The organism is Bacillus sp. RE35, assembly GCF_052146655.1.
In the GTDB taxonomy this organism is placed as follows: domain Bacteria; phylum Bacillota; class Bacilli; order Bacillales; family Bacillaceae_G; genus Bacillus_A; species Bacillus_A cereus.
This window is the reverse complement of sequence record NZ_CP197377.1, coordinates 1,496,048-1,553,718: the sequence shown is the minus strand read 5'-3', so window position 1 is coordinate 1,553,718 and position 57,671 is coordinate 1,496,048. Positions and strand designations below refer to the sequence as shown.

Below are 57,671 nucleotides of genomic sequence, written 5' to 3'. Positions count from 1 at the left end.
ACTGCAGTTAGAGCAGCAACTGTACAAGGATTTGACGTTACATTAATTAAAAACGGTCATTCAACAACTGATTCTAACGTATTGTCTGCAGAACAAATTATTAGTCATCACAATAAAACTTTACACGGTCATTATAACGTTGATCATTTTTCTATGGTGAGAGATATCGAGGAAGACCTCTTTCAGCCGACTCATGATCAATATCGTGATTAGCGAAAAAGAATCCTTCATTCAGAAGGATTCTTTTTCACCCAAAAATTTGTGCTGCAATGCTATATAACTCATTATTCCTTTTTAATAATTGATCGCTATTTTTCATCATAATTGGTGGTGTATTCACCTTTTTAAAACCAGCAATCTCTAATACTTTCATGAAATCTTTCTTTCCTTCTAGTACATCAATTCTTAATTTACCATTATGCCCTTTTGCTAAATCATGTACAATTCTCATTGCCATCTCATCATTTTTAGCAACAACCGGCCCTATTATCTTATTTTCTGGTGTTTGTATGCTTAAACCGTAACCTAATACATTTTGTTCCTTGTCCTTTACAACGATACACTGTTCACTTTGCATAATTCTTTTCTTTAAAAACTCTTTTCTATTTGTTCCAAACGCATATTCATCTATTTTTATTATTTTTTCTAAATCACCCTCTTCATAATTCATCACATAATCTTCATTTCTTACACAATAATGTTTCGCATTGTATGAGTTACATATGTATTTAGAAACATAACTTACTGCCCTAAATCCTAACTTTTCATATAAAGGTTTCCCTTCATCCGTAGCAATAAGCATAATTGGAGTATGAGCTGATACGCTTTTAACGCACGCTTCCGTTATTATCTTTCCAATCCCTCTCCCCTTATAATCTGGATGTACAATCACCATTCCGATAGATGCTAATTTCTCCCCATATAATATTATTGCTGCGCTAGCAATTAGTTCCTCTTTCTCATTCCAAACACCGTATACAATCCCTGCGTTAAAAATAGTCTCAATTTCTTCTCTGTTATAATCCCAACCAATATAAGAAGATAATGATACAATATCGCCTATTTGTTCTTCCCTAAGACGCTCCAACCTAATTTCTAATTCACTCATACTCCATCCCCTTATCTAGACATTTAAATCATTATTACGAAATCAACTTGTACATGTTTCCCTTTATTTGTCACACACATATGTTATTTTGACCAAGACTATATTGTAAATGAGGTGACAACATGCCCATTACGAATCGATTTTCTACCACCACTAACGGCGCACTCGCTATTACAGGTAATACTTTAGGCTTAAGTAAAATCAGCAATCAAAACCGTGCTGGTACAATCGGGGCAATTGGTGCATTCGCAACTACGAATACTGCTTTACAAGTAACTACTTTTCCTGCTGGTACAACATTAAACTATACACAAAATAGTTCTACCGCTATTTTAAATATCCCTGCTGGTAGTACTATTCTTTACGCAGAACTCGTTTGGGGTGGAAACTATTTATCTCGTGATCAAAACATTACGAGTGTATTAGGAAACCCAGTTTCTTTTACAACACCTGTTTCAACATACTCGATTACTCCTTCAGCTGTTACGGCTTCAAATCAAACTTTCGTTTCAAACTCTATTACATTTGGCTTTTACACTCGTTCAGCAGACGTAACAACTCTTATTCAAGCGGGAGGTGCTGGTTCCTATACTACAGGAGCGGTTCCTGGACTTGTAGATCCTATAGATGCTTCTAATGGAACAATTAATTCGGCTGGATGGACGCTTATCGTCGCTTATCAAAACGGGACATTGCCAGCAAGAAACTTAACCATTTATGTAGCTGGTAACCGTGTTTCTGCAGAAACTGGTAGTGCCGATGTATCTGTTTCTGGATTTTTAACACCTTCAGGAGGACCAGTAAGCGGGAGATTATTTTTAAGTTCTACCGAAGGAGATGCAGATTTAACCGGGGATCAAGCTTTATTTGGACCAAATTTCAGTTCATTAAATGCTTTATCTGGACCAAATAATGCCATAAATAATTTCTTCGGTTCTCAAGTTAATAATGCTGCAGGAAACTTAGATACAACTGGGACATTTGGAACGCGAAATCAAAGTGCTTCTACAGGTACAAACATTTCCGCAGGAAGACAGGGCTGGGATATTACTTCTATTGATATTTCTCCTTATTTAACAAACTCACAAGTATCCGCTGCAATCCGTTTAACTACTAACGGAGATGCATATATGTTAAATACAGTCGGCTTACAAATTAATATAAACTCCCCAAATATACAAGCAACGAAAAGCGTAAATAAAAGTGTTGCTGCAATTGGAGATATTCTCACTTATACAGTTACTATCCCTAACACCGGGCTTCTTCCTGCCAATAACGCTATTTTTATAGATAGTCTCCCTAATGGTACTTCTTTTATACCCGGCACTGTAACAGTAGATAACGTACCACAAACAAATGCAAATCCTGCGGCTGGTATATCTCTTGGAACAATTAATAATGGTGCTTCTCGTATAGTAACTTTCCAAGCTACTGTCGTTTCTCTTCCAAGTCAAAATCCTATCTCTAACACTGCTAATATTACATTTCAATATACACCAATCGCCGGAGGAACAACTTTTAATGGTCTTGCAACAAGTAACTCTGCTGGAACACAAATTAACCTTGCAGATATTAATGGAACAAAATCAGTTAACAAACTTTTTACCGATATTGGTGAAACATTAACTTACAGTATTGCCTTAGCTAATATAGGAAATATCGCTGCAACGAATGTGATATATACGGATCCGATTCCTAGCGGGACTACTTTCATTCCAGGGAGTGTAACTGTGAACGGAGTTACTCAAGCTGGCGCAAATCCCGCTAATGGTATAACAATTGGTTCAATTGCCGCAAATTCCACTACTACTATTTCATTCCAAGTGCTCGTTCCTTCTATCCCTCAAACAAACCCAATATTAAATAGTGGAACAACAACATATCAATACATTCCTGTACCTAATCAACCAGCAGTAAGTGGGACTGATACGACAAATATTGTCTCCACTCAAGTGAATAATGCTACTGTAACAATGACGAAAGCAGTAGATAAAAATTTTGCAGATATTGGTGATACACTAACGTACACCGTTTCCTTTACAGGTACAGGTAATACAAATGCGAACAATGTTATTTTTACAGATGTCATCCCTACTGGAACAACTTTCGTTCTAAACAGTTTAACAATAGATGGCACGACACAAGTGGGTGCAAATCCCGCTACCGGCGTGAACATTGGATCCATAACAAGCGGCACAACAAAAAATGTTGCATTTCAAGTAGTAGTAAACACAATACCCACGTCAAATGTCGTATCTAACGGATCAAGCGCTTCTTATCAATATACTGTCAATCCTAGCCAATCACCTGTTACAAAAAATATTTCTTCGAATCTCGTTTCCACTCAAATTAACAATGCGAATGTAACATTAACAAAATCAACAAATAAACAATTTGCTACAATTGGCGAAACAATAAGTTATACAATCCTTATTACAAACAGTGGAAATACAGCCGCTAATAACGTGCAACTAACAGATCCACTTCCAAACGGAACGATATTGACTCCTGGTACTGTAACACTAAACGGAGTTTTACAAAATGTAGATTCTCTCGTTGCTTTACCTATCGGCACAATTCCTGGTGGGTCTACTGTTACCCTTTCTTTCCAAGTAACAGTCATCAATATTACGACCCAAAATCCTATCATTAATAACGCCTTCGCTTCTTATCTATATACTGTAAATCCAAGTTTGCCACCGACTTCAAAAACAGCAAATTCTAATTCTGTTACATCAACAATTAGACTAGCAAATCTCCGTGCTAATAAATCTGTAGATAAAACGTTTGCGGAAGTTGGCGATGTATTAACTTACACCTTCGCTCTTACGAACGATGGGAATGTTGCAGCAAACAATGTATTACTATCTGATTTAATTGCGAATGGAACCGCCTTTGTCCCAAACAGCGTTATAGTTAACAGTGTTACTCAGCCAGGCGTTACACCAGCTAGCATCAATATTGGTAGCATCAATGCTAATACTACAATTACAGCTTCATTCCAAGTAGTAATAACTAGCATTCCAAATCCAAACCCTATTTCAAATAGCGCTTCCATCTCCTATAACTTTATCGTTGATCCAAACGCTTCACCTGTAAGTAAGAACACTACTTCAACTACTACATTTACTCAAGTAAACGATGCAAATGTCATTTCAGCCAAAACAGTGGACCGAGCGTTCGCTACCGTAGGGGATATATTAACTTATACTGTTACTTTGACGAATGCAGGAAGTGTTTCTGCTGATAGTCCTACTTTCGTAGATACGAATCCAGACGGTACTACCTTTATCCCAAACACTTTTCTTATTAATGGTGTACTCCAAAATAACGCAGATCCAAATATAGGTGTTCCACTACCTTCCATTGCTGCTAATGGCTCACTTACTGTCTCTTATCAAGTAACCGTCACCTCTTTACCAACACAAAACCCAACATTAAATTCATCTAGTACACAGTATAGCTTTATTCTAAATCCGGGCGATCCACCAACTATAGAAACATCTGTAAGTAATACTGTAAGTACACAAATTAATTTAGCAAATGTAGTGATTGTCAAAGAAGTAGATTTAACTATCGCCGATGTCGGGCAACCAATCACATATACAATTTCTTTAGCTAATCTTGGCAATACTACAGCAAATAATGTTATTGTTACCGATATAATCCCTAATGGCTCCACTATCGTACCAAATAGTATTTTTATAGGTGGTACTTTACAACAAAGTGCAGACCCTAGTATTGGTCTTCAAGTCGGCTCCATTCCTTCAGGTGGTTTTACAACGATTGTTTTTCAAATAAGTGCAAATGGGCTACCTTCACCAAACCCAATTCAAAACAGCGCTTCACTTCAATATAGCTTTATCGCTGATCCAAACTTACCTGCTCTCGTTAGAAACACTGCTAGCAATATAGTAACTACACAAATTAATACTGCTAATATCGTTGCTACAAAACTCACAAGCACAAACTTCGCTGATGTTGGTGATGTCATACTATATGCAACTATTTTAACAAATAACGGGAATATCTCTGCTGCTAATGTAACGTTTACAGATATCATTCCAGCGGGTACCCTCTTCATTCCTAATACTGTAACGATTAATAATGTCCCTGTAGCTAACGCAAATCCTGCCACTGGCATTTCAATTGGTACGATAGGAGCGAATTCATCACGCACCGTTGCATTTCAAGTTTTTGTACCAACTATCCCTGCTGTAAACCCAATTACAAATCAATCAAGCACAACATTCCAATATACGTATGATCCATCCAAACCTGCTGTGATGCAGATGGTTGCTTCTAACACTGTACAGACAACTATTAATAACGCCTCAATTGCCGCTACTAAATCTGCAGATAAACAGTTTGCTAACGTAAATGATATTATTACGTACACGACTACTTTAACGAATAACGGGAACACACTTGCATCAAATGTAATATTTACAGATGTAATTCCAAACGGAACATCGTTTATTCCTAATAGTGTTACTGTAAATGGGAATACACTGCCTAATGTCAATCCAGCAAGCGGAATTGCAATCGACCCAATAAATCCGAATGCAAATACAATCATCTCATTCCAAGTACAAGTAAATTCTATCCCGAATCCAAATCCAATCCCGAACCAAAATAATACAACGTACCAGTATGTCGTAGATCCTAACTTACCTCCAGCATCCGCCAATACGTTAAGTAACGTAATAACAACTCAAATTAATAACGCTACTATTGTCGCTACTAAGTCTGTGAATACACCGACAGCTGCAATTGGTGATATTGTTACTTATACGATTGCAGTAACAAATACAGGTAATATCCCTGCTAGTGCAACTGTTTTAACAGATGGGCTTGGCGCAGGAGCTTCATTTATCCAAAACTCCGTAACGATCAATAATGTTCCACAACCAGGATTAGATCCATCACTTGGTGTTCACTTGGCAGATATTTCGCCAGGAGATACTGTATTCATTACTTTTCAAGCACAAATTTTAGCGATACCACCTAGTGGCACATTAACAAATAATGCTCTTGTAAATTATGAATATACCGTAAATCCAAACCAATCTCCTGCTGTTGGTAGCACTGTAACAAATACAACAGTTACACCAATTATTGACGCTACTTTAGTAATAAATAAAAGCGCTAGTACAACTTTCGCTACAATTGGTGATACAATTACATTCACTTCAGCTGTTACAAACAACGGAAATACTACTGCGAACAACATTATTTTTACTGATACAATTCCAAACGGTACTACCTTTATCCCAAATAGCTTTAAGATAAATGGTGTAACCGTTCCGAATGCAAATCCACAAAACGGTATCAATATTGGTAACTTGAATTCAAATGCATCTGCTACACTCAGTTTTCAAGTAAACATTACAACACTTCCAAACCCTAATCCAATCCCGAATAAATCATCGCTTCAATATAGCTTTATTGTAGATATAAATGAACCGCCAGTTTCACGAACAGTTCAATCTAATAAAACCTTTACACAAGTAAATACTGCTTCTGTTATCGCAACAAAAACTGCAAGCAGTGCTTTTGCTGCTGTTGGAGATACAATTACGTATACAACTACCCTCACCAATAGCGGAAATACTGCCGCAAACACACCTGTTTTTATCGATATATTACCACCTGAACTTTCATTCGTTCCTGATAGCGTACAAATTAATACCATCCCACAACTTGGATTTAGACCAGATAGCGGGATTTCTTTAGACTCAATTCCAGTTGGAGGAACGACAACAATTAGCTTTCAAGCTATCGTTGGCTCAATACCAGTTACAAATCCAACTTTGAACCAGTCTAGCACGACATACTCGATCATTGTTGATCCTACCCAGCCGCCGGTGACAGAAACAGCTACAAGTAATCCAACTTTAGTTCAAATTAACGAAGCGATTATTCAAGCAACGAAAAGTGTGGATCGGCTATTTTCTGACATAGCACCTGGAAATTCATTTTTAACGTATACAGTTTTATTAGAAAATGTAGGAAACACAACTGCTACGAATATCATTTTTACAGATCCGATTCCAAATAACACAGTATTTATAGAAGATAGCGTTCGAGTAGGCGGAGTTTTATTACCTGGAGTAAATCCAGCTAACGGGATACCAATTGGAGATATTATTGCAGGAGATTTTATAAATGTTACCTTCCGTGTGCAAGTAGTTAGCATTCCAAATCCAATTTTCACAATTGGACCAGGCGGACCAAACTCACCGGTTGTAAACGGCGCTTCTATTGATTATAAATTTATGACAGGACCTAATTTACCACTTGTTTCACGAAATACGACATCTAATTCTGTTTCGACACAAATAAATTCTGGGGAAATTGTGGCAATCAAATCTGCAGATAAAACTTTCGCAACGATTGGTGATACAATTTCTTATACAATTACATTAAGTAACCCTGGAAATGTCACTTCACAAAATATAATTTTCACGGATACTTTACCTGATGGGACGACATTCATATCTGGCACTCTTACAAACGATTCTGGTACACAGCAAATCGGAAATCCATCTAAAGGGATTCAGATTGGAAATATAAACCCAAATGGAACGGCCGTGATTACTCTCAACGTACTTGTTACAAACATTCCAAGTATAAACCCAATTTCTAATTTTAGTTCTGTACAATTTGCACATGTAGTTGATCCTAGCCAACCTGCCGTAACACAAACGAACGTATCTAATGCTGTTTCGACAACAATTAATAGTGCAATATTAACGACCCAAAAAAGCGTTGATAAATCTATCATTTCTGTTGGAGATACGATTACGTATACAACAACTATTACAAATACAGGAAATACGACTGCAACGAATATAACGTTCACGAGCGCAATTCCAGCTAACACTACATTTATACCAAACTCAGTCAAAATAAATGGGGTTCAGCAATCTGGTGCGCAACCAGCACTTGGAGTAACTATACCAAATATTGCTCCTGGTGAAACAGTAACCGTTACTTTCCAAGCAAATGTTCTTTCTGTTCCCCCTTCAAGTTCAATTATGGGTAATGACACAATTTTATATTCTTATACTGTCGATCCAAACGGAACTCCTATTACAACTTCTACTTCCACGAATATCGTTACAAACCCGGTACTAGATGCTATGATAACGATGGTAAAATCGGTCGATCAAACAATTGTAACACTAGGTGATACCATTACCTATACAACCATTTTAACGAATAATGGCAATACAAATGCAACGAATATTACTTTCACTGATCTTATTCCAGACGGCACAACGTTCATTCCGAATAGTGTCACAATCAATGGCAGTACACACATCGAACTCGATCCTAATACAGGTATAACAATCGGATCAATTGCTCCTAACAACTCAATATCTATCGCATTTCAAGTTACTGCTACTTCTACACCAAACCAAAATCCTGTAGCCAATTCCGCTACTGCTTCTTACACATTTATCGCTGATCCAAATGCACCGATCGTTTCAAGAAACGTTACTTCAAACACAGTGTTTACTACGATTAATACAGCTAACATTCTTTCATTAAAACAAGTCGATAAATCCTTTAGTCGTATTGGAGACACACTCACTTATACTGTCGTTTTAACAAACAATGGAAACTCATCTGCACAAAATGTTATATTTACAGATACAGTGCCAAGCGTCACTACATTTATTGCAAACACATTTTCTATTAATGGAGTTCCTCAAAGTGGGGCGGATCCATCGAACGGTGTGAATATTGGGACAATAACAGCCGGGACTACAGTAACAGTTTCGTTCCAAGTTACTGTAACATCATTACCAAACCAAAACCCAATTGTAAATTTCTCATCAACATCGTATCAATTAGTCTCACCGCCTGATGCAGAAACTTCAATTAGTAATCCTGTTTCAACCCAAATTAACGAAGCAATATTGTCTATGACGAAAAATGAAAGTGTATCCTTTGCAGATATCGGGCAAACTGCTTTTTATACTACTTCTATTACCAATGTAGGCAATACCGATGCAACTAATATTGTATTCACAGATGCATTACCAAGTGGACTCACATTTGTTCCTAACACATTAACTATCGATGGCGTTTTACAACCTAACGCGGATCCAAATACAGGTGTATTACTTGTAACACTTCCACCAAATGAAATATATAGTATCGTCTTTCAAGTTACAGTAAACAATATTCCCCTTAGTAACCCAGCACCAAATACAGCATCAACGACGTATGAATTTACTGTTGATCCTGTTAATTCTCCCGTTTCAAGTGCAGCTACTTCCAACACTACACTCCTTCAAATAAACAACGCAACTATTATTAGCACCAAAACAGCAGATCTTACTTTTGCGGATGTTGGTAATACAATAACATTTACACTTAACCTTCCTAATACCGGAAATGTGACCGCAACTGATGTAACTATTATCGATATTCTTGATAGCAATTTAAGTTTCGTTCCAAATAGTTTCACAGCTAATGGGCAAACCATTCCAAACGCCGATTTATCAACTGGTGTAAATATTGGTTCCATTAATGGTGGTAATACGGCAATCGTTACATTCCAAGCAACTGTTATTACACTTCCAACACTTAATCCCATTTCTAACTCTGCTTCTACCACATATCATTATGTCGTTGATCCTAGCCAGCCACTTATTACAACTTCCAATCAATCTAATACAACGACCACACAAATTAATAGCGCTATCCTTACTGCACAAAAAAATTCAAATGTATCTACGGTAGATATCGGGCAGGATATTACCTACACCGTTACAATTACAAATAGCGGAAATGTAAGTGCAACGAATGTTATTTTTACCGACCTTATTCCAGACGGAACTTCCTTTGAACCGAATAGCTTTACACTGAACGGAACTAGCATCCCAAATGCAGATATCATTACAGGCGTTCCAATCGGTGATATCGCGCCAAACGAATCTGTCATCGTAGCATTTAACATTATCGCCAATGAAATTCCGCCTATAAATCCAATTACTAATCAAGCTAGCGTTAGCTTTCAACATATCGTTAATCCAGCTAATCCCCCAGTTTCAAAAAACATTATTTCTAACAACGTTACAACAAAAATTGAAAGTGCTATTTTAAATACTATTAAAATAGGAGATAAAACTTTTGCAACGATTGGTGATACGATTACGTATACAACGACTATTACGAACACAGGCAATATTCCTGCTAACAACGCTATATTCTCAGACCCTTTACCATCGTGGACACAATTTGTTGCAGAATCAGTTATTGTTGATGGCACTCCATTACCATCCGCTTCGATTATTAACGGTGTTGGCATAAATACAATCAATCCAAATCAAACTGTTACAATCATATTCCAAGTACAAATCGTAAGTAATCCAACAACGTTCACACCTGAACTCCAAAACTTAGGATTTGTTAACTTCCAATATAACGTAGGCAATGCATTACTGGCTCAACCTGGCAATGTGGAAACGAATGTCTTCGTTACTTCTATTAATACAGCAATACTTTCAGCTGTAAAAACTGCTAATACAGCCTTTGCAAATATTGGAGATACGATCACTTATACAGTTTTGATTCAAAATAGCGGCAATACAAACGCTACGAATATAAATTTCTCAGACCCAGTTCCAGCAGGAACAACCTTTGTTGAAAATAGTTTTGCTGTAAATGGAAGTACCATTCCAGGTGCAAATCCAAATAACGGAGTGAATATCGGAACAATTAGCTCGGATAGTTCCTTAACCGTTACTTTCCAAGTCATAGTTACATCAACTCCACCTTCAAATCCGATTACAAACGTAGCATCTATTCAATACACATTCATCGTTGATCCGGCCTCTCCTCCTGTTACAGGCACGATAAATTCTAATAGCGCTTCAACACAAATTAATAACGCGACTGTTACAACTGTTTTACAAGCAAATCGTTCAATTGTGTCTATCGGGGATATAATTACGTATACAGCAACATTAACGAATACTGGAAACTTCCCTGCAAACTCTGTATTACTCATTAATGGAGTTCCTGAAGGAGCATTATTTGTTTCAAATAGTGTTACGCTCAACGGGATTTCACTTCCAGATGCAAGTCCAACTCTCGGTATTCCCGTTGGTATTATCGCACCAGGTGATTCCGCTACTATTACGTTCCAATTTCTTGCAAGTTCTATTCCACCACAAGGAGCAATTATAAATCAAGCACTTACAAGTTACACGTATATTGTCGATCCAAGTCAACCTCCTGTTACAGCAACATCCTCGTCTAATACGGTTAATACAGCTGTTGTTGATGCATCATTATCCGTAATTAAAAGTACAGATTCTCTCGTACAATCTACTGACGGTACAATCACTTACACAGTAGTCGTTCAAAATAACGGAAATACTACTGCAAATACAGTTACTTTAACAGATTTGGTCCCCGAAGGAACTGCCTTTATTCCGAATAGCGTAACTATTAATAGCGTTTCCGTTCCAGATGCTGATCCTAACGTAGGAATACCATTAAACTCCATCACACCGTCAGAAATCGTCACTGTAACATTCCAGGTTATCGTTCAATCTATTCCAAGCGTAAACCCAATTTCTAATACAGCCCGTATTGACTATACTTTTATCGCCGATCCAACTGCTCCTATCATCTCTCGAACAATTACGTCTAATCCTGCTTTCACACAAATTTCGGATGCGACTATCCTTTCTTTAAAAGCAGTCAATGCACAGCAAGCAACAACAGGTGATATTTTGACTTACACAATAACACTAGAAAATACAGGAAATATTCCAGCTACTAATCTCATATTTTCAGATACGATCCCCCAAGATACTACATTCGTAGAAAATAGTTTTACACTTAACGGAACAACTATACTTGATGCCAATCCAAATGTAGGTGTTACTTTACCTACTTTAGCAGCAAACGCTACTCACCTTATTTCGTTCCAAATTCTTATTAACGATTCATTCTCCCAAGAATCGATTACAAATCAATCCAATACAACATATACAATCCAACCAGACCCAGGGCAACCGCCTATTACTGAAACATCTACTAGTAATATCGTTATTACAAATTTCGTGCAAGCACAATTGGCAATTACAAAAACATCCAATCCAACAACTGTAGATATCGGTGGAACTATACTTTATATTTCTGAAGTGAAAAATATCGGTAATGTTGACGCAATAAATATTAATTTCACAGATTCTATCCCTGCTGGGACTACATTCGTTCCCGATAGTGTCACAATTAATGGTGTCCTTCAGCCAGGTGTAAATCCTGAAAACGGAATACCGATTGGAACAATTCCAGCAAACAGTTCCAAAACGATACTATTTCAAGTGCAAACAAATAATCCACCGAATGAAACTGAAATTGTAAATCAATCTTCAGCAACTTACCAATATGTAAGTATTCCTACAGCCCCACCAGTAAATCGCTCTGCAAATTCTAACATTGTTACAACATCACTTCAAAATGCAAATATTATTTCTGTTAAAAGTGCGGATGTAAATTTCGTATCAATCGGGCAAATGATTACCTACACAAATACACTTCAAAATATAGGAACCGTTCCGGCTAACAATATCGTGTTCATTGATAACATTCCAGAAGATACTATATTCATTGAAGATAGCTTAGCAATAAATAATGTAATTCAGCCTGGCGTGAATCCTGAAAACGGAGTAACTCTCGGCACGATACAACCAAATGAAACAGTCACTATTTCATTCCAAGTACAACTTACAAATATACCAGAGGGCAATACAGTCATTAATATTTCAGACACTTCGTACGAATACCAAATTGACCCTAGTTCTCCAATTATTCAGCGTAGATCGTTATCAAATGCAGTAAATACTGAAGTGCGAACGGCAAATGTTAGTGCAATTAAATCCGCTAACAGATCCATTACACGTATCGGTCAAATCATCACATATACAGTCGCAGTTACAAACGCCGGTACAATACCTATTACAAATACTCTCCTACTTGACGCAATTGCTTCTGGCACCACATTCGTTCCAAATAGCATTCTTGTAGATGGCGTACCAAGACCTAACGAAAATCCAATTACCGGTATCAATCTTGATATAATTCTTCCAAATAATACGATTATTGTTACGTTCCAAGTAAGCGTAGTTTCTATACCGCCACAAAATAACATTAATAATATCGCCGTCATTCACTATGAGTATCGACCAGACCCAAGCACACCACCAATTTCAGAAACGACCTCTTCCAATGCTACAAACATACAATTTATTGATGCTATTCTTATTGCTACAAAATCTGCTAATACTGTATTAGCTACTATTGATGAAACCATTGAATATACAGTATTCATTCAAAATAATGGATCGGCTACAACTAACTCCATCTTTTTTACAGATACTATAGCAGATGGAACAGTATTTATTCCAGGAAGTGTAATAGTTAATAATACTGTACTTCCTGCAGCAGATCCGAATATCGGCTTTTCCATTCCTAATGTCGCAGCAGGTCAAATGGCTACAATAACATTCCAAGTTTCCGTTACGAATTTACCTACTGTAAATCCAACACCTAATACTGCAAACATCGCCTACGACTTTATTTTCAATCCTGACTTTGCACCAATTCAAAAATCTACTACTTCCAATACTACTTTCGTTCAAATTAATGATGCTGATATCGTTTCACTTAAAACTGTTGATTTAACCTCTGTAACGATTGGTGACATTTTAACTTATACAACAACTTTAACGAATACAGGGAATACGGATGCCACTGCTGTTGTATTTACAGACAATATACCTGATGGAACAACCTTTATTGACGGTAGCGTTTTAGTAAATAACATTCCTCAGCTTAACGCCAACCCAAGTGTAGGTATACTTGTGGGAACGATTGCTCCTAACATTTCTATCCCAGTCACATTTTCTGTTACCGTCGTAGCTCTTCCTGCTAGCGGTCATGTTCAAAATCAATCAACTTCTCGTTATACAATAAACGTGGAAGAACAAATATCGACTAGCAATATTACCTTCACTGAAGTTATTTCCGCTAATGTAATTGCGACAAAAACAACACCTATCCAATATGCTGACTTACAAACTATCATCCCTTATACAATTTCCATCATAAATAACGGAAATATACAAGTCGAAAACATTATTGTTACAGATATTATCCCAGCAAATACGAGCTTTATAGAGAATAGTGTTATCGTGAACGGCAACGCTCGGCCAAATGACAATCCTCTTAACGGTATACAAATTGATACCATTCCACCTAATACGACAGCAACTATTCTATTCCAAGTAAGGGTTACTTCGATTCCACAAACAAATCCAATCTCTAACACGAGTACAATTGAATATGAATACACGTTACCAGATCGACCACCTATTACCGAAACTATTATTTCATCAGCTGCCGCAACAGAAATTAATCACGCAAATTTGAATAGTAATAAAGCTGTTGACCTTGCATTTGCAACGGTTGGTGATACGTTAACGTATACGATTACACTAAATCAAACCGGTAATGTTGCAGTAAATGATGTAATCATTCAAGATATTATTCCTCAAGGTACTACGTTTATAGAAAATAGCGTCATTGTAAACGGAGAAACTCTTCCAGGAGTGAATCCAGTAAGCGGCATACCAATTGGTACTATAACTATTGGTGAAGATGCTATCGTTTCATTCCAAGTAACTGTGACTTCTATTCCAACACCAAATGAACTAAACAACAACGCAATTACTACTTTTAACTATATAGTCAACCCAAATAACGTACCTGTTACAAATACGACTACAACAAACACCGTCACAACTACTGTCCAAAATGATAATGTCATTGCGATAAAAGCTGTTGATTTCACAAGTGCCTTACCCGGTCAAACTTTAACGTATACCATCACGATTACTAATAATGGTAATATCATTATCGAAGACCTTCTTTTAGTAGACACAGCACCAGCAGATACGACATTTGTTATTGGTAGTGTTACGATTAACGGAATCAATCAACCTAATGCGAATCCGGAAAATGGTATTACGTTAGGAAATCTTGCTCCAAATGAATCTGTTATTATTACATTCCAAGTGACAATTTCTTCTTCTACTCTTCAATCTACAATCAATAACGATGCTACTATTTCCTATACGCCTATTGTCGGTCCAATCCAACCACCTATTACGATTACAAAGCAATTAAATACAGTTACAAAGCAAACAAATACCGTTACAACGACAGTCGTTGATCCGATGGTTGACATTGAAAAAACAGCTGACAAATCTATTGTCGTTATAGGAGATATCATTACATTCACATTAGCGGTATTTAATCACTCCCCAATTCCGACAATCAGTACTTCTGTTATAGACAGCATTCCAGCTGGTACAACATTTATAGAAAACAGCGTAACAATTAACGGTACTCCCGTTACAAATGTTCGTCCAGACACTGGTATTAATATCGGCTCTTTACCTGCAGATTCAGTAGCAACTATAACATTTCAAGTTCTCGTAACTTCTATTCCTTCAAACAGTACAATTATAAATTCTGCAACAGTTACCGCTGCCTTTCAATTGACACCACAGGATCCAATTATTACTTTCATTGTTAATTCAAATATTGTTCGTATACCAATTCAATTTATAACTGCAACAGTCACGAAAAATGCTTCCGTCAGCTCAGCTTATTTAAATCAATATTTTGATTACACAGTACGTATTACCAATAATTCCAAAATTTCACTCTCAAATATTTCTTTACAAGATACCATTCCAGCAGGTTTACAATTTATAAACGGCACTGTCTTTATTAACGGTGAACGCTCTCCACTAGCGAATCCGAATATCGGTTTCCTAGTTGCCACTAATTTGGAACCAAACGAAACAATTATCGTATTATTCACAGTACAAGTAATAAGTCCACCTGTTAATAATGAATTTAAAAATACGGCCAATATTTCGTTACAACTTCAAGTCTCGCCTACCGACCCACCAATTACAGTAACCGTTACAAGTAACGAAAACATCGTCACTTTTTTTCCAGAAAATCCAGATGAAACACTTCCAAATTTAAATTGCTTCTTTGACGGTGAACGCTTCATTCGCATTACTCCTCGAAATATACGAAATTACCTTTGGACTTGGATTTGGTGGAAGTAATTGAAACAAAAAAGAGATTGTAGTTTGGTTGAAACCAAATTACAATCTCTTTTTCATTACCTATATCCCACTACGTTGTAACTCGTCCAAGGATATACAATTAAACAACATCTCAAGTTATCTTAGTCGTAATAAGTTGGCCAGCTTCATTAATAGTAACTTTCCATTTCACTCCACTAGCAGTCTTCATGATTATACCTTTACTTGCCTCTATTTCAATATCTCCAAACATTCTTCCGCCAGTTGTCGCTAACCAAGCGTTCCCATTTTCCATAGAAGACCTTGCAAAAATACGATTAATTCGAAAACGCTTATGATCTTGAGAATAACCACTTAATGTAATTCTAACTTTATATAACTGACTCGCCTTCATATTCGATATAATTGTATCGCCAACATTTAATGGAACATCCAACGCGATAACCCAACTTCCAGTTGCGCTTAATGCATATTCAATTTTAATTTTCTTTGGGCTCTCTCCCCACCCAAAATACATTCCAAAACAATTTAACATTTGTATTGGTTTTTTCGTAAAATCCAGTTCAATTACAACTGGATTACTATCTGGAACGTCAATATAGTTTACACTTTGTTCATCTATTAAATTAAAGCAATTTGCGAGATTCCCCCCGTAAGGCACTTTCCCACTTACTTGCTTAATCGTATACTTCTGCTGAGCATTTACTAAAATATCATCTTGATTCCCTATTAAATGTGGTTTATTTAACGTAATCGGTAACTGAATTCGAAGAGATTCTTCATAGGTAGACTTACAAACATTGTATTGTCCTTTATCTACAATAGTTGTAGAAAGTAAATTTGAAAAAAGGTAGTTACGATGCGAATTAGAAGAAAATTCAATGACAATTTGTTCACTACTCATCCGGTACGTATCCCAAATCATACAATCAAATGTATTATACGCACCTGAGCAACGAATTGCTTTTTTCGTTTGTTGTCTACATTGCACTTGAATATCATGAAACGTATTTCCTGAACTTTCATTTGGCAAATCACTATTTCCATCTACTTCAATCCCATACACACATCCATCAATAAATATTGATTGAAATACATTGGCATTAATCCAGCAAGGTGTATTGATATCATCTATATACTCTGTTTTCAAATATATTGCAGTTTGAAAGTTTTTAATTTGAATAAATTTAACTTGAAAGAAACTAATATAATCCCATGCCTTTTGACAATAAAAATGTATAGCTTTTCCTTTATACGATGGAGTTGTATTTATTATATTTATATTTGATATAACAGATTGATTAGGTACTTCGATTTGTTGTGAACCAGAAACATAAATGACAGCCGATTGAAACAACGGATTTATAACTTGAATAGTACCACCAACTATCGAAGCGTTACTTTGTAGCTCAAATGCATTAAAATCCCCATCAATTTGCAGCGTTACGGTAGGATCTAACTCTAATCTTACGTTTGATTTAATAACAATCGGCTTGACAATTTTGTACGTATTTACCCCTGTAATTCTAACCGTCGAAATTCGATTCGCTACACAATAATCAATAGCTTGCTGAATTGCTAATGAGCTATCATTTCCCGAGTTTGGAACTGCGCCAAAACAATCAATGTGAACGCTACTTTCTGGCGCACAATCTTCTTGGGAAGAAATATATTCTGACAAAATAAATTCACTCCTCATATTACCTTTTTTCATATAATATGTGAGTTCTCTCTTAAAAGTTTCTATAATAAAAAAAACAAACGACCTACCCGGTCATTTGTTTAACTCATATATATTTTTCGTTTCTTCTATCATTTTAGCTAACGAGAAATACCTCACTGCTTTCTCTCGTGCTTTCAATCTAATATCATTTACCCTTTGTTCATCCCCTTGTAGTTCTTCAAGTGCACTTGCGAATTCAGATTCGCAATATTCAGATATTAAAACACCTGATTCTCCATCTATTACCGCTTCATGTATTCCACCAACATCTATTGAAACAATTGGTGTCCCTGTAGCCATCGCTTCAATTACTACCATTGGAAACACTTCACGAAAAGATAATAAAAGTAAAGCATCCATATTCCCTATAAACTCATGCGGCTCTGAAATATTCCCTAGCATCTTCACCCTTTGCTGTAATCCATATTTTTCTATTTCTTTCATAATCGATTCTTTCTCTGGTCCATCACCAGCAATATAAAACATAAAATCATTTCTCTTTTTCAACACATTTGCAATTTTGACAAATAGTTGATGGTTTTTCTCTTTGGATAATCTAGCTAATATCCCTATTTTATATGTAGATTCTTTCTTTTTCTGCTGGAATAAAAACTTTTCAATATCGACACCGTTATAAATTGTATTTATTTTTTCTTCTGCTACATGAATTGAAATTAAATTATTCTTCTCAAACTCACTTACTGTAATAATATTGTTCACATATTTATTCATGAAATAACGAAAAAGCGTTGGCATTTTCTTTTCTAATATCGTTACATTATGTTTCGTATAAACAATTTTCATCTTTTTTTTAATAAACTTTTGAATTAGAAAAGCATATAATACCATTCGCAAACTATTTGCATGAATAAGCTCTATCTTTCGTTTACAAATTTCGTTTCGTAAATAATAAATATTTCTCAAATGATTCCATCGACTAAGTAATATAAAATTTTCTTTTCTAGTAAGAGATTCATATAGTTCTCCATCACCTGCAGCTGTATAAATCTTAAAATCATCATAACGCAAATTACTTTCCAATTTACAAAAATAGCTCTCGGCTCCGCCAGTTATCAATTTATCTGTCATCAACAGTATATTCATAATTGCGTCTTCCCAACTACATTGATTTTATTTTTTTTATAAGCATGATAAGCATACTTACTAAAATAGTAAAAAATTTGCACCGAATTCAGTCGTTCTTGTTCCCTTAACAATTTCCAATACCGGAAAGCTGCTCTAATTTTATTTCTAGAAACAGAATTTGTAACAATTCTATATTTTGCTAACACTTGCTGTATCCCTTTTGCTTCATACCCTTCATGTAATAAGTTCAGCCATAACGCTGTATCTTCCGGCTGTATACTAGGCATTTCGACATATGGAATTTTTTCACGATCAATCATCACTGTTAAACAACCGATAATTGTATTTCCTACTAAATAATGATAGTCAACAGATTTTGGTGCACTCACTTCACGATTTAATTCATTACCGTTTTCATCAATTAAACTATACGACGCATATGAAAAAGCAATATTCATTTCTTCCATAAATAACAATTGTGTCTTCAATTTATGCGGCAACCATATATCATCGCTATCTAAAAAGGCAATGTACCTTCCTCTCGCCTCTTGGATCGCTAAATTCCGAGCTTTAGCAGCACCAACATTTTGTTTTAATGATAATAACCTAATACGTGAGTCTCCTTCTATTATATCTTTAATTTTTGTGGCAGATTGGTCGGTTGAACCGTCATCAACGATAAGCATTTCCCAGTTTTCATACGATTGATTCTGTACAGATAAAATTGTCTCACCTATAAATCGTATACTATTATAAGAAGGTGTTATTACAGAAACATAAGGCGGCTCGTTATGTGCTGATAGACATTTTACCATCTATCTTTCCCCTTCCTTCATATATTGAAATATACTTCACAACAACTGCTAAAAATAAAAAGAATGCTTCGTTAATAATGAGTGACAATGACATCATCTGAAATATAAATGCAATCATAGTCAATAGAAGATATGGTTTTTCACGAAACAAAGTATGCTGCGCTAGCTTGAACATTAATATGAATAAAAACGCGCTATATAGAAGAAAACCAATTGTACCCGATTCAGACAAGATTTCTAAAAATGTATTGTGTACATATAATTTTTCATTAAATTGATACTCATAATAATTCGAAAAGTTAAAAGCACCGATTCCGATATATGGATTGGATAAATAATATTTAAAAGCAGCTTCCCATAATGTAAATCTACCACTTCCATTATCATGGGAAAAATCAGAAATTCGTTTATTTAATATGTCATCTAATTGCCCCCCCATTACACTATTCGATAAACTAAAAATAACTACACTAAACAATACTAAACTTATAATTATTTTTATTTTTTTAGCGAAACTAGACATACATATATATACAAAAACGACAAGCACAAGCGCTAGTATACCACCCCTTGAAAAAGTTAATAAACTCGTCGTAACACATAAAATTAACCCTAGAATGTTAGTGATATTTTGTAAATTCGTCATATAGTACATAAAAAATATTGTATTATAGAAAATAAAGATGTTAGGATCATCTAGCAATCCAATTAACCGTGGATATCCTCTATCCACTAATAAACCAGCAAAAATTTCTCTCTCTTCTCCACCGTATAAACTAAAGTATTGTAAACCGATTATATAGAGTATTAGACTTACAACATTAAATACTACTCCTACATAAGCAATAGATGATTCAAGTACCACTATTTCAGTATTCCCCAATAAATTTCTCATTATAAAATAGCATCCTAAAACGAGTAGCACGCCAAAAATCATACGAATACTAGCATTTAAATACATAGAAAGAATTCCACTTAAACAATAAATGAAATAAAACAGTAAAAATATAACTTCATGAAAATATAATTTTTGAATATGAAAGTCTTTAATTGTTAAACAAAAATATATGACTAAAAAAATCATATATATCTTCAATGAAAATCCAATATATAAATTGTATTTACTTAACATAACAAATAATATTAGAAGAATAATCCATCCCATCGATACTTTCATATTATTTTCCATAGGCTATATCCCCTGTTTCGTAATATAATCCTTTTTGCGTATTTTTCTTATAAAAGAAAGAAGAAGTTTTTTTAGCTCATAATCATATAGGAATATGGCAGCTAGTACAATTAGTATATTAAGAACAAGCGCAATTAAATGATATGTATGCAATATATATTGCACTCCAATAAAGGTTACACCAAAATAAATTGTATACGGTATTACAATTTGGAATACAATTTTTTTCTTCACTACACTCACTGCTATATATCCCACTAAAGCGACTATTTCAAATAAAACCATAGCGTATGCTGCTCCTATCACTTCACCAAGACTACTAAAGCTATAAAGCATAACCCCACCTATCACCAATGCTACACACTGCACAACAGTTCTCTTATTTTGACATCCACTCGTCGTTAAACCGTCAGCAATGGCAATATTTAAACTTTGTAGCACAATAAGAAATGATAATATTTGGAGTGGCTCTACTGCATTGCTCCATTCTTCATGAAAAAATATAGAAATAAAGTATGGTGCTAAATGATATAAACCGATCGTCATACATATTCCTACAATCGCCATTGATTTAATTTGAAGTAAATTTAATTTCGTATGCTCTTCTATATTATTCTGGTTATAATGCTTAAAGAGCACTGGAAAAAATGCACCTGCAATTACCCCTGGTACTTGATATAAAGCTGCCGGCATCCGGTACGCCACTGCAAAAACACCTACCATACTTAATGGCAATGTATAGTTAAGCAAGATAGGTGCTAATTGTGGCGTACTCATTATTAAAAAACCGCTAATAATAAAGGGAGTTAATTGCCAAAATAACGCTTTATGAATTACGACTTTCATATTCATTTTCGTCTTTTTTCTCATGATATATATACTGAATAAACCACCGATCATATACCCAAAAGCATATAAACGAGCCGTTACATACACCGGTAACTCTCCGAAAATACAAAAACATGTAATTATAATGACAACTGATGCTGATACAACTTTTATGAGCGCTATATACTTCATACGTTCCGTCAGTTGAAAATAGGCAATCCCTATGTTTTGCCAAGTTAATCCTATTAACATGAAAAACATTACGTTTATCATCATATAAATTAAATTTTTATCCGCATACATATAATGAATAGCAATATAACCGATTATAGAAATAAGAATAAGTAGAATCATCCTTATTTTTATATACGATGATAAAATCTTCTCTAAATCTGCTCCATCCTTTGCCCCTTCTCGAAGAAACGTATTACTAAGTCCTAAGTCTGTAAAAAATAACATAACAAACGTCACTGCTATGGCAACACTAAACATCCCATAATGTTGTGCGTTAAAAAAGTTTGCTAAAACAATTAAACTGACGGCCTGAAGAAGGTTAGCTAAAATCGTACTATAAAATAGATGGATAATATTGTTTAGAATAGATCTACCCATACAAGTTCTCCTTTGCAAGTAACCTACTTACATATGTTGTTTGTTTACATATATATTTATCTTGCACCATTACCGTTCAATACAATTAAAACGGTTTTACATAAAATACGGATGTCCATCCGAAATGTTTTCATTTCAATATACTCCATGTCCAGCCTCAACTTTTCCTTTGGATCAAGATTATATCCTCCATTTATTTGTGCCCATCCTGTTAGTCCTGGTTTTACTATTAAACGTTCCTTAAATTCTGGAATATACGCATCAAATTCATTATAAAAAAACTCTCTCTCTGGTCTAGGACCTACAAAAGACATATCTCCTCTTAAAATATTTAAAAGTTGTGGTAATTCATCAATTCTCGTTTTTCTTATAAACAATCCAACTTTTGTAATTCTTGAATCATGTTCTTTTGCCCATTGTGGGCCATTTATTTCAGCATCCTTTACCATTGATCTTAATTTAAATACATTAAACTTCTTCCCGTTTATACCTAAACGTTCTTGAAAGTAAATTGGAGCCCCTGATGTTTCTAAAGTAATCATAATACAAAAGAACAACATAATTGGTATCGTTAATAGTAACAATATGATTGAAAATATAATATCAAACAAGCGTTTTACACTTCGATTCAATATGCTAGGCTTTTCTTGAGCCGGAATCGTATACAACTTGGCTTGATTTGTTTCACGAATCATGGATCGTTACCCCCACATTCAAGAATATAAAATTATACCTATTAATTCACATTCTTTCCTATTTATATCCGCTATTACTTTTTGCACTGTACGTAGTGAATCTTTTCGCTTTTTAACTGCTAACACCACTCCATCGCATTTCTCTGCAATAATGTGCGTAGCAGGAAGATCAAATACTTCAGAAGAATAAAAGAAAATGTAATCAAAATCTTCTTTCCACTTAGCAATCGCATTATCAAATTCATCCATAGCAACTAAGGGCGTCCCTGTGTGTACTGTTTTTTTTGCAGGAATACAATATAAGTATTTAGACAAATTACTAGAAAAAGATTCATAATTGCAGGGGGAAGAGCTTATTATATCGTTTACGGTTATCATGTGATCACTTTGCAATAATACATGTAATTGAGGGTCAGAAAAATTCACATCAATAAGTAACACCTTTTTCTTCATTTCCGCAAACACTAGACCCATATTTACTATAAGCGAGGCAACAACCCCTCTGTCCTTCGTTGAACTAACTGTGAACAGTTGTTTCCCAGATTTTTTCAGCTCGTGATACACCGTATAAAACTGCTCTTTCATCAGATCATCATGCAAATCGGATGGCAGCTGTTTCTTTGTCCTAAACATCGACATGTTCACCTCGATATATAGATGATTGTTGATCAACCTCTGTAGGTTTCTTTTTTCTATTCGGTTTCATATTTATGTGACCAATAACAGAGACTGTTGTTATTTTCTCTAAATCTTGTTCCGTGTATATACGTTCATCAAAATAATCTTGAAATACAGCTAAACCTATCCCAACAAAAAAACTAACAATTAAAGAAATAGGAATGATCAGTTGAAATTTTGGAAACATTTTTTCAGCCTGTTCCTGTAACTCAGGATCCGTCAACACTTTCACACCTTGTACATTTGTGTACTGTTGAAAACTTTGTTGTGATTGCTCTGCCAATGTCTTTACAATGTCTTTCACGACTTTCGGATTGGAATCTTTTACTGTAACAGTTACAATTTGTGAGTTGTCTGTATTCACCACCGAGATTTTTTGTGCTAATTCATAACTTGATTGCTCTAATTTCAAAGTTTTTTTGACTGTTGATATAATTAATGGGCTTTTTAAAATATCAACATACGATGTTACTAGTTGCTTATTTTCTTGTGTTTTATTTGTTGAATTTTCCTTATTAAACTCATCTAAATTCCCAACAAGAATTTGCGTTGAATATTGATATGACGGCTTTAAAACATACATAGAGATAAGAACTAAAGAAGCGGTTAAACAACACATCGTTAAAATAATCGTTACGAATCTTCTTTTCAATAATTGTTGAAAATCTTTTATACTCATTTCTTGCTTCAATTATTTCACCGCCCTTTTCTGAATAACATCCTGCAAGTCACTCTTTACAGATACCCCTCTCTTCTTTCTATCCACTTGTTTTGTTACATACTTTCCGACTCTGAATGCAAATTTTTCTACATATATATACGAAAGTATTGCAAGTATAAACGAAAAAACAAGTGAAAAAATTAAAATAATAGGCAACGGTAATATTTCATGGAGCATGTATATAAGGGAAAACAACGATATAATATGGTATAAATAAAGACTGTAAGAAATCTTCCCCAAATATAACAAGTATTTATTGCGTAGCAAGGATGACAAAGTTGATATTGACAAGCTTAATATGACAAATAGACTTGCACTTATCGCTACTACGTAGTCTCGAAATATGAAATTATTGAGCACTTTCATTTCTCCAATAAGTCCTTCGTACATAAAAAGTAAAATCGCAAATAAAAACCATGCAATTTTCGTGTTTTTAGTACAATTACTATAAAAAACTATTAATTTATTTTTATACTTCGCAATTAGTGCCCCTAGTAAAAACAGCACCGTATAATGCAACGTTAATGCATAGCTTGTTAATGTTAAGCCCGAGCGAAACAAAAATAATATTACGACAGAACATATACTAAGACTAAACAATAATAGTAATGAACACCTCAACGTTTTTCGTAAGCAAATCATCAAAATTAGCGGAAAAATTATTGATATTCGCATTTCATGGACAAGTGACCAAATCACACCGTTATATGCATCTGTATTATATTTCCCAACCAATAAAATATGTTGCGCTATTAAACTTGAAGAACTTTCAATCGTCCACGAGCGATTAAACCATTCACTTAAATAAGAAATACCATATCCACTAATTGTAGTCTGGCATATAATAGCTATAATTAGTGCTACAATATAGGGAATGTATATTCTGCATATACGTTTTAAAAGGTATGATCCATAACTACTATAGGTTTTTTGAATAGATTCATACAAAACAAATCCGCTCAAAACAAAAAAGATAATAACAGATTCATTACCACTACTAAAAATTAGACGAGCAGGCGTTTCTTTTAATAGATACACAACAAATGGTTTATTATCTTCATAACTGTAATTTTGAAATGCTGAAAAAATCATTAAATGATGACCGATCATTACTATTAATGAAGAAATCCCTCTTATAGAATCCAATTCCTCGTATCTCTTCATCTTTACATCAACTCCTAATGAAATGATAATAATCATTTCAAAGCAACATCTTTATTCATATTCCTCTCCTTTCTTTTCATTCCAATTTTTCATATTAAAATGATTTTATAGTATAAATTTGAGTGTATTGTAACATTTTTTGTAATATTATGAATAGTGAATCTCAAAAATTGGTATATACCAATTTCAACCTCGAAAAATGAGTAATATTGATAGAAAAACGCTATAAAAATATCTTGCAAATTTACATAAATTAAAGAGATGAATAGCGTTTTTTCAATATAAAATAAAAAAGATAGCCTGCATAGGCTATCTTTTTTATTTTATTTAATTACTAGCACCACTATATGCTACATGTCGTTTCTCAATTCTCTCTTCAATTTCCTTCATATTTTCTTTATTATTTAATAGTGATTGTTTATTTTCAATTAATAATTGTTTAAAAGATTTTCTCACTTTTTTTCTCATTTTCATTGTCCTCCTTGGGGGATGGTTTATATAAAAGATAAAGAATTATCTGTGTGTCCTTATAATAATTGATTGTTGTGAATTCTATTTGAACTTCATATGAAAATTCCGTTTATTTTCTGACAACTTTGTGAACACGAAAAAAAAGACTCTCTAAAACTATGTTGAAATTAATTCACTTCATTATAAAAATTACTATTTTCATCAACTTTTATCATTATATCTTGTCGAAACATTTATATATTTAAAATTGAGTTCGACATAATTTTATTTACTATCATACTGTTTACAAAAACAAAAAGAAGGTGTCACCAAGTCAAAGTTCGACTTATGCAACATCCCTCTTTCCAAACTATTTATAGCATATTTATTAATATTTCAGGTCTTCCCCAATTCATTTCTTCACAAACAAATCTAAGTTTTTCTTCATCCATTGTGTGTAATCCCTCTTCTAGTAAACATGAAATTGGAACTTCACAGTGAATTTGTGCTAATTGCAACGAAATATTTAAGTTCTCTAAATCACTTTCAATCTTCGTACGCTGCGCTTTTGTTAATGATTCTACATTTTCTAGTACAGCGGATACTGTTCCGTGCTCTTGAATAAGCTTATACGCTGTTTTTTCACCGATACCTTTTACACCTGGATAATTATCACTTGTATCTCCCATGAAAGCTTTTGCATGGACGATTTGCCACGGCTCTACACCTTTTTCTTCCATGATTCTCTCCGGTGTGTAATATTCGTAATTTCCAATTCCTTTACGCAGAAGCATAACTGTAACGTTCTTATCAACAAGTTGAAGTAAATCTGTATCACCAGTTAAAATATAAACTTCAGCTTCATTGCAGTATTGTTTTGCAAGCGTACCGATACAATCGTCCGCTTCGTAGCCTTTCATACCGATAACTGGAATGGATAATTTCGCAGTCATTTCTTGCACTAAATCAAATTGAGGAATTAATTCTTCTGGTGGCGCTGCACGATTTGCTTTATAATTCGAGAACGATTCTGTTCTAAATGTCGTACTTCCCATATCCCAGCATGTAACGATATGTGTTGGTTCGATCGCTTGCGTAGCTGTTAACAAGTGTTTCATATAACCATGAATCCCGTTCGTAGGGGTTCCATCTTGTCGTTTCATAAATTGTCCGTAGACACTTGTTGCGTAAAAAGCACGAAATAATAGTGCCATACCATCAACTAATAGTACTTTTTTCATAATTCCTCTCCTATTAAAAAAATAATAACCTCACGTTATCACGTAAGGTTATATAAATAGATTACCATTCTACGTTTTTGCTCAACTTTGTCTATTATACATTGTTTTTGTATATTTAGCACCATTAACACATTAAGACGTTCTACTACAACAAGTATGCAATATGCCTGAATACGTATTTTTTCCAGTAGAAACAACGATAGCTTTTGCATTTCCACTAACGATATGCGAACCTTTAAAACATACATTTTCAAGCTCAAGTGGATTATAATCTTTCATCCGTTTTAATGGAATAAATCGTTTACGTTCAAGGTGATAGCAGCTCTCAAACTTCTCTATATTCGCTTCGTTTCCCGTTAACACAGACTCATTCACTAATAAATCATCTGCATAAATAATACGTACATCAGCTGGCACAGCATCTCCAGCCGAAAGAAAAATCATATCTCCAGGTACAAGTTCTTGCACTGGTATCTCCATCATTTTCAGTTCACTATTTAACCCTGTACTACTAGAACATTCTACTCTAGATACAGTAATCGTTTCACGTTGTAATTCATCACACACACGTTGTTTTGAAAAACCTGGAATCATGCCACCAAGCTTCATCATTACTTCTGCGAGAAGTGCTCTTTTTGAAGTTAGTTCATTTCGGCCATATACTTGAATACGTTTTTGCGCCTCTTTCATTGATAGTCCGTCTCTTGTTGTTTTAAAATATGCAAATACAGATTTTACATCTCTTGTTGCAATTTCAATTAATAAATCTTTATTTTTTTGGAGCATTGTTTGTTCTTTTATTGATTTTTTACTTAGTTTATATGACGTGTTACCCACAGTTTTGTTTGCATACAACATATTATCGTCTCCTCCTTTACAACATAGGAAGAAACGCTTTGTTTCTCAATTTATCCACTTTACTGTGAAAGTGTCTCGCGTTTTATAAACGCTACATTATGATAAATATAGAGGGAGGAACAAATCGTTTCCTGCCTACATCATATATTTTTGATTTGAAGTATATGGGTAACGGAACCGAGTCAGAATTTGACATGCTCCTCACCTCCTCGTTTAATTTTATAGTTTATACTATGAAATTACTCATAGCTTGGTAACAAAAAAGGCCCCTACCCTTAAGAGAGTAGCGGCCATTACATACACAAATAAACGATTTCTAATATAATTAGAAATCTACGGACCTCTCCCTCACCGAGTTTTAGCACTGTATAGCATAGGTACATTACCAGCTACGTTAAGAAAAACCTTAATTCGATCATTCCTGTTGACCCATTGGCGTCTCTCGACATTTTTGGGCAGTAGCATTTCTCTATACAGGAGCCTCACCTAACAGAGACTTATTTTCATTACATTGAAAATGTTACTCTTATTTAAAATAGATGTCAACCGTAGCCTACAATTTTTTCAAAAGGTATGGCAAACTAACATATATAAAGTGTAACTTTAATCAGTGGAGGTTTTGTTCATCCCCCACTGATTATTAGCCCTCACCAATCGGGCTTTTACGGGATAAAATAAAAAACTTTACGTTTAAACGTAAAGTTTTTAATAAGTTATACAACCAGCAATTACAATCCCAATTGAAATTGATAAAAACATAAGAAAAAGACCGACTGCTTGATTATCTTCTTCGAGACTTTTGTTTATATTAAAGCGTGGTGTAAGCCACTCAGCTAAATAAAAGACGATAATTTGAGCCAAAATCCCAACTGCTCCCCACGAAATCATATCAAGAAGTGAAATTGAATTAGCTGCTGTCGAATATAAAACAACAGCTAACCCAAGTAATCGTCCTCCAAGCACATAGCTTACCGCCTTATTTCCTTGAGCCATTAACTTAAATTCCTTTACTTTCGTTGTCACTTCCATCAAGAACAGACCTATACATAAAAGGCCGAGTGTTACTACTAAATATAATAAAAAATTAATCATTTTTCCCCCTCCTTTTTATACCTACCGGTAAATAGTACGATTCATTTCCTGTAATCTTTTCTCCCGCACGAATACCGATACTACTCGCTTTTCCAGCAATTAAAAACGAACCAAACACATATGACAGTTTCTCGATCCCTTTTTCTGTTTCCAAGGATACGACTGGCAGTTCGATATACTTTTGAAATATCGGCAGTGACGCTTTATATGTTTGGTGTGCATTTTGAAGCATAATATTTTCGTCTTTATCGCGAATCGTAATTGTATCTCCTTCTCTCCCAAATGAAGGTTTTTGAACGAAAGAACCTTTTCCTAAAAATAAATCTGGTTCTAAATATGTAGGTAACATATATTCTTTAATCCACTGTTGTTCCTCATTTGTATAAAAGGCCTCTTCTTCTGCTAACCCCCAAATAAGACACTGAATTGATTTTGGCTGAAGTAAAAATGCTGACAAAGGATTTATTATAAAAAGCTTTCCGGCTTTTACAAGTTGTAACAATTCCACACCTACCAAATCTCCTGTTTCAGGATCTTGATCCTCAATTAAATCTTCTATCGGATATGTTTGGCGATATAAAACATCAATCTTCGCCCCATCTTTATCGACTAGAGCATCCTTTGTAATTCTAAGTTCTGACATTGGCACTACTTTATTTTCAACATGGCATAGCTGACTTAAATACATAGTGGTATTCCAATCCTCGATATGTTCATGATGTGCTGTAAAAACAACATTTGGATTATCTAATCCCTTTGTCGCTTCCATTACTGCTTTCGTTACACCAGAAGATAGCAATCGTTCTTGATCCGAGTTTGGATCATCATAGCCTAGATTTCCACATACTTTCCCATTCATTTGAAAACATTCCACAATAAAAGTTGGTGTATCACTATTAAACTCAAGCATTTTGATTTTGTTATCCTCTGTTACAGCAAAATCAAATCGCGAAATTACAGATTCAGGATAGAGCCCTTTCATTCTAATGAAAGATAAACTCGCGGATGGAAAGCCAAGATCTAGAAGCTGTTCGTCACTTAAATTACGCAGCAGTCTAGCAGTCTTAAAAAATATTTTCCCCATTCGTTCAGTCGCTAAGTGTAATTGGTCCAAAGTCTGATTTGTTATAGAAAAAACATGAAACAAACTATACTCACATTCATATAAATCCGACCAAAAATCCGGATATTTTAAATAAAATTCTTTTCGATCCCTTATGTATTGCGACATATTTTAGCCCCCAAATCCTCCCTTTGAACCGCTTCCAATTCCACCTTTAAATTCAGCAGACGATTGATACGATTTAAACGCCGATGAATTTTTAAAAGTGGATTTATTTTGATAGTATCGCCCACCATAGAAATAATGCCCACGATAACCTGAACTACTATCATCACACTGCCATACCCCAAGTTCATCATCCCAATCCCAATCAGAACAACTATTATCATTTGGTTTTGGGGGAAGATCTTGTGCGCAACCAAATAAAGTGCCAGTCATTAAAGACGTTACGATACCACCTACTAGCCATTTCGTTTTTGTCACCTTCGCACTCCCCTTTTTAAATTCTATTCCTATTATATAGGATGGCATGATAAAGTAGAAGAAAAAGGAAGAAGAGGGATTAAATGCGCTTAGAATATCGACTTAATGATGAAACGAAAGGGTATCCTGCTTTATGGAACTACGCCAATATTTCTAATTCTGAAATTATCGCACGCATGACTTGTGAATATTTTATTAAAGAGAAAAATACTTATGTTGTTACTGCAACTTCGGTTGATCCAGACGGAACAGCAGTTATTTATATTCAAAAAGAAGTTTTCGCAAATGACCCTTCAGACCCTACATACTCCTACATCGGTTTTGAAATTAGAGAACTAAGTGAAACGAGTTCAAACATAGTAGATAGTCAAGATGTATGGAACTATGAAGAAATTTTACCATCTCTTCATTCAGATATTATATATATTCAGCGAGACGGCATGTCTATGGAGTTCTCCTTAGATTCAAGAGAGATTGATGAAGACAGAAAGTGCTACATTTATTACGGAAACTTCACAGGTGAATCAAGATAATATTGATATATCTATGCAACAAAAAAACCTTACGTATAAAACGTAAGGTTTTTATATAGCCCCACATATGCCGTTCTCTCTAGATGTCCATAAACCTGCTCTCACAGGTGGATGCTCTCACAAATGTTTGTAACTTCCTTCTTAAAAAGATGGCATGTTAGCTACATTTAAATATTGAACTTCCATATTAAACTTATTGGTTTAAGACATGCATAAGCTACGTACACCGTAGGAATTTTATATAAGGTTAGTTGAAATAAGACCCCCGCACGTGCCGCTCCTCGTAAATGTCCAAAAACCCGCTACTCGCAGGTGGATGCCCTCACAGTTACCGTACATCTTCCTCCACAAGGAAGGCTTGATGATGGTCGCTAAATATTGAGCTTCCGTATAACTAACATCGGTTTTAGACATAAATAAGTTACGTACACCGCAGGATGTATTATTTACTTGTCGTTATATTATCACATTGTTTCCAATGTGTAAAATACAAAGTTTTTCGAGCAATCTCTTGCTTGTGACCTTATTTTAATACAAATTATTTTTGCATGCAAGTGATTAATCTTCTTCTTTTGCAATTTGATTTTCTGGATAAGAAATCCAATCACTCCAGCTACCTGCATACAATTTAACATTTTGGAATCCAGCTAATTTTAATGCAACGATATTTGGGCACGCTGTAACACCAGAACCACAATATACAATGGTTTCCTTATCTTTCGAAAGATTTTGGAAGCGTTCTTGTTGCCCAGCTCCATTCTTAAATTGTCCTGATTGCAACATTCCATCCTTCCAAAAATGGTTTACCGCTGTCGGAATATGACCTGCTTTATGATCGACAAGTTCCTCTACACCAGCATAACGTTTCGGCTCTCTTGAATCAATTAATGTAACATCCGCACCTGCACGGATATTCTCTCTGACCGTTTCCATCGTTACAAGCATATGATCTTGTATGTTTGTTTTGAATGTTTTTCGTATAACAACAGGAATTTCCGTTGTTGTCGGTAGTCCATTCTCTTTCCAAGCCGGGAAACCACCATCTAATATATATACTTTCTCATGTCCTACATAGTTACATAACCACCATAAACGAGCAGCATTTGCACCGGCTTGACTGTCATACGCAATTACTTTCGTATGTTCATCAATACCAGCCTCCGAAAGCTTGTCTGCAAACTCCTCAATATTTGGTAAAGGATGGCGGCCACCATGTTCTGCTATAGGACTTGATAAATCTAAATTCAAATCAAAATATAACGCATGAGGAATATGTCCTTCTTCATACTTTTCTCTACCCCAATTAGGATTCGCTAAATCAAAACGACAATCGATTATACGGACATTCTCATCTTCTATATGCTCACGTAACCATTCGACTGTAACTATCATCTTTAACGACCTTCTTTCTCTTTCAAACGACTTACATACTCCATAACCATTTCTTCTGTAACATATTTACGCTGCAAGGTAACACCATTTTTTGCAAGATCATTAATTTGCTTCGTTACAACATTAATGACATCAACCGAAAATTCTTTCCCATTTGACGCAAGAGATACGGCAGCTTCAATAGCTGCTTCACGCTGTGCATCTAATTGTAAACATGCTTTTACACTTTCATTTTGTTTACGAGAATGTGCTGTAATTGCTTTATGTACTTCCATCTTCTCTTCCCCCTAAATAGTTATACGTTTTTATTCAATTCCATTGCAAGCCGGATCATATCACGACATACAATCCCATTTTCAATAATCTCTTCTTCATAATGCTTCGAAAAGTAATCAAAATCAATAGAAAAAATACGAAATCCACATTTTTGATATAAAGCAAGTTGTGAAACACTAGAATTGCCTGTACCAACTTCAAGTTTTGACATACCATATCCTTTAGCAGTTTCTACAGCATGCCTTAATAGCTTCTTCCCAATCCCTTTTCCTTGTAAATGCTCTGCAACCGCAATATTCATGATTTCCATCGTCTTTGGCCTTGTTTCCAAAAGAACATATACACCGATAACGCTCCCCCCCTGCTTAGCTACGTATGTTAATCCTCTTTGTACATATGTAGCTATTTGCCGTTCACTTGGATCAGCAAGTAGCAATAAAGACTTCGGTATAGCCTCTTTTGGAATACGTTCTATTACAACAGACATAAAAAATTCCCCCTTCTCTATTGTTCTAAACCCTCCTTGTCTACCATAAGTAATAGAAAGGAGGGATTCACCATGGACAACAATGAGAAAAAATGCAACGTCATCTCTATTGATGGAAAGAAGAAGAAAAGCGACACGTATTCCTATCCAAAATTAGTAGTTGAAAACAAAACATATGAATTTTCTTCATTCGTCTTATGCGGTGAAACACCAGATGGCAGACGACTCGTTCTTACTCATATGATTTCTACCGATGAATTTGCTGGATTTGTAAAATCTTTAGATACTGTACTGCAAAAGAAAATTGAACGAATCTTTTTCTCATAACAACTATATAACATAAATTTCTTTTTCAATCTCTACTAACTGCTTTTGCAATTGTTCTTTACTTTGTTCATATAGAGATACATCGATCGTTTCAGCCAATGCAAACAATATACTTTCATAATAGTTCATCACATCTTGCTGCATCACTTTTTGGAATAAGTTCCACTTCATATCCCACTCTTGCTTATAATGATGAACAAATAAATCTTTTTCATCAGCTACATAGTTTGATACGAACGGTTCTAATACAGATTTAGCGTCTTCTTGCATAAAAGCTTTGTCATTCTTTTCAAAAAAGCTTTTCTCATTTTTAAAATGTGCCAGTGCTTTTTTGAAATCTTTTATTTCAACTGAAGGGAACGGTTCTTTATGTGTAATATCTTTATATTCATACTCCACTGTTCCATTCATAGAAATTGATTCATTTTCTACTTTACAGTTCACTACAATTTCGTCCTTTGCACGCTTCATCGCTTCGTCTATCCATTTTTCAAGGCGTAATGATGTCGCACGCATTTCTTGCAATAAATCATGCTGAATAAATGCTACTAATTCCATAACACACTGTTGCAATTGTGTTTTCACATTTCCATCCGTTCGAAGTGACGCCGGATTAATAAATTCAGTAAACACATCGTTATAGCGTAGGAATAGACGCTGTTGCACGTAATAAAGCAACTCTTTCACTTCATTTTGCATCGCCTGTTCTTCAGCAAGTACACTATATGATGAAATGATATGAAGTAGTTGATCACGCTCTGCTTCATATTTTTTCGTTTGCTTCTCTTTCTCTTCATTCCCCTGTTTTGCACCCTTTATCATGTTTACTAAAAGCTGATCTGCCCCTTGCAAAGCACCATATAGAGCATGCACAGAAACAAGCATTAAATCTCTCATCATAAAGGACGTAAATGATTCCTCAAACTTCGTAATCCCAGAGTTTTGTAAAATACCATACTTCTCTTTTTCAACATTCTTTCCTTGTTTCTCTTCAAGCGCACATAAACTTGAAATTGCAAATAAACGCGGATTTCTAATACCGTATTGCAGCAGCTGATCTGCGATATAACCTTTTACCATTTCAAGTTCTTCTTCAGACTCTGCTAAATCCGCCGCATTAATTAAGAAGAACATTTTATCAAGGGCAAAAGTATCCTTTACACGACCAAGCTGAATTAAAAATTCACGGTCAGCACGAGAGAATACATGATTATAATATGTTACAAATAAAATAGCATCTGCGTTTTTAATATACTGGAATGCAACATCCGTATGGCGAGCATTAATAGAATCCGCTCCAGGTGTGTCTACAAGCGCTACTCCCTGCCTTGTTAAAGCACAATCATAATAAAGTTCCATATACTCAACGAAGCATGATTTCTCTTCATTCGCTACATAATCAGAGAACTCTTCTAATGTAACTTGTACTTGTTCTCCTAAATAAGTAGAAACTGCATCATATCCTTTTTGTACCGCTCGTAAAAAGCTAAATGTTGTTTTTTGCTTCCCAGTTGGTGAAGGATATTTCATAACTTTATCAATTTGTGCTAACGCTTCATCTAACGTAGCAATCTCATAATGAAACAGCTTATAAACAGCTTTCATATCTTCTAATAACGCTTGCTTTGATTTAAACTGAACAATTACTGTTCCGTGTGGTTTTTCCTCTGTAACCGGCAAAATTTGATTAATCGTTGCCGTCGTCGGGTTTGGTGATACAGGAAGTACTTTCTCACCGAGTAAGGCATTGGCAAATGATGATTTTCCAGCACTAAATGCCCCGAATAACGCTACTGTAAATTGTTTTGTTTCCACACGTCTTCTTTTCTCTATTACCTCTTGCTGTACATGTTTCAGCGCTGGCAATGGCTCTAATATCGTTTCAGCTTTTTTCACTTTCTCTAATATCCGCTGAATATTTAAAGCCGCCGCTCCTTTCAGCTCTTCTTCATGAACCGCTACGTTATCGCTTACGCTTTCCTGCTCTTGTAGTGTAAATTTCTCACTAACAATTTGCTTTTCCCTTTGCAATATCTCATCTATTTGCAGCCCTTCAGGCGTAGCAACATGATCGTGCCAAACATTTCGTAAATAGTCTTCATATGCCTCCAAATTGTTACTGTATTGTAATTGTGTTTCTTTCGCCGTTTGCAGCATCGTATATGTTTCAATCTCTTCTTCAATACGAGCAACTGCTTCTCTCACCTTTTGCTTTAAAACGACCGCACTTTTATCAAAAATTTGCTGCGCTTTTATAAAATAACGTTTCTTCAGTTCATTCGCTACATCCGCTGTATAAAGAAGTAAGTAATCACCTGTGAAACCTGCGCCTTGTTTAATTACTTCAGCCAACATTTCTGGTCCGAAAGCAATTTCTAACCCATATATGTCTTTCCCAATTTCCTCCGTGAACAATCCTTCTTCTTTTAAGAAGGCTACAATAAATTCCTTCACATGAAAATCAAGCTGCGTTTCAACAGTCTTTTGAAGGGCAGAATAAAACGCCTCTACACGTCTTTGTTTTTCTTGCTCCGTCTTTCCTTTCGCAAATAGCAAACCGACCTTAAATTTTGTTAATTTCGTTTCTAAATATGCATTTGCCAATTCTCTCATTTCAAACGGCATTAAATATGCGTTATCTAATATAGCTTGTAAACCTTTTATAAATTCATTTCTCACATAAGATTCTTTACTTGCCTCACGATTTTTCGCTTCCGTTAACTCTTCCTTCTTTTCAACTACCTCTGAAATAGAAAGTGGTGATGCTAACTCTTCCTCATATTTCAAGAGAGCTTTTTCATTTTCAGAAACAATAAACGAGAAATGTTCCCCCATTAAATATTCTGTTTCTCGCTCCATTCCAGTCCTTACATACTGCTCTTTTTCTTTCATAATAGAAGTAATTAACGCTTCTAAGCTTCTAATTTCATTATGTGGATGGTTCATCATTCGTAATGACGTATAATAAACACCATCTACTTCAATATCCCAGTTAGAGAATGATTGTTTTACACTATCTTTATAATTCTCAAACGATAATTCATTTTCTTTATGTTTATCTATTTGATTTACAACGAGATAAACCGTTTTATTACGTTGTTTCAATTCTTTAACAAATTGTAAATTCACTTCCGATTGGACGTGATTATAATCCATCATATAAAAAATGACATCTGCCAGATGAAGTGTCGACTCTGTCGCTAATTGATGGGCATCATCTGTTGAATCAATCCCTGGTGTATCAACTAACATAACCCCTTCAGGAATCGGCGCGTCGTTTCGATAAATATGAACACCAATTACTTCATCGCCGTCTTTACAAATTTGTTTTAATTCTTCTGCTGAATATGCACCGTCATATTCGTACTGCTCTCCAGATTTAACCGTTACAACAACACGATCCATTCCTTTTTCAATTTTGACAACGTTAGCGCTTGTCGGAATTGGACTTGTCGGTAACAACTGCGCTTTATATAGATGATTCATCATCGTTGATTTCCCTGCAGAGAAGTGACCGCAGAACGCTATCATAAGCTGTTCTTGTTTATATTTTTGAATTACCTCAAACAACTTTAAACTATTCTCTGCATCGCCGTGTTTTTGCCACTCTTCATAAAAACAAACAAGTTTTTTCATACCGTTTGTCTGTACTATGTTTGTCATCCCCTTGTTCCCCTTTATCCAAGATGTATATACTTTTCCCCGCTATTTGCGAGCTCATAACCAGTGAGAGTTACACCTACCCATTGATTACAGTTTCACTTTACTATCATACTAAATTTTCAGCATATTCTCATTAAAAATAAAAAATCCCTTTCATTCTTTTTACAAATGAAAGGGATTTTATGTCATATCACTCATTTTGCTGTTCCTACTCCATTTAAAACATACTTCGCAATAACTGCATATACAGCGACTGTACCTGCTACTAATGCATATACCATACTTACGCACCAACCTTTTTTTGATAATGATTATCACTTTTGAATACAGTTTATCATTAAAGAGAATCATTATCAACACTTTTCATAAAGAAAGCTCCTTATAAGAAGGAGCTTTACTGCCTGTTTTGAAAAAGGTTAAAACTTGTTGTGCACTCTTATTATATCTCATCCTACATAACTTAACAGTTTAAAAAAATGGAAATATCCCCTATCCCCTCCACCTTACATTTCGTATAATAAAAGGGAATTACTTAACAAGGAGGAAAAAAATGACACAAAATCTCACACAAGGCGAGAGGATACACTCCATTGATATTATTAGAGGAATAGCTGTACTAGGTATTTTTCTTGTGAATTGGCCTGTTATCGCCGGGGTTGACTCACGTGATCTTTCAGGAATTTACGAAGGGATAGACAGCTACATTCGCCTATTTTACGATATGTTTATTCAAACGAAATTTTATACAATTTTTTCGTTTTTATTCGGATTAGGTTTTTATATTTTTATGAGTCGTGCTGAAGCGAAAACAGATCATCCAAAAATTTTATTTGTTCGCCGCTTACTTATTTTATTATTATTCGGTTTCTTACATTACGTTCTTTTATGGGACGGAGACATTTTACATACTTATGCGATTGCTGGATTTTTCTTATTTTTATTTTATAAGAGAGAACCTCGTACTATTTTAATATGGGCTATCGTTTTATTGAGTATTTTTCAATTCATTATGCTAATGGCTGGTATTACGGTTGCATTGGTACCAAAGGAAGAGCTAGGTTTTTCCTTACCTATCATGCCATTAGAAGACTGGCTGTCACAAATACAAAATCGTTTCCATGCATTTTACGCTGATGGAATTGGATTAAATTTACTTATGCTCCCAGAAACAGTTGGGCTGTTTTTACTTGGTTTATACGCCGGCAAAAAGGATATTTTCCGCCGCACGAAAGAGTTAGATCCAAAGCTTAAAAAATGGCAAATTATTATGTTCCTTTTTACATTACCAATGTGGTTCTTCATGGTTCGTTACTTCTTATCAAAACCATTTTATGAACCAATTTATATGCAGGTCTTTACAATGTTTAGCGGAAAAACGTTATTCATATTCTACATTTTCACACTAATGCGTTTATTACAAAAAGAAAAATGGCAAACGTTATTACGTCCATTCCAATACGTTGGACGAATGGCATTAACAAATTACATCTCGCATACAATTGTTACATTACTTGTATTTGGTCTATTTCTTAAAAATTATTATCCTGCTCCATTATGGGTTGGACCAATATTCTGCATTAGTTTCTACACGTTACAAATCTTTATTAGCCGCTGGTGGCTTTCACATTACCAATACGGGCCACTTGAGTACATTTGGCGTCTTGGTACTTACGGGAAAATGATGCCACTTAAAAAGAAAAGCAAGGTCTCATAACGAGACCTTGCTTTTTTACGCTTCTCTTACTGCACTTTGCATAGATACTGGCTCTTCTTCTACTTTCACTTTGCGCTGCGGCACCATATTAAATACGATATTTAAAAGTACTGCTGACGCACTTCCAAGTACAATTCCGTTATCTGTTAAAATACGAATGCTTTCTGGGAGTTGTGAAAATAATGTAGGAACGACTGTTACGCCAAGCCCAATTCCGACAGAACATGCAACGATTAATAAGTTTTCCTGTCTTCCGAAGTCAACGCTACTTAACATTTTAATACCATATGCCATAACCATACCGAACATCGCTAACATCGCACCGCCCAGTACTGATTTCGGAATAATTGTTGTAATAGCTGCGATTTTAGGAATGAAACCAAGTACGATTAACATACCACCGCAAGTATAAATAATAACGCGATTTCTTACTCCAGTTAATTGAACAAGTCCTACGTTTTGAGAGTATGTTGTATATGGGAACGCGTTGAAAATGCCACCTAACACCATCGCTAATCCTTCTGCGCGATAGCCTTTTGTTAATTCTTTTTCACCGATTTTTTTATTGCAAATATCAGATAATGCAAAGTATACACCCGTTGCTTCTACAATCCCTACACAAGCAACGAGAATCATCGTAATAATTGGTGTTAATTCAAATGTTGGTGTACCAAAGTAAAATGGTTGAATACCGTGGAACCAATCCGCCTCTCCAACCGCTTGCAAACTTACTTTCCCCATAAACGCTGCAACGATAGTACCGAACAATAGACCTAGTAAAATAGAGATTGAACGAATAAATCCATCAAAGAAACGATACATAATGATGATAAATAATAACACACCAAATGCTAATGCTAAATTTTCAAGACTACCGAAATCCTTACTTCCTACTCCTCCAGCCATATCATTAATTGCTGCTGGAACAAGTGTAACTCCAATTACAGTAACAACAGATCCTGTTACAACAGGTGGAAACAGTTTTACAAGTTTTCCAAATAATTTCGCAAAAATAACAACGAATAACCCAGCAGCAATAATTGCTCCATAAATTGAAGACACACCGTATTGTTTTCCAATCGCAATCATCGGTCCAACGGCTGTAAATGTACAACCAAGTACAACGGGAAGTCCTATACCGAAAAAGCGATTTGATAATGCTTGTAAAATTGTCGCAACGCCGCACATTAATAAATCAATTGAGACTAAATATGTTAACTCTTTTTGATTTAAACCAAGTCCACCGCCCACAATAAGCGGAACGATAATTGCTCCAGCATACATTGCAAGCATATGCTGCATACCAAGCGATGCAATTTTAAATGGATGCTGCTTCATCGTTTATTTCACCTCCGCAGTTTCTTGCTGTACAAATGTAACTGTGCCGTTATCAAGTGATGCAATTTCTGCTAGTGATTCAACACGAACGCCTTGTTCACGAAGCTTCTTTCCTCCATCTTGAAATGCTTTTTCAATAACAATTCCAATTCCTGCAATACTCGCTCCAGCTTGCTCTACTAAACTCATTAAACCTAAAGCAGCCTGACCGTTTGCTAAAAAGTCATCGATGATTAATACACGATCATTTTCATCGATATGATTTCGAGATAATGAAATTTCATTTGTTTCTTGTTTTGTAAATGAATATACGTTTGCAACGTACATATTATCTTGTAACGTTAACGATTTACGTTTTCGTGCAAAAATTACTTTTACACCAAGCTCTAATGCAGCCATAACTGCTGGTGCAATGCCTGAAGATTCAATCGTCACGATTTTTGTAATGTTCTCTTCTTTAAAACGTTTAGCAAATTCTTTTCCGATTTCTTGCATAAGTACTGGATCAATTTGATGATTTAAAAAAGCATCTACCTTTAATACGTCACCAGATAAAACCTTTCCTTCGTTCAAAATCTTTTCTTGTAATACTTTCATGTTTGTTCCCCCTCTTATGCAATAAAAAAACTCCAAAAGCCACCACCACTCGTTACAAGTGAGAGACGCGCTTTTGGAGTTTCGCAAAAAAAGAATGCTAAACAAGCAATTATATTCGTCCTCACTCATAGTCAAAGTATTTACGGTACTTCGGTAGAAACTTGCAGGCCATATCCCCGCGATTATATGAGTGTAGCTAACTATTTATTTTATAGAAGGATTATAACGTACTTTTTATGCTTTGAAAAGCATTTATCGAAAAAACACGTACAAATTTTTAAAAACTACTATTTTTGTTCGAGTTTTGCAAACTCTTTCATTTCCAATTACAACTTCGTTAAAATGATTGGCCCATCTTTTGTAATCGCAATTGTATGCTCATATTGAGCTGATAATTTCCCGTCCATCGTTCGTGCAGTCCACCCATTTAAATCTACTTTAGAATATCGCATACCTATATTTACAATCGGTTCAATTGTAATTACCATTCCTTCTTGTAACTGAGGTCCTTGTCCTTGTTTCCCAAAATGAAAAATTGCTGGTTCTTCATGAATCTCTTTACCGATTCCATGTCCCGTAAAGTCTCTTGCAACAGAAAAACCTTCATTTGTTACATAACTTTCAATTGCATAGCCAATATCTCCTACATGGTTATCGATTATCGCCTGGTCAATTCCTTTATACAAAGCATTCTCAGCTACTAACAACAACTTTTCTGCTTCATCAGAAACTTTTCCAACTCTATACGTCCAAGCAGAATCTGAAAGACCTCCATTTAAGTTTACTACCGTGTCAATTGTTACAATATCACCCTCAGTTAAAGGAACATCGGCCGGAAACGCATGACACATTTCATCGTTTACAGATGCACATATCGCATATGGATATCCGTTGTACCCTTTCTGCTCAGACGTTGCACCATGCTGTTCTAAATATGCTTCAACAAACGTATTAATTTCTTTTGTAGTAATACCTGGTTTCATCATCTTCGCAATTTCTCTATGACATGAAGCAAGTAATTTTCCAGATTTATGCATTAACTCTATTTCATTTTTCGTTTTAATTATACTCATGCTGTCTCTCCTTACTAAACTTGCTATTTACTATTAAACTTCAATCATACACATCCTCTTCCAAAATTTCAAAACTTCCAATTACAAAAAGTATGATTTATTTCTGCATAAAAAAACAGAAGGAGATTCTTCTGTTTTTTAATCATTTTTACATATATAATTCATTTTCAAAAACTCAAAACAACTACCATTTGTTTTCTGTATAAACGTTCCAACTACTTCAAACCCTGCCCTTTTATACACTTTAATCGCTCTCTCATTAAATATAGCTACTGATAGTGTTATATACTTGCATCCATATTTTTCTTTACTAAAAGCTAGTATAGCGTTTAAGAACTGTAAACCAAATCCGTTCCCAGTTATATTAGGTCTCATTCCAAGACCAATATCAACCGTTCCGTCATTTATTTTACAAACAGTAAAATAACCAATGAGAGTGCCATTTTCCTTCACAGAAAATGTATGATTCCCTCTACTTTCATCATGTAAAAATTCAGCTAAATCTTCTTCATCTGCCTCTATATCGTAAAAGGAATATTTCCCTTCATAATGCCAGTTGTATGCAATTTCTTCTGCTTCTTCTTGCGTCATTACTGTATATGTATAGTCCATTCTCCCATCCCCCTTTAAAAAAGAGCTGCAATTAAGCAGCTCTTTTTTTACAACTCATAAATCTCTTTATATTTCGCTTCTAAATAATCGGCTAAGTAGTTTGCATTTAAGCCTTCACCTGTTACATCTTCTAAAATTTCAAGCGGCTTTTTCGTTTTACCATATTGGTGAATATGTTCTGTTAACCATTCACGAATCGGTGTTACGTTTCCTTCTTCTAATAATGCATCAAAGTTCGGAATGTCTTTTAACATTCTTTGCTTAAATTGCGCTGCATACATGTAACCAAGCGCATAAGATGGGAAGTATCCAAATGAGCCACCAGCCCAGTGAACATCTTGCAATACACCTTGTGCATCATTTTCCGGACGAATTCCTAAATATGCTTCCATCTTATCATTCCAAGCTGCTGGTAAGTCCTTCACTTGTAATGTACCATCAAATAATTCTTTCTCTAATTCATAACGCACCATAACATGAAGCGGGTATGTAAGCTCATCTGCTTCTATACGAATGAATGACGGCTTCGATTCGTTAATTGCATCATAAAATTCATCGACTGACATATCATCAAATTGACCATTGCTATACTCTTTTAATAAATCATAATTTTTCTTCCAGAATGATTTATTACGGCCGATAAAGTTCTCAAAGAATAATGATTGTGATTCGTGAATACCCATAGATGTACCACTGCAAAGTGGTGTACCTTCAAATTGTTCTGCAATATTTTGTTCATATACTGCATGACCACATTCATGAATTGTTCCAAATACAGCCATACGGAAATCTTTTTCATCATAGCGTGTCGTAATACGAACATCCCCTCTATTTAATGTAATTTCGAAAGGATGTACTGTTTCATCAAGACGACCTGCTTCAAAGTCATAATTCAATTGCTTTAATAGTTCTAATGTAAAGTTCTTTTGTTTTTCTTTTGAAAACTGTTCCGATAAAGCACTTGTTTTTAATCCTTTTTTAGACTCAGAGATTTCTTTTACAAGCGGCACGATGCGCTCACGAAGTTGACCAAATACGTGATCTAAAACTTCTACTGTAATACCTGGCTCATACATGTCTAATAATGTATTATATTTATATGTTTCATAACCCCAATATGTAATAAATTTCTTTTTAAATTCAACAATTTTTTCTAAGTACGGGCGGAACATTTCGAAATCAGATTTTTCGCGAGCTTCTTCCCACACACTCTCTGCTTTCGCTTCTAATTTCACATAAGCCTCATATTCAGCTTGTGGAATTTTTTTATTTCTATCATATTCTTTCCGACACTCTTCAACCATTTTCTTTGTCGTTTCAGAAAGTTTATCTTCACGTATTAAAGCTTCAAGTTCTGTTAAATAGTTTCCCATCTCATCTGAAGTCGACATAGCAAACACTTCTGACGAAAGCATACCAATTACTTCTGAACGCTGATCTACACCTTTTTTTGGTGCACCTGTTCTTAAATCCCAAAACATTAAACTTAATGCTTCTCCGTAATTCTGTATCTTCTTCACGTATGTTAAAAATTGTTTTTCTACCTCATATGTAGCAACTGTCATCGTATAAAAGCCTCCTTTTTCTACCTCAAATTTAATTCGACACAGAAACATAAATTCCTTTTATAATAGAAAAAAAGCTTGGCAAGCGCCAAGCTTTCTCCTTATAATTCTTTACCTTCTACTGGCAGTACATTTTTCACAGCTGCAACTACTTTCTCATCTTCTGAATCAGATAAGAAAATTGATATAGCACCTTTATCTTCACTTGTACGAATTAAACGCCCAATTCCTTGACGAAGTCGTAAAATCATATATGGTACATCTACATCCCAGAATGGATCATTTACGTGCTTACGTTTCGCTTCAAACACAGGATCGTTTGGAGGGAATGGTAAAGACCAAATAATAACGTGCGATAATGATGAACCAGGAATATCTAAACCTTCCCATAAATGAACCGCACAAAGTACAGTCTCTTCTTCATTTTGGAAACGAGAAACGAGCTGGCTAATTTCCTGATCTCCTTCATATAAGAACGGAACCGACATTTGCTCTTTACTTACATACTCTTTGAACGCTGCAAGCTCTTGCGTTGTACGGAATAATACAAGCGTACGTCCATTTGTTTTTTGTATATTTTCAAGTGTATATTGACACTTTCTTTCCCATTCATTTTCTTTCGTATGTGATAGTAAGTTTACTGTCATTTGCTCTTCGTAATCAAACGGTGAAGCAACTGAGAATGACAAGTAATCTTTTACCCCTAGGCTATTAGCTGTGAAAGCGAATGAATCGTTGTTCGATAATGTCGCAGAAGAGAAAATATACGGTATTTTCTTCGAGAATACTTTCTCTTGTAACACTTCTTCAACTGCACGTGGCATAATAACTAACGTGAAGGCACCATCACCTTCTTCACCCCAAGTAATTACATTTTTCTCGTGCATGAACAGACGAAGTGAATGTTCTAATACATCTAAATGCTCATCAACAATATTTAAATCATACGTGTTTACTGTATGCATTTCACTTTCGAATACTAATGCATCTCCAACTTCACCGATTTTTGCATAAAGTCGTTTCGCTTCAGCTGTTACTTTTTCTGTCACAGTAATTTCTAGACGATCAGAACCGGCAATTTCCTTTTTATTCTCTTGTAACACATCAAAGAATCGTTCAGTTTGCCAAATTGTTTCTTCTACTAAATGTGCAAACTCCTCACGAATATCGTTTTGTAGCAATCTCGTTAATAGTTGCTCCATCATCGTTTGCTTTAAACGGTATGTTAAAGCTTTTTGAGCTGCATATTCTACAAGATGTCCTTCATCGAATACAACGCAGCTACTTTCTGGTAATAATGGAATTTGCCCTTCACGCTTACGAGCATCGTACGTCCAAATATGATCCATATAGAAATCTTGAGAACAAATAATTAAATCTGCTGCTTTACGATAATGTTCACGAGAAAGAGTTTGTCCACAACGATGACGAGAATCACAAGTAAAGCAATCTTGGAAGTAATCCCAATTTACTTTTGACCATTCTTCGTCATTTAAAAGTGGAAATTCTTTTCTGTCACCATAGTGAGTAAAGTTTTGCATCGTACCATGATCGAATACAAACTGTGGTAACTCGTAATATACGTCTTCAATTACTTCTGGAGCTCGTCCACTCATAACATCTTCAAGTTTACGTAAGCATAAATAATTATCCATTGATTTTGCAAGCCTTACATCAACAGATAGCCCTAATGCTTCAGATAACTTAGCGATGTCCCCTTCTTCTTTCACAAGCTGCTCAATTAACGTTTCATCTGCACAAGCAATAATAGCTGGTTTCCCAGTATAACGCGCGTAACAAATTGCATATAGAAGATATACAATTGTTTTCCCTGTTCCTACACCAGCTTCTGCGAACATAACTTTCTTTTCTTGGAAAGCGCGTTCTAACTGAAACGCCATAAAAATTTGTTCATCACGCTCTTCAAAGCCTTTTTCCGGAAGGATGTCGTAAAACACATCTCCAATCCACTCATTCAACTTATCATAAAAATTATCTTGTTTTCCTACTTCAAATGGTAATCTCTTCTCAGTAAACATCCTTAGCCTCCAACCAAAAAGTTTTTCTATAAAAAGATAATAGCAACTGCTACGCATATGTGTGCAGCCACTTTCCCCTGTTGCAATACATAGAAATTCACGAAAAAAAATTTTCCTTTCGAAAAAGGAAAATTTTCTTCTATATTAATGACTTTAAATACCGTTTATCAATCGCTGTTTCATGTGAAAGAGCTGACAAATATTCTTCTTGTGCTTTTTGTATTTCATCTACAATCGCACCTTGACTATCCACTTCTTTTCCGAGCTCATCATACGTACGGTGAATAGCTTTTTGAATCATTGATAATTGAAAATTATCCATATGACTTCCTCCTTTACGCATTACATAATAGCCAGTATATGCGCGCTAGAGGAGTTTTATACTATGAATTACGCGGTGGACGTTTTCCGAAGTATTGGTAGTAATCTGTACGGATAAATCCGTTAAACAGCTTACGCTTCTTCGACGCATCTTTTCCGTAACACTTCTCAAATGCTTCGTAGCTTGTTAATACATACGCTGACCATGTATCTAATGGGCGGAATACTTGTCCCATTTCTTTATACAGTTGTTCAACGAGTGCTTTTTCACTTAAACGTTCTCCGTATGGAGGATTCGTTACAACGTAGCCATAATCCTCTTTTGTTGTGAAATCTTTTACTTGCATTTGTTTAAATGTAATTAAATCGCCTAAGCCTACTTCTTCTGCGTTATCTTGAGCAACTCGAATCATACGATGATCAATATCTGATCCAATGATTTGTAATCGTTGATCATAGTTCGCTAAATCTTCAGCTTCTTGACGAGCTTCACGCCAGTTTTGTTTACCTACCCAGCCCCACTCGTCAGATGCGAAACCACGGTTAAATCCTGGTGCAATGTTTTGTCCAATTAATGCTGCTTCAATCGGAATTGTACCTGATCCACAGAATGGATCAACAAATGGACGATCTGGCTTCCAGTTTGTTAATTTAATTAAAGACGCAGCTAATGTTTCTTTTAACGGAGCTTCCCCTTGATCCATACGGTATCCACGTTTATGAAGCCCAACACCGCTCGCATCAATTGTTAATGTTGCAATATCCTTGAGCATTGCAATCTCGATACGGAATAACGGACCATCTTCTTCAAACCAAGTTGTACGTTTATATGTTGTTTTTAATTTTTCAACGACAGCTTTTTTAACGATACGTTGGCAATCCGAAACACTGAATAATTCAGATTTTAAAGATTTACCGATAACAGGGAATTCACCATTCTCTGGAATATAATCTCCCCAGTTTAATGCTTTCGTTTTTTCAAATAGCTCATCAAATGTCGTTGCTTTAAATTCGCCAACTTTAATTTTTACACGGTCCGCAGTACGTAACCATAAGTTCGTACGACAAATCGCCTTTTCATCTGCTTCAAATGTTACTTTGCTGTTTTCTACTTGACATTCATAACCAAGATCGCGAACTTCTCGGGCAACTAACGCTTCAATACCCATTGCCGCTGTTGCAATTAAAGTAACTTTTCCCATTTGCATTCACCTCTTATGTATATTCAAACAATAATTAATAGCAATTGGTCCTATTAATTATTACATTTTACGAAAAATTTTCTCATTAACCATTTTAACTCATACTTTATAACTTCATACAAATAAAAAGCCCTCCTCTAACAAAGGAGAGCTGAGTTATTTCATAGTTGGTTCATAACGTTCTGTAAGCCATGTTCTGTTCCTTTGTACTACAAACGGCCCACGCCTCGTACTCCGGTGGCAATCATCTATCTACAGGTTATAAAACCTGTCCTTTCCCGTCGTTCATTTCCTTGGAAAAGATTCCCCTACCATTATTTGGGTTTCTCGCTCGTGGGGTTTACCTCGTTCCACTCCTATCATTTCTTCAAGGACTTCGTCACTGTGGCACTTTAAAGGTAGTCAAACCATATCCGAAAGGACTTAGGTTTTTTCCCTGCCGTTAAACCAGCCTTACAGCCAGAATACCCTAGCTTATGAATTGGCTAGGCACGAACACTACAGCCATCTCAGGCCGTGCGAGCATGGACTTTCCTCTACAACGTTGGCGTTGCAGCGATTACCCAAACGTTATGACATCCATTAGTATAGTGGAAACAAAAAGATTTTGCAACGTTTTTTTCTATGTAAAATGCTTAAACCTTTTCCCACCTTACATCATTCGTATAACTTACTTCCAAATACAGCTTTTTCTAAGTTAGATAAGCGTTTTAAAATATCCGTATTCGTGTTGTTATAAACCGGTTGTGCAACTGGTGTTTGTACAGGTTGTTGTGGAACTTGCGTTACTGCTAGTTTTTGTTCCTCTAATTCACGCTTTAAACGAGCATTTTGTTGCTTTAATTGCTCAAACTCTTTGTGGAAAGCTTCATAGTCTTTAATGATCATATCAAGAAACTTGTCTACTTCTTCTTGCTGATAACCTCTCATACCTGTTTTAAATTCTTTTTCTAAAATATCTTTCGCTGTTAATTTAATTTTATCCGAAATCATTTTCTTCACCTCAAATTTTTACCAAAACTTTCATTAACTAAATTTTTTCAGAAACAATGCTTTTTGTCAATCATATATACGAGTACTATATTACATATTACTCTGCATTATTCCACTGTTCCTCTTCTATTATATCTTGTAAATCAGAAAAAAGAATGAAATAACTGTGATAATTTTCTATTTCCCCTTTTTTCTTTGCTGATTCTACAATATATTTGGGACTTCCTGGTTTTTCTTCATCGTATACCGCTAAAAGCGCATCACTTTTTTCAATAAAAAATTGATTTTTTAATTTAAATTGCTCTGGGCTTTCATACTTCCGTTTCGTGATACTATCAACATGGTCTGCTTGAGAAAGAATAAATTCGTAATATTCACGATTATCTTCTTTCCAATTTTCTTCTTGTTCTAAAAACGGAGTGAATACCGCTAATTTTAAATCAGGATATTCTACTTGCATTTCAAAAACAACTTCAGCAGCCCATAATTCTACACCTAATTGGCCGCTTATTATAACCCATTCTAAACCATCTTCTACAAAAGTGATTAATTTACGGTGTAATGCTTTCTTTATACACTCCACTCCTGGATGATCATTTTTAAATATTCCAAGTTCAAATGGCTTATATCCTGTTACTGCAATAACTTTCATATCAACACTCCAATTACAAAAAAAGAACTAGCATTTCGCTAGTTCTAACATATCATTTACTTTTTAAATATTCCACCAACGTTTGGTCCGATATTTGGACCTACTGGTGATACATTGTTTGGTAAAAACGGTGATACATTTGGTCCTGGTCCAAACGGTGATACATTCGGTCCTGGCCCAAATGGAGATATTTGATGACCGTGGTGATGATGATGATGACCATGGCCACACGGTCCACATCCGCCACCGAATCCTGGGTCGATTGGGTCCACAACATTTACATTTGAATTTGTTTGCGGGAAGAAGTTTTGGTTTTTAATTTGTTGATGATGTACATGTGTTGTATGTGTTGGGAAAATGTGTGGCACCACCGTTGTTGAAAAAGAGTGTGTTACGCATTGTTTCGTCGGATGAATGACAGGAGCAGTCGTACAAATAGGTCCTGTAGGCTTATGCCCTCCAAAGCAAGGATGACAATGATGCATAGTTTTTTCTCTCCTCTCTCGTTAAAAAAATCTGATTACACTTTACAGTATGAGAAAAGAGAGAAAGCCGTTTGTTATATATACCCATTTATTACAAGGAAATTTGTCTAGTCCTTTATTTCATTTACATTGTTTTTATAGACAATTCTTCAACATCACTTACCAAAAAAGCCTCCAACTTGCTTTACAATACCTGTCACTTGATTCATCGCATTCATCATTTGTCCAGCTGTATTCATCATTTTATTTACATCATAGTTACCATCTGATGTTTTAAATTGAGAAACAAAACTAGAAAACTGACTTGGCTGTTGTTGCTTTTGCTTACCCTGCGTCGGGTACGGTTGTTTTGGTGGATAAAACATCGCTTGTTGATTAGCATACGGAGATGGTGGTGGCATATAATATTGCGAATTCATATAAGGCTGCTGCTGTGGTTGATTCATGTATGGTTGCTGAGCTTGTGATTGTTGAGCTTGATTCACATAAGGTTGCTGCTGTTGTGGTTGTTGAGCTTGATTCACATAAGGTTGCTGCTGTTGTGGTTGTTGAGCTTGATTCATAAAGGACACTTCAAACGGTTGATAATAATTTTGATTTCCATAATAAGGCTCGAAAGGATACATATTATACCGTAAATATGTATCCGTATTATATTGGTACATATTTTGCTGTGCATATGGATTCGTTTGCTGATATAAGTTAGGTTGTTGAAACATGCATTCTCTCCTCCTTCACATAAGTTTCTACATATATAATATGTACCTATAAAATAATATGTGTGATGGAGTATCTGTCTATTTTTGTCGGAAGTTTAAATTTTTAAAAAATTAAAAAAGAAAACCCTTCCATGCTATGATAATGAAGAAGAAGATTCTCATGGGGGAGGAATCAACATGGTATTAGGGGATTTAAAACAAGCGTTTTCTCAAAAAAAGGGGTATTGCACAGAGAATGCAAATGAATTATTAGACTTTGCGAGACATTGGTATCTCGAAGGAAAAATATGCATATCAGATTATCGAACATTAATAAAAGAATTAGAAATAAACGGCGCAACAAAACCTACAACAATGACAGAAGCATAAAAATAACAAGAGGGCTCTCCCTCTTGTTATTTACATTGCTCAACTATATTTTGCAAAGTATACGAAATGGCTTGGTGTGTTTCAAAGAATCGTTTACCTTTACCTTTATTTACAAAGCATTGCAACACATTCGTTTGTAAATTATCATATACTTGATCAATTTGCTGTACATGTATATATTTTGGCTTTTCTTCTTTAATCCACTTATAAGCTAATTCTTTCCACTTCTTTAATTCCTCATCTACCATATCTACAAACGGTTTCATATCCTTATAAAAGTCGTATTCGGTTAGTTCTCTCTTTTTTACATTCGCTTCATTATTATACTGCATGAGTTTTTCTGAAGACTGTATTAATGCTTCATTCTTCATTTCTTTCCCACCTTATTATGCACTCACTACGACGTTTTGAAATGTCTTTACCCAATTCCCTTTCTCTTCGTGATGCACTAATTTATTTTCCATATGTTCAATATGCATTTCTGTTATTTCTATCTTATTGCATATTTTTTCACTCGCATCCTTTAATGCATGATTCATTCTAATACCTATATTCATTTCCAGCAAATCGAGAGAACTTAACATTTGATCCATTTTTTTCATTACATCTTCCTTCTGAACCATCGCCATATACAAAACGCCTCCTTCTTTGCTTTTCCTTTGTCATGTAATTTCGCCGAATGATTCACCACTCCTGCCCACATGACAAAACTAGTTGTTATTCGTCAAAGAAATCATTTCGTATGTCATTTATAGAAATGGTAACAATACAAAAAGGAGGTGTATTACAATGGCAAAGAACAAAAATGAAAAAAAGAAAAACCAAAACAAACAACAAAATAAACCCGAGACTGGCAATCCAAAGCTAGATGGTCCAAACTTCCCTGCTACATAAAGCGAGACTTTATTACGAACAGTTAAATTTCAAGTCACCCTTAATCTCCTACTAGCATTACGTTTTGAGATTAAAGTTGTAGCACACATAGCAGGATTGTTTCAAATTAAGAAGTCCCGTCTTCAAAATGGAAGACGGGACTTCTTTTTTATTATATCATGAACTCATCCATCCTTTTAGCAAAACGATTTGCCATAGATAGCCTATAGATTTGTTCTCTCTTTCTTCTATACCATTCTGTTATATTAACTTCCCCTTTAGGTTCTTCAGGTACAAATAGCACATTCATTTTCATATTTGCACAAAACCAATCTCTCATTTTTATTTCTTCATGTAAAATAACAGGATAAATATCTCTAAGTGTTGGCGTATAAGACTTTCGAGTTTCCTTTGCGTAAACTTCATAATCTTCTCTAGACCCAGTATGTGTAGTTTGCAATGCAAACTTATAAAACGAACCATTATAAATTGGATGAAACAATAACCATGCTAATTTTTTTCCTAGTTCTATACGCTGTTGTAACGTTTCAAATTGATAAACCGAAAATCCATACATTCTCCCTTCAATTGTTGGGAAGATAACTGCACTAATATGAAGTCTTTCTTGTACTTTAAAAAGTGCAGTATGGAATACATGTTTTTTAAAATATGTGTTCTCAATGACTGGTTTTTGAATTTTATTTTGCTCATTTATAATAAGCGCTGTCATAAGCCTATTCATATCTCTTCTTTCCCAGAAAAGTAACCATTCTTTTTCCATAAAAATTGATACGTTGAAATATTGCAACAAATGAAAGAGAGGTGCACGTCTCTTCTTACTTTCCTCATACAATAATAGCTGAGGAAATGCATCTAAAAAAATAATCCAATTAGCCTGTTCGTACAGAATAAATAAATGTTTTTTTACCGTTCTAGGTAAAACAGTAGCATAATATCTCCCTTCTAAATCAGTCATATTCCAGCCCGCATTTCTCGAAACCATACTCGCTAAAAAGGCCCACCTGATTTCACTATTTCTTAAATAATATTCTTGATAAGATTGTGTCCGAGAAATATTGTCCACATTAGCTATTTCTGTTTTCTTTTTAATATTGTGAATGATTGCTTTTTCTTCCTCTGTACAAAAATTTTTTTCTCGATTTTGTTTCATTTTCATATAATCATTCCATGTAAACATAAATAAGTCATCATACCTTTCATCAAAAAGGTCACATCTTTTTTCATTTTTTGATATAATCACCTTTGTAAGTAATTCTTAGCAAGTTGGGGGTGGACACACTATGACCATTCGTTACCCAAATGGAAAAAGGTATAATCAAGCTTCACAACCTCAAAAAACACCTATAAAAACACATACTTATAGTAATAGAGGTATGTCCCTTGAAGAGGAATTGAATGAAACAAATCAATATTACTTAACCCATAATATTGCATGTGTACATAAAAAGCCTACACCTCTTCAAATTGTAAAAGTAGATTACCCCGCTCGAAGTGCTGCAGTGGTAAAAGAAGCGTATTTTAAACAACCTTCTACAACAGATTACAACGGTGTATACAAAGGGAAATACATCGATTTTGAAGCAAAGGAAACAAAAAATAAAACTAGTTTCCCACTTCAAAACTTCCACCTTCATCAAATTGAACATATGAAGCAAGTGGTTGCTCATAATGGAATTGCATTTGTTATTATTAAATTTACACTTTTTGATGAATTTTATTTACTAGATGCAAAACATATTATTGCATTTTGGAATCGTCAAAATACTGGTGGACGCAAGTCGATTACGAAAGAAGAAATAGAAGAGCATGGATCCTTATTATCATGCGGTTATCACCCTCGGATTGACTATATCCGTGTACTAGACATGGTTTATTTTTCGTGATAGAGTCATCACTAAGGCTCTTTTTTCGACTTTTGGGGGAGAGAATGAAAGGTAGGAGAAAGTATAATGTCAGATAATTATCGTTCTCGTACAGAACGAAATCATGTGAAAAATCAAGAGAAAAAAACACATAAAGAAGAAAAACCAAAGAAAAAAGGCTCCTTTTTCAAGAAATTTCTTATAGGTTGTCTACTTCTTGGTATCGTTGGTCTTGTAGCCGGCGTTTCCGCTTTCTTTGTTATGGTAAAGGATGCTCCAAAATTAGACAAAGCCAAACTTGTTAATCCTTTATCAACAAAGTTTCTTGATAAAAACGGGAATTTCTTCTATGAATACGGTGCTGAAAAACGAACACACGTTACTTATGATCAAATTCCAAAAGTAGTTGAAAATGCATTCCTTGCAACTGAGGATTCGCGTTTCTATGATCATAATGGAATTGATTTTAAACGAACTACAAAAGCAGTTATGGAAAATGTCACTGGTGGTTTCGGTTCCCAAGGTGGTAGTACGATTACACAGCAAGTCGTTAAAAACTACTTTCTAACGATGGACAAAACTGCTAAAAGAAAAGTACAAGAATGGTACTTATCTTACAAATTAGAGCAACAATACTCTAAACATGAGATTTTAGAAATGTACTTAAATAAGATTAATTTAGGTAACCGTTCATACGGTATTGCGACAGCAGCGCAAAAATATTATGGTAAAGATTTAAAAGACTTGCAATTACATGAAGCTGCTATGCTCGCTGGTTTACCCCAAGGTCCAAACATTTATGATCCAACAAAAAAGGAAAATGTTGAACGAGCAACAAATCGTCGTAATGTCGTATTATCATTAATGAATCGACATGGTTATATAACAAAAGAAGAAATGAATAACGCCGTTAAGATCCCAGTAACTGAGGGCCTTCAACCGTCTTCAGAAGTAACTGAGATGAAGTATCAAGCATTTTTAGATGCGGTTGTAAAAGAAGTTGAAAAAGAATATCCTGATGTAAATATCGGTTCAGATGGTTTAACGATTCATACAACACTTGATCAAGATGCTCAAGATTACGCTGAAAAAATTATGGATGGTAATCTTATTAAGTATCCAAACGATCAATTCCAAGGATCATTTGTATTTATGGATACACAATCTGGAGAAGTTCGAGCAATTGGTGCTGGACGTAAAGAAAATAAGTCCACTTTCAAAGGTCATAATATGGCAACTGATTTAAAACGCCAAGTTGGTTCAACAATGAAACCAATTTTCGACTACGGTCCAGCGATTGAGAATCTTCAATGGTCTACTTACCATCAATTAAATGACTCTGAATATACTTATTCGGATGGCACAAAGATTAAAAATGCTACAGGGAGTTTTAAAGGTGACGTTTCACTTCGTGAAGCATTGAAGAAGTCATTAAACATCCCGGCTTTAAAGACAGCTCAAACAGTTGGACTTAATAAATCAAAAGAGTTTGCTGAAGGTTTAGGCATGACATTTGAAAATGGAGTACATGAATCTACTGCAATTGGTAGTAACGATAGTTCTCCATTAGCAGTAGCAGGTGCATATGCAACCTTCGGTAATAGTGGTAACTATAATAAACCACACTTCGTAAAAGAAGTAACCTTCCCGGACGGGAAAAAGAAAAGCTTTAAACCGAAAGAACAACGCGCTATGCAAGACTATACAGCTTACATGGTAACTGACGTTCTTCGTGACGTAGTAAAACCTGGTTCTGGTGGTACAGGACCAACAGCATATGTTTCAGGTGTTGACGTAGCGGGTAAAACTGGAACGCAAAACTTTGATGCAAAAGATTTAAAGAAATACGGCATTCCAGCTGATGCAAACAGGGATAGCTGGTTCGCTGGATATACACCACAATATACGATGGCTGTATGGACTGGTTACGTAAAGAATGGTCCAGAAAACTACATTAGTGATCGTTATACTAAAATTGCACAGCAAATGTTCCAAGTAATGATGAGCAAATTCGCTACAGATAAATCTCGCTTTGAACGTCCTTCTTCTGTACAAGAAATAAACGGAGAATTATACGTAAAAGGTGCGAAAAAAGATGCAATTAAACAAATTAAAGTAGATGCCCCTAGTGGTCTGAATGTCACTTTTGATGGCGCTAGCACAGTTACACTAAACTGGTCTGGACCAGCAGAAGTCGATGCATATGCAGCCAGCTATAAAGCAACTGATGGTTCAAGTGGTAGCCTATCAATAAGTGGTACGACAGCTACTCTTGGTGGTATTAAACCAGGTGTTACTTACAGCTTCTCTGTAGTAGCGAAAAAAGGCACTGGAACAAGCCCAGCAGTTGGTGCATCCTTCACTGCGCCTGGCGGAACTCCAGGTGCGAAAAAAGCTGAAGAAGAGGCTAAGAAAAAGGCCGATGAAGAAGCTAAGAAAAAAGCTGATGAAGAAGCCCAGAAAAAGGCTAATGAAGATAAAGTAAAACAAGACGAAGCTAAGAAAAAGGCTGAAGAAGAGGCTAAGAAACAACAAGAACAACAGCAAGAACAACAACGTAAACAGCAAGAAGAAGCTCAAAAGAAAGCTGATGAGGAAGCTAGAAGAAAAGCTGAAGAAGAAGCTAAGAAAAAAGCTGATGAAGAAGCTAAGAAGAAAGCTGAAGAAGAGGCCAAGAAAAAAGCTGAAGAAGAGGCTAAGAAACAACAAGAACAGCAACACCAAAATACCGGAGGAGATACACCTCACGCAGACGGTGCTGTTGTTACAACAGAGTCCTAATATACAAAAAAAGAAGTCAGTTTCTCTTAACGAGAAGCGGACTTCTTTTTTGTTATCATTTTCTTTACATACAGCTTTTCTATTTCGATATACAACTGCGCTAATTGAATATAAGAATGATAATTACTCGGTTTCTTTATAATGAATGAATATCTTTCCATAAAATTAACAGGTTGCACTTTTAATTTATTCGTATTTATTTGCATTTCATTCAAACTATGAACAGGTTGTTCATTTAGCCAATAGACAACCGATAACAAGTGAGCTGCAAAAAGAATCATTGGTCCCTCAGCCTCTTGCTTATTTCTATTTCGAAACAGTATAGCAATGTCTTCATGCTTATTTTTCCATACATTCAACATCGCTGGAATGCTGTTTTCAATTTCCTTCCACGGCTCATACTGTCTTTCAATATCAAATATAAAGTAAGTATTTTGTATTATCTCTTCAAAAGAATTGTCTGTATGATACTTAATTAAATTTACACTTTCTTTAAAAAATGGTAAACAGTGAAATTCTTTCGGTATTTCTATAACTCGCTCCATCCTTTATTTCACCTTCATTCGCTTCTTTCCTTCACGACATACTTCTAACAGTCTGCACTCCTCACATTGCGGTCGTTGTGCTTTACAGTGATAACGTCCAAAGAAAATCATACGATGATGTGTAACTCCCCACTCATCCATCGGTACTTTCTTCATTAATGTTTTTTCTACTTCTAACACCGAATCTTTCCATCTACAAATCGCTAACCGTTTACTCACTCTTTCTACATGCGTATCAACAGCAATTGCCGGGATGCCATACGCTACCGAA

General features: G+C 35.2%; 46 protein-coding genes, 3 other RNA genes and 2 riboswitches (2 of these 51 running past the window's edge). Of the genes, 9 read left to right on the top strand and 40 right to left on the bottom strand.

Features of this window, described 5'->3' with window-relative positions:
- Positions 1-213, top strand: partial view of a cysteine hydrolase family protein gene (locus ACTL4X_RS08125; protein ID WP_025688374.1) — the 3' portion only. The gene continues 348 nt to the left of window position 1, outside the view; the window shows 213 of its 561 coding nt (coding positions 349-561); its start codon lies beyond the left edge, outside the window; it ends in the stop codon at positions 211-213.
- Positions 214-247: 34 nt separating this feature from the next.
- Here the strand turns inward: ACTL4X_RS08125 and ACTL4X_RS08120 are convergent, their stop codons facing one another.
- On the bottom strand, positions 248-1,108 hold the full coding sequence (locus ACTL4X_RS08120) for a GNAT family N-acetyltransferase (RefSeq protein WP_071740369.1): 861 nt from the start codon (positions 1,106-1,108) through the stop codon (positions 248-250).
- 122 nt (positions 1,109-1,230) lie between these two features.
- On the opposite strand from ACTL4X_RS08120, the gene ACTL4X_RS08115 reads away from it, so the two are divergent.
- Entirely contained in the window at positions 1,231-16,284 is a 15,054-nt protein-coding gene (locus ACTL4X_RS08115; RefSeq protein ID WP_441395012.1) for a cell surface protein, read from the top strand.
- 112 nt (positions 16,285-16,396) lie between these two features.
- Here the strand turns inward: ACTL4X_RS08115 and ACTL4X_RS08110 are convergent, their stop codons facing one another.
- The 15 genes from ACTL4X_RS08110 to ACTL4X_RS08040 all read right to left on the bottom strand — a co-directional run bounded on the left by ACTL4X_RS08110 (position 16,397) and on the right by ACTL4X_RS08040 (position 30,961).
- Positions 16,397-17,944, bottom strand: coding sequence for a hypothetical protein (locus ACTL4X_RS08110; RefSeq protein ID WP_000006056.1), 1,548 nt, complete (start codon positions 17,942-17,944; stop codon positions 16,397-16,399).
- A gap of 93 nt (positions 17,945-18,037) precedes the next feature.
- Positions 18,038-19,090, bottom strand: a complete 1,053-nt coding sequence (locus tag ACTL4X_RS08105; protein ID WP_001023704.1) for a glycosyltransferase family 4 protein — start codon at positions 19,088-19,090, stop codon at positions 18,038-18,040.
- Positions 19,087-19,887, bottom strand: a complete 801-nt coding sequence (locus ACTL4X_RS08100) for a glycosyltransferase family 2 protein (protein ID WP_000237682.1) — start codon at positions 19,885-19,887, stop codon at positions 19,087-19,089. The genes ACTL4X_RS08105 and ACTL4X_RS08100 overlap by 4 nt, the downstream gene beginning before the upstream one ends.
- Positions 19,862-21,076, bottom strand: coding sequence for an O-antigen ligase family protein (locus ACTL4X_RS08095; RefSeq protein ID WP_000429874.1), 1,215 nt, complete (start codon positions 21,074-21,076; stop codon positions 19,862-19,864). The genes ACTL4X_RS08100 and ACTL4X_RS08095 overlap by 26 nt, the downstream gene beginning before the upstream one ends.
- 3 nt (positions 21,077-21,079) lie before the next feature.
- Entirely contained in the window at positions 21,080-22,516 is a 1,437-nt protein-coding gene (locus ACTL4X_RS08090; RefSeq protein WP_134207739.1) for an oligosaccharide flippase family protein, read from the bottom strand.
- A 56-nt stretch (positions 22,517-22,572) separates the two neighbouring features.
- Positions 22,573-23,211: a sugar transferase gene (locus tag ACTL4X_RS08085; protein WP_071740365.1), complete on the bottom strand. Its 639-nt coding sequence runs from the start codon at positions 23,209-23,211 to the stop codon at positions 22,573-22,575.
- Between the two features lie 18 nt (positions 23,212-23,229).
- The gene (locus ACTL4X_RS08080) at positions 23,230-23,850 is read right to left on the bottom strand and encodes a CpsD/CapB family tyrosine-protein kinase (protein WP_071740364.1); all 621 of its coding nucleotides are present in this window, start codon (positions 23,848-23,850) and stop codon (positions 23,230-23,232) included.
- Positions 23,837-24,580 carry a YveK family protein gene (locus ACTL4X_RS08075; protein WP_086692570.1) on the bottom strand — a complete coding sequence of 248 codons (744 nt, stop codon included), beginning with the start codon at positions 24,578-24,580 and terminating at the stop codon, positions 23,837-23,839. Before ACTL4X_RS08075 ends, ACTL4X_RS08080 begins: the two co-directional genes overlap by 14 nt.
- On the bottom strand, positions 24,581-25,774 hold the full coding sequence (locus ACTL4X_RS08070) for an acyltransferase family protein (protein WP_000833045.1): 1,194 nt from the start codon (positions 25,772-25,774) through the stop codon (positions 24,581-24,583).
- A gap of 327 nt (positions 25,775-26,101) precedes the next feature.
- Complete coding sequence (locus ACTL4X_RS08065; protein WP_001228048.1) at positions 26,102-26,242, bottom strand: FbpB family small basic protein; 141 nt, start codon at positions 26,240-26,242, stop codon at positions 26,102-26,104.
- 356 nt (positions 26,243-26,598) lie between these two features.
- A complete protein-coding gene (locus tag ACTL4X_RS08060) occupies positions 26,599-27,465 on the bottom strand; it encodes a 5'-3' exonuclease (RefSeq protein WP_000757073.1) in 867 nt (288 codons plus the stop codon).
- 132 nt (positions 27,466-27,597) lie between these two features.
- Positions 27,598-28,323: a P-type ATPase gene (locus tag ACTL4X_RS08055; RefSeq protein ID WP_000964949.1), complete on the bottom strand. Its 726-nt coding sequence runs from the start codon at positions 28,321-28,323 to the stop codon at positions 27,598-27,600.
- A gap of 335 nt (positions 28,324-28,658) precedes the next feature.
- Positions 28,659-28,824: riboswitch (M-box (ykoK) riboswitch) on the bottom strand.
- Between the two features lie 204 nt (positions 28,825-29,028).
- On the bottom strand, positions 29,029-29,415 hold the full coding sequence (locus tag ACTL4X_RS08050) for a DUF350 domain-containing protein (protein WP_000606868.1): 387 nt from the start codon (positions 29,413-29,415) through the stop codon (positions 29,029-29,031).
- Positions 29,408-30,646: a glutathionylspermidine synthase family protein gene (locus ACTL4X_RS08045; protein WP_000084933.1), complete on the bottom strand. Its 1,239-nt coding sequence runs from the start codon at positions 30,644-30,646 to the stop codon at positions 29,408-29,410. The genes ACTL4X_RS08050 and ACTL4X_RS08045 overlap by 8 nt, the downstream gene beginning before the upstream one ends.
- Positions 30,647-30,649: 3 nt before the next feature.
- Positions 30,650-30,961 carry a hypothetical protein gene (locus ACTL4X_RS08040; RefSeq protein ID WP_071740362.1) on the bottom strand — a complete coding sequence of 104 codons (312 nt, stop codon included), beginning with the start codon at positions 30,959-30,961 and terminating at the stop codon, positions 30,650-30,652.
- A gap of 83 nt (positions 30,962-31,044) precedes the next feature.
- Between ACTL4X_RS08040 and ACTL4X_RS08035 the strand changes: the two genes are divergently transcribed.
- Positions 31,045-31,494 carry a hypothetical protein gene (locus ACTL4X_RS08035; RefSeq protein ID WP_001235523.1) on the top strand — a complete coding sequence of 150 codons (450 nt, stop codon included), beginning with the start codon at positions 31,045-31,047 and terminating at the stop codon, positions 31,492-31,494.
- Positions 31,495-31,548: 54 nt separating this feature from the next.
- Here ACTL4X_RS08035 and ssrS (ACTL4X_RS08030) read toward each other — a convergent pair.
- The 5 genes from ssrS (ACTL4X_RS08030) to ACTL4X_RS08010 form a co-directional block, all read right to left on the bottom strand.
- A non-coding RNA gene (gene ssrS, locus ACTL4X_RS08030) (6S RNA) lies at positions 31,549-31,732 on the bottom strand.
- A gap of 21 nt (positions 31,733-31,753) precedes the next feature.
- Positions 31,754-31,936, bottom strand: a non-coding RNA gene (gene ssrS / locus ACTL4X_RS08025) — 6S RNA.
- Between the two features lie 116 nt (positions 31,937-32,052).
- Positions 32,053-32,886 (bottom strand): sulfurtransferase, encoded by an 834-nt coding sequence (locus tag ACTL4X_RS08020; RefSeq protein WP_071740361.1) that lies wholly within the window; start codon positions 32,884-32,886, stop codon positions 32,053-32,055.
- A 2-nt stretch (positions 32,887-32,888) separates the two neighbouring features.
- Positions 32,889-33,161, bottom strand: coding sequence for a YpbS family protein (locus tag ACTL4X_RS08015; RefSeq protein ID WP_000451818.1), 273 nt, complete (start codon positions 33,159-33,161; stop codon positions 32,889-32,891).
- 20 nt (positions 33,162-33,181) lie between these two features.
- Entirely contained in the window at positions 33,182-33,649 is a 468-nt protein-coding gene (locus ACTL4X_RS08010) for a GNAT family N-acetyltransferase (protein ID WP_000117689.1), read from the bottom strand.
- 72 nt (positions 33,650-33,721) lie between these two features.
- Here ACTL4X_RS08010 and ACTL4X_RS08005 point away from each other — a divergent pair, with 72 nt between their 5' ends.
- On the top strand, positions 33,722-33,976 hold the full coding sequence (locus ACTL4X_RS08005) for a DUF3931 domain-containing protein (RefSeq protein ID WP_000369740.1): 255 nt from the start codon (positions 33,722-33,724) through the stop codon (positions 33,974-33,976).
- Between the two features lie 3 nt (positions 33,977-33,979).
- On the opposite strand, the gene ACTL4X_RS08000 is transcribed toward ACTL4X_RS08005, so the two are convergent.
- A complete protein-coding gene (locus ACTL4X_RS08000; protein WP_071740360.1) occupies positions 33,980-37,639 on the bottom strand; it encodes a dynamin family protein in 3,660 nt (1,219 codons plus the stop codon).
- A gap of 550 nt (positions 37,640-38,189) precedes the next feature.
- On the opposite strand from ACTL4X_RS08000, the gene ACTL4X_RS07995 reads away from it, so the two are divergent.
- On the top strand, positions 38,190-39,353 hold the full coding sequence (locus ACTL4X_RS07995) for a DUF418 domain-containing protein (RefSeq protein WP_000193192.1): 1,164 nt from the start codon (positions 38,190-38,192) through the stop codon (positions 39,351-39,353).
- A gap of 15 nt (positions 39,354-39,368) precedes the next feature.
- Here ACTL4X_RS07995 and pbuX read toward each other — a convergent pair whose 3' ends face one another.
- From pbuX to ACTL4X_RS07930, 13 genes are all read right to left on the bottom strand, one after another.
- Entirely contained in the window at positions 39,369-40,691 is a 1,323-nt protein-coding gene (gene pbuX / locus ACTL4X_RS07990) for a xanthine permease PbuX (protein WP_000809225.1), read from the bottom strand.
- A gap of 3 nt (positions 40,692-40,694) precedes the next feature.
- Entirely contained in the window at positions 40,695-41,288 is a 594-nt protein-coding gene (locus ACTL4X_RS07985) for a xanthine phosphoribosyltransferase (protein WP_000866483.1), read from the bottom strand.
- A gap of 108 nt (positions 41,289-41,396) precedes the next feature.
- Positions 41,397-41,498, bottom strand: a riboswitch (purine riboswitch).
- Between the two features lie 116 nt (positions 41,499-41,614).
- Complete coding sequence (locus ACTL4X_RS07980; protein WP_000022490.1) at positions 41,615-42,361, bottom strand: type I methionyl aminopeptidase; 747 nt, start codon at positions 42,359-42,361, stop codon at positions 41,615-41,617.
- 138 nt (positions 42,362-42,499) lie between these two features.
- A complete protein-coding gene (locus tag ACTL4X_RS07975; RefSeq protein ID WP_000386779.1) occupies positions 42,500-42,973 on the bottom strand; it encodes a GNAT family N-acetyltransferase in 474 nt (157 codons plus the stop codon).
- 47 nt (positions 42,974-43,020) lie between these two features.
- On the bottom strand, positions 43,021-44,538 hold the full coding sequence (ypwA, locus tag ACTL4X_RS07970) for a carboxypeptidase (RefSeq protein ID WP_000215077.1): 1,518 nt from the start codon (positions 44,536-44,538) through the stop codon (positions 43,021-43,023).
- A gap of 101 nt (positions 44,539-44,639) precedes the next feature.
- Complete coding sequence (locus tag ACTL4X_RS07965) at positions 44,640-46,577, bottom strand: ATP-dependent DNA helicase (protein ID WP_000493709.1); 1,938 nt, start codon at positions 46,575-46,577, stop codon at positions 44,640-44,642.
- A gap of 139 nt (positions 46,578-46,716) precedes the next feature.
- Positions 46,717-46,899 (bottom strand): DUF3921 domain-containing protein, encoded by a 183-nt coding sequence (locus ACTL4X_RS07960; protein ID WP_000368570.1) that lies wholly within the window; start codon positions 46,897-46,899, stop codon positions 46,717-46,719.
- A gap of 61 nt (positions 46,900-46,960) precedes the next feature.
- Positions 46,961-48,100: a THUMP domain-containing class I SAM-dependent RNA methyltransferase gene (locus tag ACTL4X_RS07955; RefSeq protein ID WP_000521224.1), complete on the bottom strand. Its 1,140-nt coding sequence runs from the start codon at positions 48,098-48,100 to the stop codon at positions 46,961-46,963.
- 180 nt (positions 48,101-48,280) lie between these two features.
- An RNA gene (gene rnpB / locus ACTL4X_RS07950) (RNase P RNA component class B) lies at positions 48,281-48,671 on the bottom strand.
- 86 nt (positions 48,672-48,757) lie between these two features.
- Positions 48,758-49,093 (bottom strand): cell division regulator GpsB, encoded by a 336-nt coding sequence (gene gpsB, locus ACTL4X_RS07945; RefSeq protein WP_000622431.1) that lies wholly within the window; start codon positions 49,091-49,093, stop codon positions 48,758-48,760.
- Positions 49,094-49,190: 97 nt separating this feature from the next.
- Positions 49,191-49,745 carry a DUF1273 domain-containing protein gene (locus tag ACTL4X_RS07940; protein ID WP_000862908.1) on the bottom strand — a complete coding sequence of 185 codons (555 nt, stop codon included), beginning with the start codon at positions 49,743-49,745 and terminating at the stop codon, positions 49,191-49,193.
- A gap of 56 nt (positions 49,746-49,801) precedes the next feature.
- Positions 49,802-50,230, bottom strand: a complete 429-nt coding sequence (locus tag ACTL4X_RS07935) for a CotD family spore coat protein (RefSeq protein WP_000546270.1) — start codon at positions 50,228-50,230, stop codon at positions 49,802-49,804.
- Positions 50,231-50,385: 155 nt separating this feature from the next.
- Entirely contained in the window at positions 50,386-50,949 is a 564-nt protein-coding gene (locus tag ACTL4X_RS07930) for a YppG family protein (protein ID WP_016122190.1), read from the bottom strand.
- Positions 50,950-51,126: 177 nt separating this feature from the next.
- Between ACTL4X_RS07930 and ACTL4X_RS07925 the strand changes: the two genes are divergently transcribed.
- Positions 51,127-51,318 carry a YppF family protein gene (locus ACTL4X_RS07925; RefSeq protein ID WP_000242652.1) on the top strand — a complete coding sequence of 64 codons (192 nt, stop codon included), beginning with the start codon at positions 51,127-51,129 and terminating at the stop codon, positions 51,316-51,318.
- Positions 51,319-51,344: 26 nt separating this feature from the next.
- Here ACTL4X_RS07925 and ACTL4X_RS07920 read toward each other — a convergent pair whose 3' ends face one another.
- Positions 51,345-51,689: a YppE family protein gene (locus ACTL4X_RS07920; RefSeq protein WP_000786939.1), complete on the bottom strand. Its 345-nt coding sequence runs from the start codon at positions 51,687-51,689 to the stop codon at positions 51,345-51,347.
- Between the two features lie 15 nt (positions 51,690-51,704).
- Complete coding sequence (locus ACTL4X_RS07915; protein WP_001252036.1) at positions 51,705-51,947, bottom strand: hypothetical protein; 243 nt, start codon at positions 51,945-51,947, stop codon at positions 51,705-51,707.
- Positions 51,948-52,032: 85 nt separating this feature from the next.
- Here ACTL4X_RS07915 and ACTL4X_RS07910 point away from each other — a divergent pair, with 85 nt between their 5' ends.
- Complete coding sequence (locus ACTL4X_RS07910) at positions 52,033-52,212, top strand: hypothetical protein (protein ID WP_001987054.1); 180 nt, start codon at positions 52,033-52,035, stop codon at positions 52,210-52,212.
- 151 nt (positions 52,213-52,363) lie between these two features.
- Here ACTL4X_RS07910 and ACTL4X_RS07905 read toward each other — a convergent pair whose 3' ends face one another.
- Positions 52,364-53,389: a DUF2515 domain-containing protein gene (locus ACTL4X_RS07905; protein WP_000495659.1), complete on the bottom strand. Its 1,026-nt coding sequence runs from the start codon at positions 53,387-53,389 to the stop codon at positions 52,364-52,366.
- A 103-nt stretch (positions 53,390-53,492) separates the two neighbouring features.
- Between ACTL4X_RS07905 and recU the strand changes: the two genes are divergently transcribed.
- Positions 53,493-54,095, top strand: coding sequence for a Holliday junction resolvase RecU (gene recU, locus ACTL4X_RS07900; protein WP_000155598.1), 603 nt, complete (start codon positions 53,493-53,495; stop codon positions 54,093-54,095).
- 66 nt (positions 54,096-54,161) lie between these two features.
- The gene (locus ACTL4X_RS07895) at positions 54,162-56,855 is read left to right on the top strand and encodes a PBP1A family penicillin-binding protein (RefSeq protein ID WP_086692568.1); all 2,694 of its coding nucleotides are present in this window, start codon (positions 54,162-54,164) and stop codon (positions 56,853-56,855) included.
- 26 nt (positions 56,856-56,881) lie between these two features.
- On the opposite strand, the gene ACTL4X_RS07890 is transcribed toward ACTL4X_RS07895, so the two are convergent.
- The gene (locus tag ACTL4X_RS07890) at positions 56,882-57,400 is read right to left on the bottom strand and encodes a YpoC family protein (protein WP_000442650.1); all 519 of its coding nucleotides are present in this window, start codon (positions 57,398-57,400) and stop codon (positions 56,882-56,884) included.
- A 3-nt stretch (positions 57,401-57,403) separates the two neighbouring features.
- A protein-coding gene (gene nth / locus ACTL4X_RS07885; protein ID WP_000933030.1) for an endonuclease III crosses the window boundary here: on the bottom strand, positions 57,404-57,671 show its 3' end. Its footprint extends 380 nt past the window's final position; only the last 268 of its 648 coding nucleotides appear in the window; the start codon falls outside the window, past its right edge — the gene reads right to left on this strand; its stop codon occupies positions 57,404-57,406.

Excerpts from the sequence above, each read along its gene's own strand:
- ypwA (WP_000215077.1), bottom strand. The coding sequence starts at position 44,538 with ATGACAGTTGCTACATATGAGGTAGAAAAACAATTTTTAACATACGTG.
- recU (WP_000155598.1), top strand. The coding sequence starts at position 53,493 with ATGACCATTCGTTACCCAAATGGAAAAAGGTATAATCAAGCTTCACAA.
- ACTL4X_RS07920 (WP_000786939.1), bottom strand. The coding sequence starts at position 51,689 with ATGAAGAATGAAGCATTAATACAGTCTTCAGAAAAACTCATGCAGTAT.
- ACTL4X_RS07925 (WP_000242652.1), top strand. The coding sequence starts at position 51,127 with ATGGTATTAGGGGATTTAAAACAAGCGTTTTCTCAAAAAAAGGGGTAT.
- ACTL4X_RS08015 (WP_000451818.1), bottom strand. The coding sequence starts at position 33,161 with ATGGAAGTACATAAAGCAATTACAGCACATTCTCGTAAACAAAATGAA.
- ACTL4X_RS08000 (WP_071740360.1), bottom strand. The coding sequence starts at position 37,639 with ATGACAAACATAGTACAGACAAACGGTATGAAAAAACTTGTTTGTTTT.
- pbuX (WP_000809225.1), bottom strand. The coding sequence starts at position 40,691 with ATGAAGCAGCATCCATTTAAAATTGCATCGCTTGGTATGCAGCATATG.
- ACTL4X_RS07930 (WP_016122190.1), bottom strand. The coding sequence starts at position 50,949 with ATGTTTCAACAACCTAACTTATATCAGCAAACGAATCCATATGCACAG.
- ACTL4X_RS07895 (WP_086692568.1), top strand. The coding sequence starts at position 54,162 with ATGTCAGATAATTATCGTTCTCGTACAGAACGAAATCATGTGAAAAAT.
- ACTL4X_RS07940 (WP_000862908.1), bottom strand. The coding sequence starts at position 49,745 with ATGAAAGTTATTGCAGTAACAGGATATAAGCCATTTGAACTTGGAATA.
- ACTL4X_RS08095 (WP_000429874.1), bottom strand. The coding sequence starts at position 21,076 with ATGGAAAATAATATGAAAGTATCGATGGGATGGATTATTCTTCTAATA.
- ACTL4X_RS08055 (WP_000964949.1), bottom strand. The coding sequence starts at position 28,323 with ATGTTGTATGCAAACAAAACTGTGGGTAACACGTCATATAAACTAAGT.
- ACTL4X_RS08105 (WP_001023704.1), bottom strand. The coding sequence starts at position 19,090 with ATGAATATACTGTTGATGACAGATAAATTGATAACTGGCGGAGCCGAG.
- ACTL4X_RS07955 (WP_000521224.1), bottom strand. The coding sequence starts at position 48,100 with ATGGGAAAAGTTACTTTAATTGCAACAGCGGCAATGGGTATTGAAGCG.
- ACTL4X_RS07960 (WP_000368570.1), bottom strand. The coding sequence starts at position 46,899 with ATGGATAATTTTCAATTATCAATGATTCAAAAAGCTATTCACCGTACG.
- ACTL4X_RS08065 (WP_001228048.1), bottom strand. The coding sequence starts at position 26,242 with ATGAGAAAAAAAGTGAGAAAATCTTTTAAACAATTATTAATTGAAAAT.
- ACTL4X_RS08090 (WP_134207739.1), bottom strand. The coding sequence starts at position 22,516 with ATGGGTAGATCTATTCTAAACAATATTATCCATCTATTTTATAGTACG.
- ACTL4X_RS08045 (WP_000084933.1), bottom strand. The coding sequence starts at position 30,646 with ATGTCGCAATACATAAGGGATCGAAAAGAATTTTATTTAAAATATCCG.
- ACTL4X_RS08060 (WP_000757073.1), bottom strand. The coding sequence starts at position 27,465 with ATGAAAAAAGTACTATTAGTTGATGGTATGGCACTATTATTTCGTGCT.
- ACTL4X_RS08020 (WP_071740361.1), bottom strand. The coding sequence starts at position 32,886 with ATGATAGTTACAGTCGAATGGTTACGTGAGCATATAGAAGATGAGAAT.
- ACTL4X_RS07890 (WP_000442650.1), bottom strand. The coding sequence starts at position 57,400 with ATGGAGCGAGTTATAGAAATACCGAAAGAATTTCACTGTTTACCATTT.
- ACTL4X_RS08115 (WP_441395012.1), top strand. The coding sequence starts at position 1,231 with ATGCCCATTACGAATCGATTTTCTACCACCACTAACGGCGCACTCGCT.
- ACTL4X_RS08010 (WP_000117689.1), bottom strand. The coding sequence starts at position 33,649 with ATGTCTGTTGTAATAGAACGTATTCCAAAAGAGGCTATACCGAAGTCT.
- ACTL4X_RS07915 (WP_001252036.1), bottom strand. The coding sequence starts at position 51,947 with ATGGCGATGGTTCAGAAGGAAGATGTAATGAAAAAAATGGATCAAATG.
- ACTL4X_RS08100 (WP_000237682.1), bottom strand. The coding sequence starts at position 19,887 with ATGGTAAAATGTCTATCAGCACATAACGAGCCGCCTTATGTTTCTGTA.
- ACTL4X_RS07935 (WP_000546270.1), bottom strand. The coding sequence starts at position 50,230 with ATGCATCATTGTCATCCTTGCTTTGGAGGGCATAAGCCTACAGGACCT.
- ACTL4X_RS08005 (WP_000369740.1), top strand. The coding sequence starts at position 33,722 with ATGGACAACAATGAGAAAAAATGCAACGTCATCTCTATTGATGGAAAG.
- ACTL4X_RS08080 (WP_071740364.1), bottom strand. The coding sequence starts at position 23,850 with ATGTCGATGTTTAGGACAAAGAAACAGCTGCCATCCGATTTGCATGAT.
- ACTL4X_RS08050 (WP_000606868.1), bottom strand. The coding sequence starts at position 29,415 with ATGATTAATTTTTTATTATATTTAGTAGTAACACTCGGCCTTTTATGT.
- ACTL4X_RS08085 (WP_071740365.1), bottom strand. The coding sequence starts at position 23,211 with ATGATTCGTGAAACAAATCAAGCCAAGTTGTATACGATTCCGGCTCAA.
- ACTL4X_RS08035 (WP_001235523.1), top strand. The coding sequence starts at position 31,045 with ATGCGCTTAGAATATCGACTTAATGATGAAACGAAAGGGTATCCTGCT.
- ACTL4X_RS08070 (WP_000833045.1), bottom strand. The coding sequence starts at position 25,774 with ATGAAGAGATACGAGGAATTGGATTCTATAAGAGGGATTTCTTCATTA.
- ACTL4X_RS07975 (WP_000386779.1), bottom strand. The coding sequence starts at position 42,973 with ATGGACTATACATATACAGTAATGACGCAAGAAGAAGCAGAAGAAATT.
- ACTL4X_RS07965 (WP_000493709.1), bottom strand. The coding sequence starts at position 46,577 with ATGTTTACTGAGAAGAGATTACCATTTGAAGTAGGAAAACAAGATAAT.
- ACTL4X_RS07980 (WP_000022490.1), bottom strand. The coding sequence starts at position 42,361 with ATGAGTATAATTAAAACGAAAAATGAAATAGAGTTAATGCATAAATCT.
- ACTL4X_RS07995 (WP_000193192.1), top strand. The coding sequence starts at position 38,190 with ATGACACAAAATCTCACACAAGGCGAGAGGATACACTCCATTGATATT.
- ACTL4X_RS07905 (WP_000495659.1), bottom strand. The coding sequence starts at position 53,389 with ATGTTTACATGGAATGATTATATGAAAATGAAACAAAATCGAGAAAAA.
- ACTL4X_RS08120 (WP_071740369.1), bottom strand. The coding sequence starts at position 1,108 with ATGAGTGAATTAGAAATTAGGTTGGAGCGTCTTAGGGAAGAACAAATA.
- ACTL4X_RS07985 (WP_000866483.1), bottom strand. The coding sequence starts at position 41,288 with ATGAAAGTATTACAAGAAAAGATTTTGAACGAAGGAAAGGTTTTATCT.
- gpsB (WP_000622431.1), bottom strand. The coding sequence starts at position 49,093 with ATGATTTCGGATAAAATTAAATTAACAGCGAAAGATATTTTAGAAAAA.